45 protein-coding genes and 2 pseudogenes (2 of these 47 running past the window's edge) are annotated in these 57,671 nt (G+C 37.6%); 17 read left to right on the forward strand and 30 right to left on the reverse strand.

Annotated elements, in window-relative coordinates:
- Positions 1-1,133 carry the 3' portion of a CCA tRNA nucleotidyltransferase gene (locus ACFINK_RS00680; protein WP_375612987.1) on the forward strand. It extends 121 nt beyond the left edge of the window, so 1,133 of the gene's 1,254 nt are visible here — the last part of the coding sequence; its start codon lies off the left edge, out of view; it ends in the stop codon at positions 1,131-1,133.
- A 485-nt stretch (positions 1,134-1,618) separates the two neighbouring features.
- On the opposite strand, the gene ACFINK_RS00685 is transcribed toward ACFINK_RS00680, so the two are convergent.
- The gene (locus ACFINK_RS00685) at positions 1,619-2,095 is read right to left on the reverse strand and encodes a tRNA (cytidine(34)-2'-O)-methyltransferase (RefSeq protein WP_375612986.1); all 477 of its coding nucleotides are present in this window, start codon (positions 2,093-2,095) and stop codon (positions 1,619-1,621) included.
- A 725-nt stretch (positions 2,096-2,820) separates the two neighbouring features.
- Here ACFINK_RS00685 and petA point away from each other — a divergent pair.
- The 4 genes from petA (at position 2,821) to ACFINK_RS00705 (ending at position 6,071) form a co-directional block, all read left to right on the forward strand.
- The gene (petA, locus tag ACFINK_RS00690; RefSeq protein WP_375611173.1) at positions 2,821-3,369 is read left to right on the forward strand and encodes a ubiquinol-cytochrome c reductase iron-sulfur subunit; all 549 of its coding nucleotides are present in this window, start codon (positions 2,821-2,823) and stop codon (positions 3,367-3,369) included.
- A 4-nt stretch (positions 3,370-3,373) separates the two neighbouring features.
- On the forward strand, positions 3,374-4,630 hold the full coding sequence (locus ACFINK_RS00695; protein ID WP_375638070.1) for a cytochrome b: 1,257 nt from the start codon (positions 3,374-3,376) through the stop codon (positions 4,628-4,630).
- Entirely contained in the window at positions 4,624-5,520 is an 897-nt protein-coding gene (locus tag ACFINK_RS00700; protein ID WP_375636227.1) for a cytochrome c1, read from the forward strand. The genes ACFINK_RS00695 and ACFINK_RS00700 overlap by 7 nt, the downstream gene beginning before the upstream one ends.
- Positions 5,521-5,630: 110 nt before the next feature.
- Positions 5,631-6,071 carry a PRC-barrel domain-containing protein gene (locus ACFINK_RS00705; protein ID WP_375611176.1) on the forward strand — a complete coding sequence of 147 codons (441 nt, stop codon included), beginning with the start codon at positions 5,631-5,633 and terminating at the stop codon, positions 6,069-6,071.
- A gap of 159 nt (positions 6,072-6,230) precedes the next feature.
- Here ACFINK_RS00705 and ychF read toward each other — a convergent pair whose 3' ends face one another.
- On the reverse strand, positions 6,231-7,334 hold the full coding sequence (gene ychF / locus ACFINK_RS00710; RefSeq protein WP_375636229.1) for a redox-regulated ATPase YchF: 1,104 nt from the start codon (positions 7,332-7,334) through the stop codon (positions 6,231-6,233).
- A gap of 265 nt (positions 7,335-7,599) precedes the next feature.
- On the opposite strand from ychF, the gene ACFINK_RS00715 reads away from it, so the two are divergent.
- Complete coding sequence (locus ACFINK_RS00715) at positions 7,600-8,343, forward strand: L,D-transpeptidase (protein WP_375638071.1); 744 nt, start codon at positions 7,600-7,602, stop codon at positions 8,341-8,343.
- A gap of 221 nt (positions 8,344-8,564) precedes the next feature.
- On the opposite strand, the gene pth is transcribed toward ACFINK_RS00715, so the two are convergent.
- Both pth and ACFINK_RS00725 read right to left on the reverse strand, forming a co-directional pair.
- Positions 8,565-9,146 (reverse strand): aminoacyl-tRNA hydrolase, encoded by a 582-nt coding sequence (pth, locus tag ACFINK_RS00720; RefSeq protein ID WP_375631640.1) that lies wholly within the window; start codon positions 9,144-9,146, stop codon positions 8,565-8,567.
- 75 nt (positions 9,147-9,221) lie between these two features.
- Complete coding sequence (locus ACFINK_RS00725; protein ID WP_375638072.1) at positions 9,222-9,851, reverse strand: 50S ribosomal protein L25/general stress protein Ctc; 630 nt, start codon at positions 9,849-9,851, stop codon at positions 9,222-9,224.
- Positions 9,852-10,143: 292 nt separating this feature from the next.
- On the opposite strand from ACFINK_RS00725, the gene ACFINK_RS00730 reads away from it, so the two are divergent.
- Entirely contained in the window at positions 10,144-11,643 is a 1,500-nt protein-coding gene (locus ACFINK_RS00730; RefSeq protein WP_375612981.1) for a helicase HerA domain-containing protein, read from the forward strand.
- On the opposite strand, the gene ACFINK_RS00735 is transcribed toward ACFINK_RS00730, so the two are convergent.
- From ACFINK_RS00735 to lgt, 4 genes are all read right to left on the reverse strand, one after another.
- Positions 11,640-12,572 carry a ribose-phosphate pyrophosphokinase gene (locus ACFINK_RS00735; RefSeq protein ID WP_375606345.1) on the reverse strand — a complete coding sequence of 311 codons (933 nt, stop codon included), beginning with the start codon at positions 12,570-12,572 and terminating at the stop codon, positions 11,640-11,642. The two genes, ACFINK_RS00730 and ACFINK_RS00735, sit on opposite strands and share 4 nt — an antisense overlap.
- A gap of 474 nt (positions 12,573-13,046) precedes the next feature.
- The gene (gene pgeF, locus ACFINK_RS00740) at positions 13,047-13,838 is read right to left on the reverse strand and encodes a peptidoglycan editing factor PgeF (protein WP_375638073.1); all 792 of its coding nucleotides are present in this window, start codon (positions 13,836-13,838) and stop codon (positions 13,047-13,049) included.
- Between the two features lie 102 nt (positions 13,839-13,940).
- The gene (locus ACFINK_RS00745; RefSeq protein ID WP_375638074.1) at positions 13,941-15,020 is read right to left on the reverse strand and encodes a class I SAM-dependent methyltransferase; all 1,080 of its coding nucleotides are present in this window, start codon (positions 15,018-15,020) and stop codon (positions 13,941-13,943) included.
- The gene (lgt, locus tag ACFINK_RS00750) at positions 14,995-15,873 is read right to left on the reverse strand and encodes a prolipoprotein diacylglyceryl transferase (RefSeq protein ID WP_375638075.1); all 879 of its coding nucleotides are present in this window, start codon (positions 15,871-15,873) and stop codon (positions 14,995-14,997) included. The genes ACFINK_RS00745 and lgt overlap by 26 nt, the downstream gene beginning before the upstream one ends.
- A 305-nt stretch (positions 15,874-16,178) precedes the next feature.
- Between lgt and ACFINK_RS00755 the strand changes: the two genes are divergently transcribed.
- The gene (locus tag ACFINK_RS00755) at positions 16,179-16,424 is read left to right on the forward strand and encodes an accessory factor UbiK family protein (RefSeq protein WP_273791228.1); all 246 of its coding nucleotides are present in this window, start codon (positions 16,179-16,181) and stop codon (positions 16,422-16,424) included.
- Positions 16,425-16,828: 404 nt separating this feature from the next.
- Entirely contained in the window at positions 16,829-17,329 is a 501-nt protein-coding gene (locus ACFINK_RS00760) for a type III secretion system chaperone family protein (RefSeq protein ID WP_273724125.1), read from the forward strand.
- A gap of 45 nt (positions 17,330-17,374) precedes the next feature.
- On the opposite strand, the gene ACFINK_RS00765 is transcribed toward ACFINK_RS00760, so the two are convergent.
- Both ACFINK_RS00765 and ACFINK_RS00770 read right to left on the reverse strand, forming a co-directional pair.
- Positions 17,375-18,715 carry an ATP-binding protein gene (locus ACFINK_RS00765; RefSeq protein ID WP_375611185.1) on the reverse strand — a complete coding sequence of 447 codons (1,341 nt, stop codon included), beginning with the start codon at positions 18,713-18,715 and terminating at the stop codon, positions 17,375-17,377.
- An 8-nt stretch (positions 18,716-18,723) separates the two neighbouring features.
- Entirely contained in the window at positions 18,724-19,428 is a 705-nt protein-coding gene (locus ACFINK_RS00770; RefSeq protein WP_375638076.1) for a response regulator, read from the reverse strand.
- Between the two features lie 144 nt (positions 19,429-19,572).
- On the opposite strand from ACFINK_RS00770, the gene ACFINK_RS00775 reads away from it, so the two are divergent.
- On the forward strand, positions 19,573-20,223 hold the full coding sequence (locus ACFINK_RS00775) for an MBL fold metallo-hydrolase (protein WP_375612975.1): 651 nt from the start codon (positions 19,573-19,575) through the stop codon (positions 20,221-20,223).
- Positions 20,224-20,293: 70 nt separating this feature from the next.
- Here ACFINK_RS00775 and ACFINK_RS00780 read toward each other — a convergent pair whose 3' ends face one another.
- Together ACFINK_RS00780 and ACFINK_RS00785 are read right to left on the reverse strand one after the other, a co-directional pair.
- Positions 20,294-20,917, reverse strand: a complete 624-nt coding sequence (locus tag ACFINK_RS00780; RefSeq protein ID WP_375638077.1) for a BA14K family protein — start codon at positions 20,915-20,917, stop codon at positions 20,294-20,296.
- A 472-nt stretch (positions 20,918-21,389) separates the two neighbouring features.
- Positions 21,390-21,788 (reverse strand): annotated as a pseudogene (locus tag ACFINK_RS00785) (sensor histidine kinase); the annotation flags it as partial.
- A 4-nt stretch (positions 21,789-21,792) separates the two neighbouring features.
- On the opposite strand from ACFINK_RS00785, the pseudogene ACFINK_RS00790 reads away from it, so the two are divergent.
- Positions 21,793-22,104: pseudogene (locus ACFINK_RS00790) on the forward strand (MBL fold metallo-hydrolase); the annotation flags it as partial.
- 68 nt (positions 22,105-22,172) lie between these two features.
- On the opposite strand, the gene ACFINK_RS00795 reads toward ACFINK_RS00790, so the two are convergent.
- The 3 genes from ACFINK_RS00795 to ACFINK_RS00805 form a co-directional block, all read right to left on the reverse strand.
- A complete protein-coding gene (locus ACFINK_RS00795; RefSeq protein ID WP_375638078.1) occupies positions 22,173-22,955 on the reverse strand; it encodes a BA14K family protein in 783 nt (260 codons plus the stop codon).
- A gap of 630 nt (positions 22,956-23,585) precedes the next feature.
- Positions 23,586-25,895: an excinuclease ABC subunit UvrB gene (gene uvrB / locus ACFINK_RS00800; RefSeq protein ID WP_375612972.1), complete on the reverse strand. Its 2,310-nt coding sequence runs from the start codon at positions 25,893-25,895 to the stop codon at positions 23,586-23,588.
- A 258-nt stretch (positions 25,896-26,153) separates the two neighbouring features.
- A complete protein-coding gene (locus ACFINK_RS00805; RefSeq protein ID WP_375612971.1) occupies positions 26,154-26,468 on the reverse strand; it encodes an SH3 domain-containing protein in 315 nt (104 codons plus the stop codon).
- Between the two features lie 338 nt (positions 26,469-26,806).
- On the opposite strand from ACFINK_RS00805, the gene greA reads away from it, so the two are divergent.
- Both greA and ACFINK_RS00815 read left to right on the forward strand, forming a co-directional pair.
- Positions 26,807-27,280: a transcription elongation factor GreA gene (gene greA, locus ACFINK_RS00810; RefSeq protein ID WP_007347010.1), complete on the forward strand. Its 474-nt coding sequence runs from the start codon at positions 26,807-26,809 to the stop codon at positions 27,278-27,280.
- Positions 27,281-27,297: 17 nt separating this feature from the next.
- Entirely contained in the window at positions 27,298-28,356 is a 1,059-nt protein-coding gene (locus tag ACFINK_RS00815) for a glycosyltransferase family 4 protein (RefSeq protein ID WP_375628658.1), read from the forward strand.
- A 1,213-nt stretch (positions 28,357-29,569) separates the two neighbouring features.
- On the opposite strand, the gene ACFINK_RS00820 is transcribed toward ACFINK_RS00815, so the two are convergent.
- Positions 29,570-30,964, reverse strand: coding sequence for a TrkH family potassium uptake protein (locus ACFINK_RS00820; protein WP_375631664.1), 1,395 nt, complete (start codon positions 30,962-30,964; stop codon positions 29,570-29,572).
- 310 nt (positions 30,965-31,274) lie between these two features.
- Between ACFINK_RS00820 and trxB the strand changes: the two genes are divergently transcribed.
- Together trxB and ACFINK_RS00830 are read left to right on the forward strand one after the other, a co-directional pair.
- Complete coding sequence (gene trxB / locus ACFINK_RS00825; protein ID WP_375638079.1) at positions 31,275-32,231, forward strand: thioredoxin-disulfide reductase; 957 nt, start codon at positions 31,275-31,277, stop codon at positions 32,229-32,231.
- Positions 32,232-32,273: 42 nt separating this feature from the next.
- Positions 32,274-33,179, forward strand: a complete 906-nt coding sequence (locus ACFINK_RS00830) for a LysR family transcriptional regulator (RefSeq protein WP_273791217.1) — start codon at positions 32,274-32,276, stop codon at positions 33,177-33,179.
- 1,162 nt (positions 33,180-34,341) lie between these two features.
- On the opposite strand, the gene ACFINK_RS00835 is transcribed toward ACFINK_RS00830, so the two are convergent.
- From ACFINK_RS00835 to carB, 3 genes are all read right to left on the reverse strand, one after another.
- The gene (locus ACFINK_RS00835; RefSeq protein WP_375612967.1) at positions 34,342-35,544 is read right to left on the reverse strand and encodes a pyridoxal phosphate-dependent aminotransferase; all 1,203 of its coding nucleotides are present in this window, start codon (positions 35,542-35,544) and stop codon (positions 34,342-34,344) included.
- A 322-nt stretch (positions 35,545-35,866) separates the two neighbouring features.
- Entirely contained in the window at positions 35,867-36,076 is a 210-nt protein-coding gene (locus tag ACFINK_RS00840) for a cold-shock protein (protein ID WP_012754908.1), read from the reverse strand.
- 247 nt (positions 36,077-36,323) lie between these two features.
- On the reverse strand, positions 36,324-39,809 hold the full coding sequence (carB, locus tag ACFINK_RS00845; RefSeq protein ID WP_375628664.1) for a carbamoyl-phosphate synthase large subunit: 3,486 nt from the start codon (positions 39,807-39,809) through the stop codon (positions 36,324-36,326).
- A gap of 816 nt (positions 39,810-40,625) precedes the next feature.
- On the opposite strand from carB, the gene ACFINK_RS00850 reads away from it, so the two are divergent.
- Complete coding sequence (locus ACFINK_RS00850) at positions 40,626-41,150, forward strand: methylated-DNA--[protein]-cysteine S-methyltransferase (RefSeq protein ID WP_375611196.1); 525 nt, start codon at positions 40,626-40,628, stop codon at positions 41,148-41,150.
- Here the strand turns inward: ACFINK_RS00850 and ACFINK_RS00855 are convergent.
- From ACFINK_RS00855 to thiC, 9 genes are all read right to left on the reverse strand, one after another.
- Positions 41,147-43,468: a sensor histidine kinase gene (locus ACFINK_RS00855; RefSeq protein ID WP_375638080.1), complete on the reverse strand. Its 2,322-nt coding sequence runs from the start codon at positions 43,466-43,468 to the stop codon at positions 41,147-41,149. The two genes, ACFINK_RS00850 and ACFINK_RS00855, sit on opposite strands and share 4 nt — an antisense overlap.
- 286 nt (positions 43,469-43,754) lie before the next feature.
- Positions 43,755-46,382: an aminopeptidase N gene (gene pepN / locus ACFINK_RS00860; protein WP_375638081.1), complete on the reverse strand. Its 2,628-nt coding sequence runs from the start codon at positions 46,380-46,382 to the stop codon at positions 43,755-43,757.
- Positions 46,383-46,455: 73 nt separating this feature from the next.
- Positions 46,456-47,295, reverse strand: coding sequence for a uracil-DNA glycosylase (locus tag ACFINK_RS00865; protein ID WP_375638082.1), 840 nt, complete (start codon positions 47,293-47,295; stop codon positions 46,456-46,458).
- Between the two features lie 448 nt (positions 47,296-47,743).
- Entirely contained in the window at positions 47,744-48,502 is a 759-nt protein-coding gene (locus ACFINK_RS00870) for a hydroxymethylpyrimidine/phosphomethylpyrimidine kinase (protein WP_375638083.1), read from the reverse strand.
- On the reverse strand, positions 48,493-49,098 hold the full coding sequence (locus tag ACFINK_RS00875; RefSeq protein ID WP_375611199.1) for a thiamine phosphate synthase: 606 nt from the start codon (positions 49,096-49,098) through the stop codon (positions 48,493-48,495). Before ACFINK_RS00875 ends, ACFINK_RS00870 begins: the two co-directional genes overlap by 10 nt.
- Positions 49,095-49,868 carry a thiazole synthase gene (locus ACFINK_RS00880; RefSeq protein ID WP_375629378.1) on the reverse strand — a complete coding sequence of 258 codons (774 nt, stop codon included), beginning with the start codon at positions 49,866-49,868 and terminating at the stop codon, positions 49,095-49,097. The genes ACFINK_RS00875 and ACFINK_RS00880 overlap by 4 nt, the downstream gene beginning before the upstream one ends.
- Positions 49,869-49,872: 4 nt before the next feature.
- Positions 49,873-50,070 (reverse strand): sulfur carrier protein ThiS, encoded by a 198-nt coding sequence (thiS, locus tag ACFINK_RS00885; protein ID WP_273791115.1) that lies wholly within the window; start codon positions 50,068-50,070, stop codon positions 49,873-49,875.
- A gap of 3 nt (positions 50,071-50,073) precedes the next feature.
- Positions 50,074-51,024 carry a glycine oxidase ThiO gene (gene thiO, locus ACFINK_RS00890; RefSeq protein WP_375631685.1) on the reverse strand — a complete coding sequence of 317 codons (951 nt, stop codon included), beginning with the start codon at positions 51,022-51,024 and terminating at the stop codon, positions 50,074-50,076.
- On the reverse strand, positions 51,021-52,856 hold the full coding sequence (thiC, locus tag ACFINK_RS00895) for a phosphomethylpyrimidine synthase ThiC (RefSeq protein ID WP_375638084.1): 1,836 nt from the start codon (positions 52,854-52,856) through the stop codon (positions 51,021-51,023). Before thiC ends, thiO begins: the two co-directional genes overlap by 4 nt.
- Positions 52,857-54,718: 1,862 nt before the next feature.
- On the opposite strand from thiC, the gene bgtC reads away from it, so the two are divergent.
- Positions 54,719-55,693 carry a gene transfer agent tail collar protein BgtC gene (gene bgtC, locus ACFINK_RS00900; protein ID WP_375629316.1) on the forward strand — a complete coding sequence of 325 codons (975 nt, stop codon included), beginning with the start codon at positions 54,719-54,721 and terminating at the stop codon, positions 55,691-55,693.
- 1,122 nt (positions 55,694-56,815) lie between these two features.
- Here the strand turns inward: bgtC and ACFINK_RS00905 are convergent.
- Positions 56,816-57,649, reverse strand: coding sequence for a heme ABC transporter ATP-binding protein (locus ACFINK_RS00905; RefSeq protein WP_375629313.1), 834 nt, complete (start codon positions 57,647-57,649; stop codon positions 56,816-56,818).
- Positions 57,646-57,671, reverse strand: partial view of a FecCD family ABC transporter permease gene (locus ACFINK_RS00910; protein ID WP_375638085.1) — the final stretch only. 1,072 nt of this gene lie beyond the right edge of the window; only the last 26 of its 1,098 coding nucleotides appear in the window; its start codon lies beyond the right edge, outside the window; its stop codon occupies positions 57,646-57,648. Before ACFINK_RS00910 ends, ACFINK_RS00905 begins: the two co-directional genes overlap by 4 nt.

Here is a 57,671-nt window from a genome sequence, read left to right on the forward strand (position 1 = left end):
ATCAACTGCTAGGGCAGCCTATTAGTGATATTGATATTGCAACAACCTGTTTGCCGCAACAGGTTATTGCACGTGTAGAAGAAGCAGGATTTAAAGCTATTCCTACAGGGATTGCTTTTGGTACAATAACAGTAGTTGCTCATTCATGTTCTTATGAGGTTACAACGCTTCGCTGCGATATTGAAACAGATGGTCGTCATGCAAAAGTGGCATTTGGTCGTGATTGGAAAAAAGATGCTGAACGGCGAGATTTTACGATAAATGCGCTTTATTGTGATGCTGCTGGCAACCTTTATGATGATGTGGGAGGTTTGAGTGATATTGCTAGCCGAACAGTTCGTTTTATTGGGGTTGCAGAAGATCGTATTGGCGAAGATTATTTGCGTATTTTACGGTTTTTTCGCTTTTTTGCGTGGTATGGAGCAGGGCGACCTGATGTGCAAGGATTGAAGGCATGTGTTCGTTTAAAACACGGTTTAAAAAAACTTTCTTCTGAACGTATTTGGGCAGAAATGAAAAAGCTTCTTGCGGCGTTTGATCCAACGCGTGCTCTTTTATGGATGCGACAAAGCAGAATTTTGGCACTCATTTTTCCTGAAACAGAACGATGGGGTATTGATGCAATTCACGCATTGGTGAAGACAGAACAGGATCTTGGTTGGAAAGTTGATCCATTGTTACGGCTAGAAAGCCTTCTTCCTCCTGATCCCATGCGTCTTCATGAAATGGCACAGCGCTTGCGTTTTTCTCTTAAGGAAACAACGCGATTAAAAGAATGGGCAGAGTTAGAAATAATAAACCAAAACTGTTCTGATCATTTTGTGCAAAAACTGATTTATTTTCATGGACGACAGCCAGTTTTAGATCAATTATCGTTGTCTGTCGCTGCATCACATCTTGATCATCTGGAAAAAAGTGATGCTTTGCAAAAAGCAGAGGGTTATGTCAAGCTTTATCAATTTGCCCAAAAATGGCAAATTCCAACTTTTCCTATTAATGGTAACGATTTAATAAAGAAAGGTTTTACAAAAGGTGTACTTTTAGGAAAAAAGCTTAAAGAGCTAGAAATGATATGGATTGAAAGCGGATTTTTAATGGATCGTCATGCACTATTAGAAAAAATTGATTTATAATATTTCTGTTTATAAACTCACTGTTGTTTATATTTTTTAAGTCAACATATTAATTTATAATAATCATTATTTATGTGAAATAAGAGTTCACAATATTGTAAGGTTATTTCAAACCTGTTCATATTACATCAATCAAAGTTATTGCCTTACACGTCACAAGTGAGGAAAAATGATTACAGAGAGGAAAAATGTCTCTTATGAATCATCTCAAAGATAAGGATTCTCGAAAATGAGAACGAATAAAGAGAATAGTGGTAGCGGTTTGCACCTTGTATGACCATAAAGAGGGGGATGTTCACTGGATTTTTACTATGAGGAGTATTTAATCATTCATAGGTGGTGATATGAGGTGATATGAAATGGATGTGATGGGCACTAAGAAATGTTTATTTTACCAGCACTTAATTGTTGGAAAATGATAGGCATTATACGCTCTAACTGTTCTTTATATGTTGTATTATTGTTTTTCGTGATAATTTATGTTTTTATAGATTACAGTTTCTTTCATGATAACCAATTTGGCGTAATGCTTCTCCTGTTGTTATGGCTACGCTCATGGCGAGATTTAGAGAGCGTGCCTGTGGTTGCATGGGAATTTTTAATGTGTAATCGGCCGCTTCATGAACATAATCGGGAACGCCAGCTGTTTCACGACCAAAAAGTAAAACATCATTTCTTTGATAGCATATCTGCGTATAGCATGTTTTTGCTTTTGTACTTAAAAGCAACAGGCGGCGGTTAAAGTGTTTCATGGAGCTTATAAAATGTTGCCAATCAATGTGTCGTTCTAAGGAAGCATATTCGAGATAATCCAATCCTGCGCGTTTGAGATTACGATCCGACAGATTAAAGCCTGCAGGTTCAATAATGTGCACATGTAAACCAAAGCAAGCGCTAAGACGTAAAATCGTTCCAGTATTACCAGCAATATCAGGTTGGAAAAGAGCTATATGAAGTGTCATGTTCTCTGTAATATGATTTTTCTTTCGACTTTGTAAAGAAGCACCACAATTTATTCGAAAAATATGCTTTGAGAAATACATGTTTTTTACGGTTCATTTTTATTCCCTTTAAATTTCAGGGAAAAGTTATGTATACAGGTCTGTTTGGGATCAGAGAGAAGCTCCCTATTCGGGACTTCCTTTTATTGAGCAATCCATGAAATGACTTGGCTCATTATGTTGAAAAGTGGGATATTTAATGAGATTAGATCATCAATTTTAATTAAAATCAACAAAATATGCTTTTTATGCAAAAACAGAAGCGAAAAAAATACTCATGCAACCAGTTGGAATTGAGGGAGGGAGAGATGCTGTAAATGTGTTAAAGAAATAACCGATAAGCTCAACTTGTTTACTGAGATATGGTCATAACAAGACTATGTTTCTTTCTTTAGAAGTGTTTATTTACATGCTATCTCTGATTTTCACGGGCGGGGGAGTAATTTTGATTGATTAATATGAATAGGTTTGAAATGAAAAAACCTTACGGTGTTTAGGGATTTCATTTACTCTGTAAAACGATGAATTATCATTATAAAACAGTTTTTTGTATAAACCATACAAATGGCAGGAGTGTTTTACGGGGATGTTTTTATGGTTGAGGTAACGGAGTGATCAAGCATTGTACAATGGGAGAGGGTATGGTAAAAGAATGTTTTAGCAAAGTGTCTCTTTAAGTTAAGGCCATGGGTGAGCAAACGAGGCGGGATTTTCTGTTTTTGGTAACAGCTGTTGCAGGAGCAGTTGGAATGGGAGCGGTTGTGTGGCCTTTTATCCGTCAGTTGCGTCCAGATGAAGCTGTTTTGGCATCTTCCTCTGTTGAGGTTGATCTTTCTGGTATTGAAGAGGGGATGTCAGTAACGGTAAAGTGGCGAGGACAGCCTGTTGTTATTCGAAATCGTACGGCAAAAGAAATTGCTGATGCGCGCGCTACTGAATTGAGACTTCTAAAAGATCGTCAAGCGCGCAATCCTAATCTTGAAGGTGAAAAAGAAGCGACGGATTTTGCACGTTCAGCAGGTAAAGGACGTGAAAATTGGCTTATCGTCATTAATCTTTGTACGCATTTAGGCTGTATAACACTTGGGCAATCTGGGAAATTTGGAGGGTGGTTGTGTCCATGTCATGGGTCTGTTTATGATACAGCTGGAAGAGTGCGGTCGGGTCCAGCTAACTATAATTTGGCTATTCCTCCTTACCAATTTCTTTCTGATACTTTGCTCAAAATAGGATAAGGTTATGACAAGGTTTTCTCCTTATTGTCCTAAAAATGCACTTGCCCGTTGGTTTGATAAGCGTTTTCCTCTTCCTCGTTTTTTTTATAATGCATTTGTGATTTTTCCTGTTCCGCGTAATCTTAATTACTTTTATACATTTGGCGGTATTTTGACCATTATGCTTTTATCACAGCTTTTGACTGGTATTGTCTTGGCTATGCATTATGTTCCGGATATTCATTTGGCTTTTGAAACCAGTGAACGATTTCGGCGTGAAGGGCAGTTTGGTTGGCTTTTTCGTCCATGGCATTGTGTAGGCTCTTCGTTTTTTTTTATTGCTGTTTATATCCATTTAGCACGTGGACTTTATTATGGTTCTTATAAAAATATGCGAGAAATGGTATGGGTTACAGGTATTTTTATTTATATCATCATGATGGCAATAGCATTTTTTGGTTATGTGCTTGTTTGGGGGATGATGTCTATTTCAGCGGCTTCAGTGATTGCAGGGCTTTTAAAAACGATATCTTTGGTGGGGACATGGTTGCATGAGACACTTCTGGGTGGTTATGTCGTAGGACAACCAACGTTGAATCGTTTTTATGTTTTCCATTATGTTTTATCATTTATTTTGCTTCTTTTTGTGGGGCTGCATATTTGGGCAATTCATTGTGTTGGGCAAGGCAATCCAACGGGTCTTGCTATACAATCAGATAAGGAAACAGTTCCATTTTCGCCTTATGCGCTTATCAAAGATATTTTTGCTATTACTGTTTTTCTCATCTTCTTTGCCTGGTTTTTGTTTTATATGCCCGATTATATGGGGCAGGCTGAAAATTATAGTGTGGCAGATCCTTTAAAGGCACCTCTTCGTGTGGTTCCAGAATGGTATTTTTTGCCTTTTTATGCGATGCTTCGTGCTATAACTTTTGATATCGGTATTTTCTCTTCAAACTTTGTTGGCTTTGTTTTATTCGTCAGTTCGATTTGCATTTTAATTTTTGTGCCATGGTTAGACCGCTCTAAAATATGTTCAGCAAGATATCGACCTGTTTATAAAATTTTCTTTTGGGCGTTGGTTATTGATGTCGTTTTTCTTGGTTGGTTGGGGTCAAGAGAAATAAGTGACAAAATTCTTTTATGGACACAATTGGCTACGGTTTATTATTTTATATTTTTTTTGGTTATTTTGCCGATTTTGCCAGCGTTTGAAAAAAATTGTTCTCTTCCTTCTTCAATTATGCAAGATTTAAAACAGAAAAAAAAGAGACTATGGTAAATGTTTTTGTCGGGCTGGTTGTTATTGTTGCTATGAGTTTTTCTGCTCAGAGTTTAGCGAGTGATGCCTCTGATCAGGAAGAAGGATTTATTTCTTTTCCTTTACAGGTTCCTAAAAAACAAGAATGGAGTTTTTCAGGTCCATTTGGGCTTTATGATAAGGCGCAATTGAGGCGCGGATTAAAGGTTTATAGACAAGTTTGTTCCAGCTGCCATGGGCTAAAATATGTGGCTTTTCGCAATTTAAAAGATCTTGGGTATGATCAAGAACAGATCAAAGCTTTGGCGGGGCAATATGAAGTGCGCGATGGTCCTAATCGAGAAGGAAAATTTTTTAAACGTGCTGGGGTTGCAACGGATTGTTTTCCTTCTCCCTTTTCACATGAAGAAGAAGCAAGATTTATTTTGAATAGTGCTTATCCTCCAGATTTGACATTGATAGCACGTGCACGTGGGGTATCTTTGCCGTTTCCTGCTTTAATTACTGATGCATTGACTCATTATGATACAGCTGGTCCAGATTATATTACAGCTCTTTTAACAGGATATCAGAAGGCACCGAAGGAGATAAAAATTGCGAATGGTTATTGGTATAATCCTTATTTTATTGCCGGTAATTCTTTAACTATGGCTCCTCCTTTGAGTGATGGTATGGTTGCTTATGAAGATGGAACCCCAGAAATCATTGAACATTATGCGCGCGATGTTTCTGCTTTTTTGATGTGGGCTGCCGATCCTCATATGGAAATTCGTAAAAAAACCGGTTTTCGTGTTATTTTATTTTTAATCATTTTTGCAGGGTTTGTTTATATTTTAAAAAATCGTATTTGGTGTGGTTTAGAAGAAGAATTAGAGAAAGAAATAAAAGACGAAATAAAGAGAAAAGGGTAAAGCGATAAGGCTCAAAAGAGTATAGAGTATAAAGAGCATAAGGAACAAATCTTTTTATGATGCATTGAGGTTTTATAAAGTAAAAGCAAAGTAAAAATGGAGATGTTAAAATGAAAAAAATTGCATGTACTACTCTTATGTCAATTTTGATGGTTTCTAGTACTTATGCTCAGTCTTTTGAAGTGCCTTCAAAACCTGAAATGATCTCTTCGACGGGTATTGTACAGGTGGGGATAGATAAGTCTGTGCGTTATGTGACACCTTTAGCAACGGATTTTGTTGCTTCCAGTCTTATAGGCGCCAATGTATATAATATAGAAGATGAAAATATTGGTGAAGTAAAAGATATTATTTTACGTGAAAATAATATTGCAGGATTTGTTATTGCTGTTGGTGGTTTTCTTGGCATAGGCGAGAGTTATGTGGTCGTTTCTCCAGAAACAATCCAGATGACAAATGATTATGGTAAATGGAAACTTATTACAAATGCGACAAAAGATTCTTTAAAGAACGCTCCAACATTTAAATACGAAGGGCGTTGGACACGCTAATTTTATATTTCTATTCTTTAATGGACCAAGCTGTTGCTATCACAATCATATGCTAGCAACAGTTTTTTTGTTCTAAAAGCTCTTGAGAATTTTTGCGACAAGATTCCAAGGAGCTATTATCAAAGTTTTCAAGATAAACTATTAAGACAGAGTGAAGATTTAAGTATTATGTTTAAATAACATGATATCGCCATCTTGCACAATGTATTCCTTTCCTTCATCGCGGGCTTTTCCTGCTTCCTTTGCACCGCTTTCTCCACCCAGAGCAATATAGTCATTATAGCTGATGGTTTGGGCACGAATGAAACCGCGCTCAAAATCTGAATGAATAACACCAGCTGCTTGGGGAGCTTTTGTACCACGCGTAATTGTCCATGCTCGTGTTTCCTTAGGCCCACAGGTGAAGTAAGTAATGAGATCAAGTAAATGGTAACCAGCGCGAATGAGGCGATTGAGACTCGGTTCAAAGAGTCCTAGCGCATTGAGATATTCTGATGCTTCAGCATCACTCAGTTGTGTAATTTCCGCTTCGATAGAAGCAGAAATGATAATGCTTTGCGCATTTTGCTCTGTTGCCATTTTTTCAACTGTTTGGGTAAAGCTATTTCCACGAGCGGCGTCATTTTCGCTTACATTACAAACATAAAGTACAGGCTTGGAGGTTAAAAGATTCAAACTCTTAAGAATGTGGTGTTCATCGGAAGAAATATCTTTGAGTAATAACCGGACAGGGTTTCCCTGTTGCAGTATGTTTAATGCTTTTTCCATAATAGGTAAAATTGTGAGAGCTTCTTTGTCTTTTCCGGTTGCTCGTTTACGGATTTGTATGATTCGTCTCTCAAGACTTTCAAGATCCGCAAGCATGAGTTCGGTTTCAACCGTTGTCGCATCACAAAAAGGATCAATACGTCCCTCTACATGGGTAATATCTTCATTTTGAAAACAGCGTAAAACGTGGACAATGGCATCGACTTCGCGAATATTGGCTAAAAACTTGTTTCCTAAACCTTCGCCTTTTGAAGCTCCTCGCACAAGCCCCGCAATATCGACGAAGTTAATGCGTGTAGGAATCATTTCTTTTGAACCAGCGATTGATGCAATTTTTTCCATTCGTAAATCTGGAACAGCAACTTCTCCGGTATTGGGTTCAATGGTACAAAAAGGATAATTGGCAGCCTGTGCAGTGGCTGTTTTTGTTAATGCATTAAAAAGAGTTGATTTCCCGACATTAGGTAATCCGACAATACCGCATTTAAAGCCCATGAGAGTCTTTCTTTTCTATTAATTTTATGGTCAAGATAAAGCTTCCTTTTTATAGCATATTTTCAGAAGAGTTATAGTCCTGGTCTTGCGATAAGTGAGAAAAAAGTCTAAAGTAATAGGTATCTACTTTTTTACCTTAGTTCTTCTTACCTTATTGTTCTCCTTAGTTACAAGGATAAGAAAACTTCGAATTAATGTTAATATTGTGCTAAGTTTTTCATGGTATGCAAATCTGCATAAATAATTAATCGGAGAAAATAGAAGAGTGTTATCTCGTTGTGCCTTTTTAATTGCAGCACTTTTGGCTTTGGCTGGATGTGCTACACGTCAGTCAGATATGTCATCGGTACCTTTTCAACAAGTTCGATACATTCCACCAGAAATACAGGCTTTGTATGGTCCTGTAACGAATGAGACCTATTCGTTACCTGCTGTTGATCTTGCGACAATTGATCCAAAATATTGGCGACAAGAGGTGATTTATTATACATCTTATGCGCCTGGAACATTGGTTATAGATACGCAAGAGTGTTTTCTTTACCTTATTGGTGAAAATGGAAAAGCTTTGCGTTATGGGATTGGTGTCGGTAAAGAAGGCCTAGCATTTGAAGGTGAGGGGGTTATACAGCGCAAGCGTCGGTGGCCAAATTGGGCTCCTACTGCAGCTATGATGGCTCGAGAACCAGAACGTTATGGTCATCTTGGGAAAGGAATGCCACCAGGGCCCGATAATCCATTAGGTGCGCGGGCACTTTATTTGTTCAAAAATGGGAAAGATACACTTTTCCGTATTCATGGCTCACACGAATCGTGGTCAATTGGGCGTGCTATTTCAAGTGGGTGTATCCGTTTGCTTAATCAAGATATTATCGATCTTTATGATCGTGTTCCCATTGGTTCGCGTGTTGTGGTATTGCAAAACAATAGGAGTATTCCTGCAGTTTATAGTCAACAATCAAATGGTTACGATCCGCTACAGTCGACCATTCAGCCAAATGATTTTTTTTAATTTAGGGGAGAAGATTGGAGAGAGCTGTGTTTGCTGTTCAATCTTCTCTTTCTCTCAAAAGAGAATATAAGCCTTTCTTCTTCAAAGGTGTATACAAGCTTGTATTCTGTTCTATTTTCTAGCTTCTCACGTTGCCAACAGATTTTGCCTTTGAGAAAGTTTATAAGAGGATTTTTTTAAGAGTTCTTATTCATATTCTTCACGCGACAGGGGCACGCAAGCTAATGGTTCTGATTGTGTTTTATCGTTTGTGAAACTTCATTCATAAAGAGGGATTTATCATCTTTTATAAGGAGAGCGATATTTTTTGCAATTGTCTCTAAGAGAGGGGATAACCATTCTTGATCAGATTTGGTAAAATTCCCCAAGACATGTTGATGAACAAGTTCTTTGCTTCCAGGATGACCAATTCCTATGCGTATACGACAATAGTCAGTACCACAATGGGCATCAATAGACTTAATGCCATTATGCCCATTATGTCCTCCACCAATTTTTATACGAACTTTCCCCGGTGACAGGTCTAGTTCATCATAAATGATGATCAAATTCTTTAAATCTAATTTATAAAATCGCAAAGCTTCACCGATAGCTTGACCAGAAAGATTCATGAAAGTTTGTGGTTTTATAAGAAAAATTTTCTCATTATTTATGAAACCATTGGAGATTTCTGCTTGAAACTTCTTTGACCATGGAGAAAAAGAGAAGGACTGATAAATGGCATCAACAGCCATAAAACCGATATTATGGCGGTTATTTTGATATTGTAAACCAGGATTGCCAAGACCAGCAATAAGCCACATGTGTATCTTCAGTCAAAGTATGAGTAAGGGTAATGTCTCATAAATTAAGGCGGAAAAATTCCCGCCTTTTGAGTTTTATGAAGTTTGTGTGTCTTCTTCATCATTTTCTTGTTCAGAAGTTTCATCGCTGACATCCATGCCAGCAGGAGCTGCAATGGTTGCAATGGTAAAGTCTCGATCTTGGATGATGGGAGTCACATCTTTTGGCAGTTGCACTGCTGAAATGTGAATAGAATCACCAATAGAGTAGCTGGAGAGATCAATTTCAATAGCTTCAGGAATAGCACTTGCTGGAGCTGTACATTCAATTTCGTGCCGAACAATATTGAGGACACCACCCTTTTTAAGTCCAGGTGCCGTATCTTCATTGAGGAAGTGGACAGGAATATTCACTTCTACAACGGATTTTGCTGAAATGCGCAAAAAGTCTACATGGAGGGGAAAGTCACGCACGGGATCTAATTGATAATCTTTTGGCAAAACCATAATTTTTTGCTTGTCAAGAATAATCGTTGCAATGGTGGTGCGAAAGCCACCAGCATGAATTTTGTAGAAAATTTCTTTATAGGGAATTGTTATTGCCAAAGGTGGTTGTTTTTCACCATAAATGACAGCAGGAATAAGACCGTTGCGGCGAAGTTCACGGGAGGACCCCTTACCAACCCGCTCGCGTTTTTCGGCCTTAAGAGTGTAGCTTTTGCTCATAATTTAAGTCCTTTTTACATGATTGGAGATCCTTCAAAAACAGTAATAGTTTTTGCATGGATATGAAGATATGCGCTAACCAACAGCGATCACTCCATTCTACGTTGCCTCCAAGGGTGTCTACGCAGAAGTTTGTTCTATAGTTCAAACTATTCATAGATGCAAGAGTTGTGGGAAAAATCGATGATTTCTACCGTTAAAAAGGAGGAAATGTTACAAATTACGGTGTGGATGGAGAATCAACCAATATGTGCTGGCACTGATATGTTCAAAATCAAACACTGGAGATGTTATGAAGGTTGAGATTGCCTTGGGTGAGATGTCAGAAAGTCGTGCTTTGCATAAATCGATGCCAGCACTTCTTGATTTGGAAGAATTATTGGCGACACGTCTTCTTGTACAAGGTAATTCTGGTTCAGGGAAATCACATCTTTTACGCCGTCTTCTGGAGCAAAGTGCTCAGTGGGTGCAGCATTGTGTAATTGATCCAGAAGGCGATTTTGTAACTTTGGCAGATAAATTTGGTCATGTTATTGTAGAGGCTCAACGGAGCGAACTAGAATTGACACGTATTGCGCATCGCATTCGACAACATCGGGTTTCGGTGGTATTTAATCTTGAAGGTTTGGACACTGAACAACAGATGCGTGCTGTAGGGGCTTTCCTTGGGGCACTGTTTGATGTGGAACGTGATTATTGGTATCCTATGCTTGTCGTTGTCGATGAAGCACAATTGTTTGCTCCAACTGCAGCAGGAGAAGTTTCTGATGAAGCGCGTAAAATTTCTTTGAGCGCTATGACCAATCTGATGTGTCGAGGACGTAAACGTGGTCTTGCTGGTGTTATTGCGACACAACGTTTGGCTAAGCTTGCCAAAAATGTTGCGGCTGAAGCTTCAAACTTTTTAATAGGGCGGACTTTTTTAGATATTGATATGGTGCGCGCCGCTGATCTTTTGGGGATGGAGCGTCGCCAAGCGGAAATGTTTAGAGATCTTGAACGGGGAAATTTTATAGCTTTAGGCCCTGCTTTATCACGACGTCCCTTACCAATTATTATCGGTTCTGTTGAAACTTTGGCACGCTCTTCTAGCCCTAAATTAATGCCACTTCCAACAGAGCGGGATGATGTGCAAGAGCTCGTTTTTACTGCTTCACCAGAGGAAATTTTAACGCCATTTAAACAAACACGAGAGCCGATGAGGGAAAAGTCAATGCACGAGATGTTAGAGGAGGTCGTGCATAAAAAACAAGAGTTGTTAGAAGAAAACCCAAGTTTATTTCCTGAACTTTCTGATGTTGAGCGTGACGGGCAAGCAGAACATATTATTCGGGAAATTCTTGAGGATTCTGAAGCTTTTTATCGTTCAACAGCGGTGCTTTATCAAGATTTTTCAGTTCGTTGCCGTATCCATGGGATGTCAAAGGTTCCTTTTAATCTTTCACAATTTCGGCGTAAATTGGCTATTGCTCAGGCTTTTGTTGATGAACAAACGGCTGTCAGTGAACATTGGAAACATATTTTGCAGATATCAGAAAGTTTGGAAGAAGATGTTCAAGGAGTCTTCTTGAACGTGGCACAGGCCGCATTAGGGGGAAAGCCATGTCCATCTGATGCATTTTTAGCACGTCTTTATGGGACTCATTCTTTAAGCCGTGCACGCCGACTTTTAACCTACTTTGAAGAGCGTGGACTTATTGTTATTCACACGCATTTTAGTGGTCAACGTATTGTTGCCTTTCCTGATCTTGGTGTTGAAACAGCACCGGGAGACCCCAAGGAACCACTTTAACCAAATAAGCTGGAAACCGATTGTTCTGCTGCTGTCCTTGCTATTGCTTCTCCCATAAGGTCGGCAATGGGCAAAACACGAATATTATGGGTTTTCTCAATAGCTTGTGTTGGCATAATTGAATCTGTAATAACCAATTCTTTCATCTCTGAATTAGCAATTCGCTCGATTGCATTACCAGAAAGAACACCGTGCGTGATATAAGCTGTGACACTATTGGCACCATGTTTAAGCAGAGCACTTGCTGCATTGCATAAAGTTCCACCTGAATCAACAATATCATCAAGCAAAAGGCAATCTTTTCCCGATACATCTCCAATGATATTCATAACTTCTGATTCACCGGGGCTTTCGCGACGTTTATCCACAATAGCGAGCAAACTGTTCAAGCGCTTGGCAAGCGCGCGCGCGCGAACCACACCACCCACATCAGGTGAAACAACGATAACATTTTCAAGAGAATAATGCACTTTGACATCGCGAGAAATGACAGGAACAGCATAGAGATTATCCGTAGGGATATCAAAAAAACCTTGAATTTGTCCTGCATGAAGGTCTAGTGTTAAAACACGATGGGCCCCTGCTTCAGTAATGAGGTTGGCAACAAGTTTTGCAGAAATAGGAGTTCGTGGTCCTGGTTTTCTATCTTGGCGGGCATAGCCAAAATAGGGGATAACAGCTGTAATACGACGCGCAGAAGAACGACGAAGGGCATCAATCATGATGAGTAATTCCATCAAATGATCATTTGCGGGATAGGATGTAGATTGCAAAACAAAAACATCTTGTCCACGTACATTTTCATGCAGTTCTACGAAAATTTCTTGATCAGCAAAGCGCTTTACAGTTGCTTTGCCTAAGGGGATGTTCAAATAATTTGCAACATCTTCAGCTAGGCGTGGATTAGAATTTCCGCAGAAAAGTTTCATAGTAGAACCTCTGAATCATCATGGTGGGAATGCGACACGGTTTTTAATTTCTTTTTATTAAATTGCAAGAGAGCAATTACAAAAGCCTTACAATTTTATCGATTATTATAAAAGAGCTATGCAGTATGTTTTCTCTTTTTCCAAAAGTTTATTACTTTTAGAGCAAAGTTTTTTCTCCATGCGGCAAAGAAATACATATTGATTAAGCTTTTTGGTTATTACTTTATAAAAATACTTTCAATATGGGGAATGTTTCATATTTAAGATGAATGAAGGGGAGTAATAAAAAGAAGTATCATCTTGCCTTCAATCATTATAACCAAACATTGAAAATGATCATAGCGAAGGCTATCATATTTTATGTGCTGGTAGATAATTTCGTGAAAAAAGCAAAGTCCAATGGGGTTTATTTTTACATTTGGGTAAAAAGTTTAGTTTTGCAGTTTTGGTATTGTTCTCAAGTATAAAAGGGGCTCATCTTTTGTTTTTCAGCATAATAGCAGAAATTTGCCGTCCGTAATCGGGTTCGTTGCGGTGTATTGCACGGCGATAGGAGAAAAAACGCTGTTCATCTTGATAGGTACAAAGCTCTACACAAGAAGCATTAACGCCTGCTTCTTTGAGTTGGTTTATAATAAATGCCCATAGATTAAAATAAAAGCGATTTATTTTGTCTGTTTTTAAAAAATATTTTTGGTATTTGCTGTGGTAATCAATAAATTGGTCGTAAAATTCATTTGTTACTTCGTAGTGATAAGGGCCAATACAAGGTCCAAGGACTGCTGTTATTGATTGTCTTTTGGCTCCTTGTGTTTCCATAACAGCAATTGTTTTCTCGATAATTCCATTTAAGCTTCCACGCCAGCCAGCATGAGTTGCAGCGATGACTCCAGCTTGTGGATCAGCAAACAGAATGGGTCCGCAATCTGCTGTAAGAACCCCAATAACGAGTTCTGGGGTGGTCGTAACCAGAGCATCAGCTTGAGGAGGTGCACCGATAGTTGCTTGATGAGCTACGACAACGTTACAGGAGTGTATTTGATTAACTGTGACTAAATTTTGCGCTTCAATAGAAAAATAATTGGCAATCAAAAGACGATTCTGTACAATATATTCAAGCTGATCATTTGAACCTTTCCCAACATTAAGACTATGATAAAGATTTTTTGAAACACCACCTTGACGTGTAAAAAATCCATGTTTTATCCCATGGGTGTGTAAAGTAGAAAGTTTTTTTGCGAAGATAGGATGAGGGATAGATTTCATAAAAGTTCCTTATGGAGATTATTTAAAGTGAGGATGGAGATGTTCATATTTGTCAATGAATATTTCAGATAATGATGTGCTTATTGACAAAAGCGCCGATCATCAAAATTGGGGAGGTATGGAGATATTTTTATCACTGAAATGTAAAACTTTAAATAATTTTCCCATCTGATCTGGACTAGCGAGCCGTTCGATGTCTTGGCGGATTTTGTCTTGCAAAGGAGCACTTTTGCCAACTCCAAGCTGGTTTGCGCGCTCCAGTAGCCCCATTTTAAAAAGAAATTCTCCTTGCTCTAAGATTTCAGCAAAACAGCCCTGTTCAAGAGCTATGTTTTTTAAAAAAGAAAAATCAACATGGGATGTTAAATCATGTTCACCAGGGGCATCAAAAACATCACGAAATCTATGTTTTGAGAGTGCTTGCAAGGTATCGCCAAAGGCAAGCTCACAAGCACCATAGTCGATAAGTAAAGCAGAACCTGTCACTTGCACTAAATGGTGGCTGATTTGTTGCATGAATTGATGCCGTAAGGGGGCATGTTCAAAAATTGTTCCGTCAGGCACTTTAGAACAATAGGTTTGTAGACAAGAAGAGGGAAGTTTATGCGGGGCAGCAATAAAGATGAAATCTCCATTTTGATTGACTGTAATGCGGCGCTCTTTCCATTCTCCATTGACTTTAATATATTGGTTGATAGGGAGTGTATCGAGAAATTCATTAGCAATGAGGAAGAGAGGATTTGAAGGAATTTGATTAAAATTTTCAATGCTATGGATTTGTTTTTGATAAGAGAAAAGGCGCTTTTTTTGTTCTTTTGCAAGTTTTTTGCTTATTTCGATCAGAAAAATTTCAGCAGCATTAAATGCCGTTTGAGAGAGCTTTTGGATGGTTCGCAAAATGTCATCCATCAAAGTTCCTCGTCCTGGACCTATTTCAGCGAGAATAAAAGGGTGAGGGCACCCTTGAGCTTTCCAGCTTGCAAGAGTCCAAATGCCAATCATTTCTCCAAATAATTGGCTTATTTCAGGTGCTGTAATGAAATCACCAGCACGTCCAAAAGGGGTTTGTGTTTGATAATAACCAAATTGGGGATCGGTGAGTGCCAACGTCATATATTGGCTAACAGTGATTGGTCCATTAAGGACAATAATTTCTTTAATTTTTTCTTTTAGATTGGCCATTTTCTGTCGATTTATATTTAAAGGCGTGGAGAAGAAGATAAAACCCTACAAGAAGCATGGGAAGAGATAAAGCCATGCCATAGGTAAAACCAGTAGAATGGAAAAGAGTCGAAAACCATTCTGGATCTTCTTGAGGCGCACGGTAAATTTCAGAAATGCTGCGTGTTACTGCGTAGCCTATAATAAATGTTCCTGATACAGTACCGGGACGTTTTAATGCTTTGAACCCAAAAATAAGAAGACACAGGATGATGAAGAGAAGAAATCCTTCCATAAATGCTTCGTAAAGCTGGCTTGGATGGCGCGGTAAATAGTAAGGATCGAGAGGAAAACAAACAGCCCAAGGACGTGTAGTAATATTACCCCATAATTCTTGGTTAATGAAGTTGCAGATTCGTACAATGCCGATACCAATAGGAGCACCTGCAGCAATGATATCAAACATGGCTCGTATGTTAATATAATTTTTACGGGCAAACCAGATCATAGCAATGATAATACCAATAAGTCCGCCATGAAAGGACATTCCCCCATCCCATACGGCAATGATAGCACTTGGATGGTTAAAATAGTAAATGGGATCCCATACAAGAACTTGTCCTAAACGCCCTCCGACAACAACACTTATGGCAGACCAGACAACAAAATCTCCGATTTTTTCTTTATCCATAGGAGGATAGTTTCTATACCATAGAGATGTTTTTTTTAATAATTTTTGCGCATACCACCAAGCAAAAAGAATACCCAGCACGTAACCAAGTCCATACCAATGAAGTGTTATGGGACCTAGCTGGATAATAACAGGATCAAGAAAAGACGGAAAAGCAATGGTTGGACAAGACAAATTGTTCATGAGTTAAGCATCTTACATTATACGAGATGAATATGAAGTGACTCTGATGGTCAGAAATGACAGATGAATACACAATGGTCAAGTCAGTAGGGAGGCTAGTCAGAAAGGGAGATAGATTTCCACTGATTTATCGCGGTAAAAAATATGGTGATAAAAGGAATATTAAAAAATCTTAAACAAAATCATTATGAAAAATCTGCACAGTATGTAAAATATAGAGTAAAAGGAACAAATTACAGTATCTAAATGTTATGAGAATACGCTATAATGCGTGCGTCAATAATTAAAATTTAAGGAAAAAGGTTATGCGTAATGGATCAAATCGTATTCTTGATGAATTAGCAAAATTAGCAACGGATGCTGCTGACGTTGCGCAAGGCATACGACGTGAAGCTGGAACAGCTTTTCGTGTGCAGGCTGAAAAGATAGCAAACAAACTTGATCTTGTTTCTCGCGAAGAGTTTGAGACTTTTAAGGAGATGGTGCTGAAAATCCATGCTGATAACGCTGATTTGAAAAGACGCCTTGATGATTTAAAAAAAGATGATTAAAAAAAACGCAGACACAAAAAAGTAAAATAGTTTAAAAAAAAGAATCTTCAAAAAAATATCCCCAATTTTTCAATATGATGCGTGAAACTAAAAAATGCTTAATCTTGAGTCTGTTAGAGCGGAGCATTTGTTTATTTTTGATTTTTTTTTTGGGTAAAGTACATTTTTTTGAATCAGGGGGGCTGGCGCTATGAAATTGTATCAATACACTGAAAAGACTTGATGATTCGTTTTATGACTATCAGGTTGCCCTAAACAGCGCGATTGTGTTCTGGGTGTTTGTGTACTGTCGATGTTTTTATGTGTATTTGTTTGGTGTAAAGGTTCTGATTGTAGCAAAATATTGTTACAGTTGAGACGGTTTATATTCTGTTGACAATGTTTTAAGATGATTGAGGATTGTGATGAGGCTTGCATTTTGCGCCACAGAAAGAAAAGAGCACCCTGTTGACTTTATCGAACAGATTGCCTGTGAATATGATTGGTCGTTTGAGCGGGATGCACAAGATGAAATTAGCGTTTGTGTGGAAGGAAAACGCGCAAACTATCGTCTTGCTTTTTCATGGATGGAAGAGCATGAAGCACTTCATTTAGCTTGTTCGTTTGATCTCTCTATTAAAAATGCTCGAACAGCTGAAATACAGCGCTTATTGCTAGCAATTAATGAAAAGTTGTTGTTGGGACATTTTGATTACTGGCAAAGGAATAATTCAGTTATTTATCGACAAGGTCTTCTTTTGGCTGGTGGGATGCATCCATCTCATATACAGGTTGAAACATTGTTGATACATGCACTTAAAGCCTGTGAAAGCCATTATGTTGCATTTCAGATGGTTGCTTTGTCGGGAGAAAGTGCTTACAAGGCACTACAGTACACTTTGTTTGAAACTGTAGGGAATGCCTAAAATATACAGTCTGTTATTTTTACAGACGGTTTGCGGAAATATTGCTCATAGGGGGACATCAAGAATAGCGCGCACTCCCCCGAGTGGGCTCTCATCTAATTGTATATTGCCACCATGGCTGCGTGCTATGTCTTGAGCAATAGAAAGACCAAGTCCTGTTCCACTTGCATCTTGATTTCGCGCTTTATCAAGTCGAAAGAATGGCTTAAAAACTTCTGTGCGCATATTTTTATGAATTCCAGGTCCATTATCATCGATTATTAATATAAAAGATTCTTGTTGAGAGTTAGCGGTTAGTTTAACGGTCGTGCCGTAACAAAATGCATTTGATACAAGATTGCTGACCAAGCGTGTAAAAGCACGGGGACGTACTTGTATTTCTGTAGGACCTTCAATAGTGTAAGAAAATTGACGTTTGTGAAGACGAGCATCGGTGGAGAATTTTTGCATAAGAGCATTTAAATCAAAAGTCTTGACACTTTCACTTCCTTCACCACGAGCAAAAGCAAGATAATCTTCTAACATATTTTGCATGTCACTTACATCTTGCTCAAGCGGTTTAATATCAAAGTCAGTATTTACTAATGCCAGCTGAAGTTTAAAGCGTGTAAGAATGGTTCTTAAATCATGACTTACTCCTGAGAGCATCATGGTACGTTGTTCAATTTGGCGTTCAATACGTTCACGCATGCGTAAAAAAGCGATGCCTGCACGTCGGACTTCATCAGCTCCTTGTGGTTGAAATCCTTTTGGTAAAGGACGACCGCGTCCAAAGCTTTCTGCTGCTTCAGCCAATTGTTGAATCGGTTTGATTTGATTGCGTAAAAAGTAAATTGCTATCAGCAATAAAACAAGAGCTGTTCCTACCATCCAGCTTAAAAAAATAGCAGTATTGGAAGCATAGGCTTGGCTGCGTGGAGCAAAGACGCGTAAAATGTTGTGACCAAGGTGGATACGGATTTCAACAAGATCAGAATCTCCTACGGTATCGATCCAGAAGGGACGGTTAATTTGGCGGGTGATTTCTTCACTTAAAAAATAGTCAAGAATTGCAAAAAATGGCTTAGGTCCTGGAGGGGGTAAGGAGGTAGGAGATAGAATAGAAATATTTAATCCCATACGTTGTTGTGCAATACGCTTGATATCTTCATAGTTATCTTGTTGGGGATATGTTTCAAGAATATCAATAATGGCTGAAATATCATGCACGACAGCCGTTGAAAGACGCTCCGTTACCATTTGCCAATGGCGTTCCATAAAGACATAAGCAATCACCGTTTGCAGAAGCACCATGGGAGCAATGATAATGATCAAAGAGCGAGCATAAAGCCGTTTAGGCATTTTTTTCGTTAACCATCGAAGAAAAAATCTTAAAGGTTTGATCATTCTTGTGCCTATTCAATAGAGAGTTTATACCCTATTCCTCGCACGGTTTGGAGCCATATAGGCAGTGCTGGGTTTTTTTCGATCTTACGACGAAGGCGGTTGATCTGCACATCAATGGCACGTTCACTTATATTGCTGTCATCGGTCGCGAATTTATGGCGCGGAATTGTATCGCCTGCATTTTCGGCAAACATGACCATCATTTCTTGTTCTTTATCTGTTAATTTAATAATTTCTCCTCCTTTTTTGAGTTCGCGTCGTGAAATTGAAAATATATAAGGACCAAAAACTATTTGCTCAATTTTAGGTTGGTGAGGGGGAAAACCACGTCGTAAAATGGCGTTGATGCGAAGGAGAAGTTCACGAGGGTCAAACGGCTTAGCCAGATAATCATCTGCCCCTGCTTCTAATCCACGGATACGATTGTCTATTTCTGATAAAGCTGTTAACATAAAGATAGGGACATCTTTTGTTTGGCGGAGTGAATGAGTGAGATCAATACCGTTTTCGCCAGGCATCATGACATCAACAATAAGAAGATCAAAATCTAAACTTACTAACAGTCGTCTTGCTTCATTCGCATTAGCTGAAACTGAAACACGAAATCCATTTTTAATGAGAAACTGAAATAAAAGATTGCGAATACGTGTATCGTCATCAATCACAAGAAGGTGAGGGGCATCGTCACACAAAACTTGAACGTGATTGCTCATTCTTAAAAAAACCTTGATAAAAATTTAGTTTACACAAAATGCAAGTTTACATAAGTTGTATAAAGCTGTCGAGCAGCACCTTTACCTTAAAGGAAAGAAAGTTTTATTTATAAATTTAAAAAAGTTATTTTTGAAAAGGATATTATGGGTAGTCTTAATATACATATTATTCCAGTTACGACATTCCAACAAAATTGCACTTTGCTTTTTGATAGTGAAAGTAAAACGGGGGTTCTCGTTGATCCTGGTGGTGATTGGCCACGAATTCAAGACGTAATCGAAAAGAATGGTGTTATCGTTGAGGCTATTTGGATAACACATGGTCATTTTGATCATGTAGGAGCAGCAATGCAAGTGAAAGAAGCGCTTAATGTAAAAATTATCGGTTCACATCGCGATGATAAGCCTGTGATGGATGCCGTGAGCGAAAGCGCAAAAAATTATGGCATCACTGATGCTTGCATCTGTATTCCTGACCAATGGTTAGAAGATGGTGAGTGCGTTCATTTTGCTGGACATGTGTTTAAGGTTTTTCACACCCCAGGACATTCCCCTGGTCATGTTATTTATTTCAATGAAAAAGAGCGCTTAGCCCTCTTGGGTGATGTTCTCTTTCGTGGTTCTATTGGACGTACGGACTTCCCCTTCTGTTCTTATGAAAAATTGATGCAATCTCTTCGAGAAAAAGTTTTACCCTTAGGCGATGATGTTTGTTTTATCTGTGGGCATGGTCCCAAAAGTAGCATAGGCTATGAGCGCCAAAATAATCCTTTTCTTCAAGATTTTAATATATGAGCAAATAAAAAAAACGCTTTGAAGCGTTTTTTTGTGCCATTTAAGACTTTTTAGTAGGGCAGAACAGAAGTTAATTTATTGGGGCATAACAAACGTGTTCCAAACCATTACGGTCTCGGAAAGTTCCTGTTTTAGGGTTGAAAGAACGGTATTTTTTCTTGCAATAGTTAAGCCAATCAGATTCTAATGATTGTTGTACTGGCTCATATTCCACTGTTTGCGGAGCTTCATAAATTATCTGTTCCTGTGGAACCTGTTGATATACAATTTGATGCTGTGGTGCGGTTTGATAAACAACTTGTGGCTGTTCTGATTTTTTAAAAATTTTGCCGAGAAGTGCACCTGCTGCAAGAGCAAGAATGCCCATTGCTAAAGCTTCTCCTGAGTTATTTATATTAATACTACTGTGTTTTGTCTTTTTGCGCTCGACATAATGATATGTCTTGTGTTCAACATGATGGTGTTGTTGTGCTCCCCATTTATGGCTAACATAATGACGCGTGTGGGGATTATCAAAAGAGTGATGTTCACTATGAGAAAAATGGGAGCTAAAATTGTGAGACGGTAAACCAGCCTCCCTTCTCATGTCATAGTTATGATACCATGCCATATCTGCAAGCGTTGGATTTAATGGCATCAAAACGGTTGCAGTAGACATTGCTGATAATACCGCTAATCTGATCACTTTTTTCATAATGATGCTCCTTGTGTAAATTCGTATTTTTCACATCCTACACGTTTCAAACTGAATAGAGCCTGAACAATTTTGGACTTTATTGTGACAAAAAAAATAAAAATTCATTTAGTTAAAACTATTATCAATACAGTAAAATAAAATCATGACAGAATTTTGATTTCAATTAATGTACTCTTCTTAAGGTTAATTAAGCAGCTTGTATTTAGAGCACCAGATTTTTTACTATTGGTTATAAATTATTTATTGATGAGTACTTTTTTATTGCTTGATACAATATGAATTGAACAATAGGTGTATGAACAAAAGTTATCGTTTTTTATTATAGGCTTATGGTGCTAAGATAGAACCTTATTTGTGTGATTGAATACAGTCCTGTTTGACTACTCTCTTGTGAGGCTAAATATTGAGTTCGATATCATATTATAACTGTATAAATATAATATATTGCGGGAACTTTTTTGATATATGGGAAACATTCTTGTTGGGATATGGCTGTTAGTTTGACAGTATTGGCATGACAAAATGCATTTGACACAATATTGCTGATGAGACGCGTGAAGGCACGTGGACGTGCTTGTATTTGTGTAGGGCTTTCAATGGTGTAGGAAAATTGGCGTTTGTGAAGATGTGCATCGGTAGAGAATTTTTGCATAAGAGCATTTAAATCAAAAGTTTTAACACACTCACTTTCTTCACTACGGGCAAAAGCAAGGTAATCTTCTAACATATTTTGCATGTCGCTCACATCTTGTTCAAGCTGCTTAATATCAAAGTCAGTATTTGCTAATGTTTGCTGAAGTTTAAAACGGGTGAGAATGGTTCTTAAATCATGGCTTACACCCGAAAGCATCGTGGTGCGTTGTTCGATATAGTTAGAAGATGGTGAGTGTGTGTATTTTGCTGGACATAAGTTTAGGGTTTTACATACACTGAGGCATTCCCCTGGTCATGTTATTTATTTCAATGAAAAAGAGCGCTTAGCCCTCTTGGGTGATGTTCTCTTTCGTGGTTCTATTGGACGTACGGACTTCCCCTTCTGTTCTTATGAAAAATTGATGCAATCTCTTCGAGAAAAAGTTTTACCCTTAGGCGATGATGTTTGTTTTATCTGTGGGCATGGTCCCAAAAGTAGCATAGGCTATGAGCGCCAAAATAATCCTTTTCTTCAAGATTTTAATATATGAGCAAATAAAAAACGCTTTGAAGCGTTTTTTTGTGCCATTTAAGACTTTTTAGTAGGACGGAACAGAAGTTAATTTATTGGGGCATAACAAATGTGTTCCAAACCATTACGGTCTCGAAAGGTCCCTGTTTTAGGGTTAAAGGAACGGTATTTTTTCTTGCAATAGTTAAGCCAATCAGATTCTAATGATTGCTGGAGTGGCTCATATGCCACTGTTTGCTGCACTTGATAAACTCTTTGATTTTGCGGAACTTTTTGATAAATTACCTGATTTTGTGGTACTATTTGATAAACCACTTGTGGCTGTTCTGGTTTTTTTAAAATTGTACCAAGAATCGTACCTGTTGCAAGACCAAGAATACCCACCGCTAAAGCATCTCCTGAGTTATCTATATGAATATTACTGTGTTTTGTCTTTTTGCGCTCGACGTAATGATATGTTTTGTTTTCAACATGATGATAATGGTGGTGGTGGTGATGATGATGTTGTTGTTCCGTCTTACTCTGTTTGGCTACAGACCTTTCATGTTTGGCTTTAAATCTTCTCTTGTCGTCATCAGAACTTTTGTGGAAATCATCAACAAACTTTTGGAAATCATCAGATAAAAAGCTACGTTTTTTATCAGAACAATGGGAGCGAGAAAAACCGCAAGGCAGAATATCAGCTTTCTTCCTCATTTCCCTTATCGCATCATCTGTTTCTTTACGCATCTTCCTCATCATATCATCTATTTCTCTCGAGATAGAGTCACTACGATTCCATGCCATATCCGCAAGCGTTGCATTTAGCGGCATCAAAACGGTCACAGTTGACATTGCTGATAATACCGCTAACCTGATCACTTTTTTCATAATGATGCTCCTTGTGTAAATTCGTATTTTTCACATCCTACACGTTTCAAACTGAATAGAGCCTGAACAATTTTGGGCTTTATTGTGACAAAAAAAATAAAAATTTATTTAGTTAAATCTATCGCGGAGACAGTAAAATGAAATCATAACAGAATTTTGATTTCAATTAATGTACTCTGCTTGAGGTTAATTAATAAGTTTGTATTGAGAGTCCACGATTTTTTACTATGGAATATAAACTCTTTATTTAGGGATAATTTTTTATTGTTTGGTACAATATGAATTGAACAATAGGGATATGAATAAAAGTTATCATTTTTTATCATAGGCTTATGGTTCTATGAGAAAGTCTTATTTTACGTTATTTGTGTTATAGGACAGTGTCCTATTTGAATATTTTCTTGTAAGGATAAATAATATTGAGTTAGATATCAGAGTATAACTGTATAAAGATAATATATTTTAGAAAATTTTTATAAAATGTTCTCTCTCATGTTGTTTTAGACAAATTGAAGCACCCTTGATGTTGGAGGTTGTCTATTTTTCGGATAACGCTGTTTGCTTTTGAGCTTTCGTCTTTTTTTAGAAGAACTGAAGATTATTTTATGCGGTTTGAAATTTTTTGCTCCTTCATTGATTGCGTTTTTTTCGTTTTATTGTTGCTTGATTAGGGGTATTTTTACGAGATTTTCCTTTTTGATTTTCCAAAATACCAGTGTCCATGGTTGGTCCCATGTGTGCAAGGTTTGGTTTGGAGAAAAGACTTGGTTGTAATACGCGCTCATGGGTGGATTGTTCGCTATGATGTGTTAAGGGATTTTCCGCGAGTTCTAGTTCTATCTTTTGTAATTGTTTGATTTCATCGCGAAGGTGTGCTGCTTCTTCAAAATTAAGATCAGCAGCTGCTTCATGCATTAATTTTTCGAGGTGTTTAATATGAGATGCTAAATTGTTGCCAACCATATTTTTTTTCTCGATGACATCAGGGATATTTGTACGAATATGGTTGTTTTCATAGCCTGAATTGAGAATATCTCCGATATTTTTTTTGATACTTTTCGGTGTGATATGGTGTTCTTCATTATAGGCTATTTGTTTTTGTCGACGTCTTTGTGTCTCCTGTAAGGCTCGTTTTATGGAACCAGTGATCGTATCTGCATAGAGGATAACACGGCCATCTACGTTACGTGCAGCACGTCCGATTGTTTGTATGAGGGAAGTTTCAGAGCGCAAAAAGCCCTCTTTATCGGCATCTAGAATGGCAACAAAACCACATTCTGGAATATCTAAGCCTTCTCGGAGCAAGTTGATACCGATGAGGACATCAAAGGTGCCAAGCCGAAGATCGCGTAGAATTTCAATGCGTTCTAATGTATCAATGTCGGAATGCATATAGCGTACACGAATACCTTGTTCGTGGAGATATTCCGTTAAATCTTCGGCCATACGCTTGGTTAGGACGGTCACTAGTGTGCGGTAGCCTTTTTGAATTGTTTTACGAATTTCATTCACAACATCATCGACTTGATTTTTGGCTGGACGAACCTCTGTTGGTGGGTCAACAAGCCCTGTGGGGCGAATAACTTGTTCTGCAAAAGTACCGTGAGATTGTTCTATTTCCCACCGTCCAGGTGTTGCGGAGACAGCAATCGTTTGTGGGCGCATAGCATCCCATTCTTCAAAGCGCAAAGGACGGTTATCCATACAAGAAGGGAGGCGAAAACCATATTCTGCTAAGGTTGCTTTTCTGCGAAAATCACCTCGGTACATACCACCAATTTGGGGAATGGTTACATGGCTTTCATCGATAAAAACAAGAGAATTGAGTGGAATATATTCGAATAAAGTTGGGGGTGGTTCACCGGGATTTCGTCCTGTTAAATAACGTGAATAATTTTCAATTCCCGGACATGAACCGGTGGTTTCCAACATTTCCAAATCAAAAACTGTACGTTGTTCTAAACGTTGTGCTTCTAAAAGACGTCCAGCTTCGTTCAACTCATCGAGGCGTTGAACGAGTTCCATTTTGATAGATTTCATCGCTTGGTTAAGTGTTGGGCGTGGTATTACGTAGTGTGAGTTGGCATAAATTTTAATTGATTGAAGATCGCCTGTTTTTTGTCCGGTGAGAGGATCAAATTCCGTAATTGTTTCCACTTCATCGCCAAAGAGCGAAATACGCCAAGCACGATCTTCGAGGTGGGCAGGGAAAATTTCGATTGTATCCCCTCGTACACGAAAGGAACCACGAACGAAGTTGATATCTTGTCGATAATACTGTTGAGAGACTAAATCAGCCAAGAGTTTTCGTTGATTGAGTTTGTCCCCTTTTTCTATTTCGAAGGTCATGGCCGTATAGGTTTCTACGGAACCAATTCCGTAGATGCAGGAGACAGATGCGACGATAATAACATCATCACGCTCTAAGACAGCGCGTGTTGCAGCATGGCGCATACGGTCGATTTGTTCATTAATTGAGGATTCCTTTTCAATATAAGTGTCTGAGCGTGCAACATAGGCTTCTGGTTGATAATAGTCATAATAGGAAACAAAATATTCGACGGCATTATGGGGAAAAAAACTTTTAAATTCCCCATAAAGCTGCGCTGCTAGAGTTTTATTGGGAGCTAATATTAAAGCTGGACGCTGTGTTTTTTCAATGATATTGGCCATTGTATAGGTTTTCCCTGAGCCGGTAACACCCAAAAGCACTTGTGTACGTTCATTTTTTTGAATTCCCTCAACCAGAGTTTTAATGGCTTGAGGTTGATCTCCCGCTGGTTTAAAAGATGTTTCGAGTTGAAATGGAATACCACCTTCAGATTTTTCAGGACGAATGGGGCGGTGAGGTGTCCATAATGCACCATTCTTAAAAAGAGGATTACCTGAAGCAATAAGAGCAGAAAGAGCTTCTACTGTTGCAGTAACACCATTTTTCATTGTTGTATCCTTTGATAGAAAAGTGCTGGTGATTTTAAAGAAAATACTAATTTTTACAAATTTATTACGACAACAGCAAAACGTTATTGAACAGATTTATTTTGGTTTATTAGAGCTTTCATTAGGATATTGATCAAGTTTTTTATGAGACAAATTCTTCGAAGTATTTCTTTGGAAGGAGCATATTTGTGGTTGTTCGTGAACACTATTGCATTTTTGCCATGATGATATTCAAGAGGGCATAAGTTATTATAGCTGTTATGGAGAATAATCGGTACGTTTGGGCATTAAAGACATTGTATATGTGTGATAAAGATCATTTCCATCTTTAAATGAAAGATAACGAGATGACACCCAACCTATTTGAGTGTTATATCGGATATGGCACCAATTTCCTTCACAGTTTTTAACAAAAACTAATTCTCCAGCAGAGATTAAGCCGCAAAGTGCATATTGAGTGCTGGGACCTGTTCTAAAATTAAGATTTCTCGTAACAAAAGCATCTGCTGCCTCTGATATTGTTGTGGCTAAAAAGAAAGAGCCAAACATAAAAAAAATGACGATTTTTTTCATTTTTCTGTAAAGAATTTCTTTAGAGATTTTCTATCCTTCTCTCTTCATATTCTATATAATTTCTTTTACTAGATTATGATAAAACAGAAAAAAATACAATTCTTTCTTCTTTAGGACACTTTAAAGAGAAGAGTGAAGTTTAACGTTTTAAACACCAAAATGAGATGTTTTAATCACTATTTGTGCATGTTTTGTTTCCTTTATTTATTTTTATATGGAAAACAGCGATACTGTACTATATAATAAAAAAGATCGTAGTTTTCGGATTCCAAAAGTAATTTTGGAAGCCGTTTTTTGTATTTTTATTAAACCTTCCGTGTAATAGAAAGGGACGGATTATGGAAAAAGTTCCGATGACTACAGCTGGTTTTGAGAGTCTTAAAGAAGAGTTGCGTTGGCGTCAACAACAGGAGCGTCCGCGAATTATTGAAGCAATTTCTGAGGCGCGTGCGCATGGTGATTTATCTGAAAATGCTGAGTATCATGCAGCTAAAGAAGCACAAAGTCATAATGAGGGGCGTATAAATGAGCTTGAAGATTATATCGCACGAGCAGAAGTTATAGATGTCTCGCGTCTTTCAGGTGACAAAATAAAATTTGGTGCAACCATTAAACTCTTGGATGAGGATACTGAGGAAAAAAAAGTGTATCAGATCGTAGGGGATCAAGAAGCTGATGTAAAGGTTGGTAAAATCTCTATTTCTTCGCCTATCGCACGTGCACTTATTGGCAAGCAAGAAGGTGATGTGATTGAGGTGAATGCACCAGGTGGTGCGCATAATTACGAGATCATTAAGGTTCAGTACATCTAAATAACATATGGATTATTATGCGTGTATCTTTGGACGAAACTGAAATTATTGCGCCTCACTTTAAAAGGCGTTTGTCGGGAGTAACATCTACGATTATTCAGCTTATTCCACTGCAACGCGAACAGGGTGTGCGTATATCCACTTTGGGGTTTGGTTTACCACGAACTTTACCGACACTTGCCTTTAAGGACCTTTTCGGACTTTGGAAAAGTCCGAAAGGGAAGCCATTTCGTATTTGGCATGCACGACGCAATATTGAGATGCTTTGCGGGGTGTTTTTACGCGATGTTTTGCGAATGAAGCTTAAACTCATCTTTACTTCGGCATCTCGACGCGAACACAAGCCTTTTACCAAATGGTTGCTTCGTCGTATGGATAAAGTTATCGCTACTAGTGTATGTACGGGAACCTATCTAGAAGTGCCTCATAAGGTTATTATGCATGGAGTGGATATTAGGCGTTTTTCACCCCCCAAAATTCCTGATGATTACTTTCCAGCAACTGGGGTGCCAGGAAAATATGCGGTAGGATGTTTTGGGCGCGTGCGCTATTTAAAGGGTACTGATTTGTTTGTGGACGCGATGATAGCATTATTGCCTGACTATCCCGAATGGACAGCACTTATCGCTGGTCGGACTACAGAACAGCATTATGGTTTTGAAAAGAAATTACGACAGAAGATTGCTGAAGCTGGTTTAAACGACCGCATTATTTTTCTTGGTGAAAGGCTTGATATACCTGTGTGGTATCGCCGTTTATCACTTTATGTAACTCCGTCTCGTTTGGAAGGTTTTGGTCTGACACCATTGGAGGCAATGGCATCACAGACGGCTGTAGTGGCGAGTGATGTAGGAATTTTTAAAGAATTGGTGGTCGAGGGAACAGGAACGGTTGTTCAAGCAGGAGATGGAGCGGCTTTAACAGCAGCAATTGAACCTTATTTTGCTGATGTAGAAAAAACATTGGCAGCCGGAAAGAAAGCTTTAACCCATGTTCGTACTCACTTTCCTTTGGAAAAAGAGGCAAGCAAGATTGAAAGTGTTTACAAAGAACTGTTTGCAGAAAAAACACTTTGATTATTATATCAAAAATCTTTTTGAGGAATGATAAAAGTATTTTTCTTAAAGGTTTTTCATAGTCATTAAGAAAACAGCTCAATGATATAAATGTTATTTTACAAAATTTATATTGTCTTTAGTAGCACGCTATAAAAAGTTCTCAAAATTTTGGATAAAATATTAAAAATGTATACGCTTGAGAGCGATATGTAGTTTATGATAAAGCATACTAGGAGAGAAGAAAGCTACTTTTATTCATTGATATTTTAGAATAAGAAAATAATGCTTTAACTCAAGTCTGGGGATTTATGCACTATCTTATACGGGGTCGTGCTGATATTGTTCGTTTTGTAAGACTTAAATAGATAGCAAAAAAAAACGTTTTCTTGTCTTAAAAAGATAATGATGGTATCTCCATGGATGAAATAGTCGTACATATTTTCAATAAATTCATAATAAGATGGATTTAAGATCAATATATATATATATGATTTTTATAGATAATTTACCTTTTCAATTTGAATAAGAGCTTTGAGTACCGTAAGATTTTCTCATGTAAAATCTGTTGATATTAACAATGAGAGCTATCTTCTTGTACATCACAATTGGAAGAAGGCATGTGGTGGATAAAAACTATTGAAGACAGGGTGTAAAGAGATTTCTTATAAATTGTCTGAAATGCAGGCTGTTACGACATTAATAGAAAGAAAATAATATGGTGGTACTAATTTATATCTTATTTTTTGGTACCGACTTGCACCTTATTGTTATTTAAGTAAAAATGATGGTGCCCATTTTATATCTTTCATGAGGGCTGTCGTGAAATGGGGGTGATGAGTATTGTGAGATGTTTTTTACAAGCTTGTGAGTTCGTAATATAATAGCATTTTTTTCTATAAGGGTGTAACTCTATTAAAGAGAAAAAACACTTTTATCAGCAAATATTCATATTTTTTGCATGAGAGATTATTCCTAAAAAAGAATGTTCTATGCGTCCACTTTATTTGATAAAGAAGATCAATAAAGTGAAGTTTTATATGTTATGGCTTTGAAAATATTGGTATTTGATTGTTTTTGTTGAATTATTTTTATATCATTGATATGATGATTTGTATGGAAATTTTAGAAAATCTTCAGTGGATTGAGTAAGGGGTGAATATTATGACGCATACTGTTCTCGCCTTTTTATCTTGTCAATTTTTTATCATGGTAGCATAAAATACTCTATACATTAGAATTGTTCACGCCAGAAAGCGGGAATAAAAAGGACGAATATTGTTATGATTTCAAGGCGTCCAGCTAACATTAGAAAACTTAAAATCCATAAAGCATGATCGTTGATTGTAGAGAAATTACCAGTGGGGCCAATAATATCTCCAAAGCCTGGACCAACATTTGAAAGTGCGGTTAAGACCCCCGTAAAGGCAGAGGTAAAGTCAAGACCGGTTGTAAGCAAAAGTGCAGTGCCGATAACAAGGCAAAACATATAAAGACAGACAAAAAACAAAACGGCTTGAGCAACATCATTTGATATATTTGAGTGATCGTAGCGCGCTTTTACAACGACATTAGGAGAAAGAAGTTTTTCTATATTTGTTTGTGTAATACGCCAAAGAATAATGAGGCGATTGATTTTCATGCCACCAGAAGTAGAACCAGCACATCCGCCTGTAAAAGAAACAATAAAGAAAATTCCAAGCGCAAACGGTCCCCAAAGTTGATAATCTTCAGCGCTGTAACCGGTGGTGCTAATAATGGATGAAAGGTGAAAAATGACATCAAGGAAAATCAAGTGGAACGCGCGATGATCATAAAACCGTAGCCATGCCGCTAAAGCAAAGCTGAAAAGGAGAACGATATGGAGAAAAACAATCACTTGTGGGTCAAGGAAGCGTTTAGAGTGTCCAGGAAGGACTAATTTAACATAAAGTACGAAAGGTAAAGCAGAAAGCAACATGAAGATTGTTGAAATAATTAAGATGGCTGGTGTATCAGAAAAATAGCCAAAAGAAGCATCATGCGTTGAAAAACCAGCTGTTGCTACTGTACTCATTGCATGGTTAATGGCATCAAATAAATTCATGCCTGCAGCAAAATAAGAAAGCATACAAGCCAATGTTAACCCAACATAAGCGATGATAATTCCGTTAGCAATTTGGTTGATGCGAGGCAATATTTTTTCAGATTTATCAGATGATTCCATATGAAAAAGTCGCACGCCACCCACACGCAGTGAAGGCAAAATTAAGAGGGCTAAACCGATAAAACCAATGCCCCCAATCCAGCATATAAGAGAACGCCATAATAAAATACTTCGCGATAAATTATCAAGATCAGAAAGGACTGTGGAGCCTGTTGTTGTAATTCCAGAAACAGATTCAAAAATGGCTCCTGCTAGAGAAATGGGAAGAGGAGAAAGATAAAGAGGTAAGGCACCTACGATGCTTCCTGTAAGCCAAAGACAAACAGTGAGCATAAAGCCAAGCCGTGCTGAAAAGCGACAAGTAGCTCCCTTAGTTGCTAAAAGAATCAGCGTTGCTAACATGGTGGTTATGGCACAAGAATAGAGAAAGCTTATCCAATTACGATTGTTGTCGTGCAAATCCACAAAAATTGGCAAAAGCATTGCTCCTCCCATGATTAAGGCAAAACGTGCACAGACATTGATAATAAATTGAAAAATGATCGTTCCCTATCTTTGTATCTCTTTTTATTATGGTTTTGTGCTCATAAGAAGTTACATTTTTCTCTTTATAGGATAAGGATTAATTCTTAACATTAGCGTGCCTTGATGAATTAGTAATCAGACCTTTTCATAAAACTTGAAAAGAAGTATACATAACATAATTAGGGCTCTTGAAAAATATTTTTTTAAAAGGCTGCATTCCGTTATCATTTATAGAATAATTAATTTATAATAAAGTGAAGGGGATTTAATGGTACAATCGCATATTCGTCTGCTGATTATTGGCTCAGGTCCGGCTGGTTATACAGCGGCGGTCTATGCAGCAAGAGCAATGCTTAAGCCTGTTTTGGTGACGGGCTTGCAGCAGGGGGGACAATTGACAATTACAACTGATGTTGAGAATTATCCAGGTTTTGCAGATCCCATTCAAGGACCATGGTTGATGGAACAAATGGCAAAACAAGCTGAGAATATGGGGACAAAAATTGTTTATGATACAATTATAAAGGCTGATTTGTTGAAGTATCCTTTTGTCTTATATGGGGATTCAGGAACACAATATTCTTGTGATGCACTGATTATTGCAACAGGAGCTCAAGCGCGCTGGCTTGGTTTAGAAAGTGAACAGACCTTTATGGGCGGAGGTGTTTCCGCTTGTGCTACATGTGATGGCTTTTTTTATCGTGATAAGGACGTTATTGTCGTGGGAGGAGGAAATACGGCTGTTGAAGAAGCACTTTATTTATCGCATTTGGCTAAAAGTGTAAGCGTGGTTCACAGGCGGGGGCAGTTTCGGGCAGAAAAAATTTTACAAGATAGGTTGCTGGCTTGTAATAATGTGCGTGTTCTTTGGGATCATGTGGTTGAAGAAATTGTGGGGCTGCCAGCTCAAGATTCAATGGGCGCTGTTGTAACAGGGGCACGTCTGAAAAATGTTAAGACAGGTCACGAGATGAAAGTGAATGCAGAGGGCATATTTATTGCCATTGGGCATGATCCTGCTGTTTCTCTGTTTGAAGGACAGCTGAAACAAAAACGAGGCGGCTATTTATGGACAGCACCCGACTCAACAGCAACAAGCATTGCTGGTGTTTTTGCTGCTGGGGATGTGACAGATGAAACATTCCGCCAAGCTGTAACAGCTGCGGGAAGAGGATGTATGGCAGCGTTGGAAGCAGAACGGTTTTTGGATATACCCAGGCGTTAGTCATTCATTGAGAACATAGAGAATATAGAGGTAGAATTAATTGTGGCGCCACCGTTGGATTGGGATAAGTTAAGGGTTTTTCACGCTGCAGCAGAAGCGGGATCTTTTACGCATGCTGCTCAAAAACTTCATTTATCTCAATCAGCCGTTTCACGACAGGTTTCGGCTTTAGAACAAGAGGTTGGGGTATCCTTATTTCAACGTCATGCGCGTGGTTTGATTCTTACAGAACAGGGAGAAACTCTTTATCGTACAGCTCATGATGTTTTGATGAAGCTTGAAAGTGTGCGTTTGCAATTAAGTGAAAGCTATGCAAAACCAACGGGGCACTTGCGTGTGACCTCGACCTTTGGAATGGGGGCAGGGTGGATTGCAGAGCGTATGCCAGAATTTCTTAGTCTTTATCCTGATATGCAGGTTCAGCTTTTGCTTTCCGATGAAGAGCTTGATTTGACAATGTGTCATGCGGATTGTGCTGTTCGCTTACATCAACCCAAACAACCTGATCTTATACAAAGAAAACTCTTTACAATTCATATGCATGTCTATGCTTCGGAAAAGTATATTGCAAATTATGGAAAGCCGGAAAAATTGTCTGATCTCGATGAGCATCGTATTATTTCGTTCGGTGAACCTGTTCCACCTTATTTGTCTGGTTTAAATTGGTTGGAAAAGGCTGGTAGAAGTGATGGATCATTGCGCGTTTCAGTTTTACAAATCAACAATATCATCTCAATAAAGAATGCGCTTATGCGTGATCTTGGGATTGCTGTGCTTCCTGATTATATCGTCAATAATGATGAGCATTTAGTGCGTCTTTTTCCTGATATGGTTGATATTCCTTCTTTTGATACTTTTTTTTGTTATCCTTATAATTTAAAGAATTTGGCAAGGTTAAATGCTTTTCGAGATTATATTTTTTTAAAAGCTCGCCAGTGGTCTTTTTAATATTAATATCTTAATTTATAAGGAATAATTAGCTGTTTTGCAACTTGAGACTCCCGTAATATTCTTTCGTTTCAAATTTGCCTATATTGAATCAATTAAAATTATTTGTTGCACATTAAAAGTGGAGGGAGTCCGTACGGGTAAATATTTTTGAAAAGAGGGATAAATGTTTTTTATGAATACTAGCAACCGTGAGGGTTATTATATATTGAAAAATGGACAATCGTGTGATGGTGTAGTTAACATTTTTACTATTTAATTAAAGAGAGTGGTACATGATGGAGACAAATTTAAAGCTATGTGTTTATTGCATAGCAGATACGCTTAAGTCTTTATTGTGCTTTTCCTTATAAAATGACATAGAATACTATCTCTTGATTATGTTGCCTCCCAGTTTCGTTTTCTTGAGTGTTCCCTTACGAAGATCTATCAGATTGATTTTATCTCTGAGGATTTTCCAAATTTGCCGGACATATGTCCGGCTTTTTTTTAAATTTTTGAAAGAGTCCCTAGAAATTGCAATATATGGGAAGATGATAAAGAAAAAATTTCGAAACTGGTGGATATCCAACAATTTTTTTAAGAATACTAAAATTCAATGAGGAGTTTGAGAGGGGATATTCTATTGTACTGTAAAAGTCTGTCTTTTAGGGGTGTGATATAAAATATTTAAAACCTTATACATGAAGTGCTTTTTATTAGAATGTGAGGTGAATATTTAAGGCAGGTCTTGTTCATAAAGCCTATGAAGTAAATCAAGTAGTTATTAAATAGAACTTAAAGGAAACTGGATTGCTTACACAACGATGGGAGGTGGCTTCTTCTTCGTTTTAGGACGAAGAAGAAGCTGAGAAATAGAAGAGATTTTATTGTAAGGGCCTTTGATTATAAGGGCAATTGTGTTTAAAAGTGCTCGGTCTTTTTTAGAGTTATAAATTGAATGGAGAAAGTAGAATAGGCTTGTCATCTCTTATGATAATAGACCGATTCATTTATTTGATAGCTAAATTTTTTTGATCTTTATCTACAGCATCTATTTTTGTGTTTATTCATAGATATTTTTGCTGAATCGATAGATTTAGACCATGACACAGTTTCAGATATTTTCTCGGATATACTAACATTCGGCAAAAAACAATCACAAGAGATGATATTAAAAATTTTAAATTAAACTGTTGCAAAAACGCTGTATACGTATACAAGCTTTTTCAAGTAATTCTTCTGATGTTGCATAAGAAATACGAAAAGTTGATCCAAGTCCAAAAGCAGATCCTTGGACGACAGCAACAGCTTCTGTTTCTAGAAGCGCTATGGCAAAGTCTTCATCATTCGTAATACGTTGACCATTGGGTGTTTTCTTTCCAATAAGTCCGGTGCAAGAAGGATAAACATAAAAAGCACCCTCAGGCGTTGGACAGTGAATGCCAGGAGCTTGATTTAGCATGGAGACAACGAGATCACGGCGTGCTTGAAAAATACTTTTATTTTTAGCAATAAAGTCTTGTGGCCCGTTGAGTGCTTCAACCGCAGCCCATTGTGAAATGACACTTGTTCCAGATGTTTGCTGTCCTTGAATGGTATCCATGGCTTTAATGAGTTCTTGTGGTCCGCCTGCATAACCGATTCTCCATCCCGTCATCGCATAGGCTTTAGAAACACCATTCATTGTGAGTGTACGCTCATAAAGCGCTGGTTCTACTTGAGCTGGAGTCACAAAGGTAAAACCCTCATATGTGAGATGTTCATATATATCATCGGAAAGGATATAAACATGAGGATATTTTACTAAAACATCTGTAAGTTTTTTCAATTCATTATGTGTATAAGCGGCACCTGATGGATTTGAAGGAGAGTTAAAGATGAACCATTTGGTTTTGGGGGTAATGGCAGCTTCTAGCTCTTGTGGTTGGAGTTTATAAGAAAATTCGGCTTTTGTTTCTAAAAAGACAGGCGTACCATCGTTGAGTGCGACCATTTCTGGATAACTAACCCAATAAGGGGATGGAATGATGACCTCATCTCCTTTATTCAAAGTTGCCATGAATGCATTAAAGAGAATTTGTTTTCCACCGGTACCAACAATAATTTGTTCTGGTTGGTAAAGAAGATTATTTTCTCTTTTAAACTTTGCAGAAATTGCTTGGCGCAATTCTGGAATTCCTGATATGGGAGGGTATTTTGTTTCTCCCCTTCGAATAGCTTCAATAGCCGCGTTTTTGATGTTGTCTGGGGTATCAAAGTCTGGCTCTCCAGCACTTAAAGCAATAACATTGCGCCCTAATGCTTTTAAATGGCGGGCCTTTTGAGAAGCAGCAATTGTTGCAGAAGGTTTGATACGAGACAGTTTGTCGGCAATAAAAGCCATAATTTTAAATCCTTATATTATATCAACAAATGGTTATTGCTTTAAGGATATTCTATAAGAGATTATATTGTATGCAATAAAAAACTTCCAAAATACTCTTACACGGGCTTTATATTCTTCTTTTTTGAGATATTTTACAAGATAATCTCTTCGTAGATTTTATGAAAGTTTTTGAGGAAGTATAAGAGAGGTTTGATAAATTGTGCAAAGGAGATAAGCAGTCTTTTATTTTAACAAGGTAAAATAATGCTTTATACAAAATAAAAAAATCTTCGTCTTTACAGACGAAGATTTCTAAATAAAATATTGCAGAATTTAAACTTTAAAGTGCTGCAAGGTTACCAGCGGCAAATTTTCCTGAACGACGATCTTGAAGAACATCATAAGAGATTTTTTGCCCTTCATTAAGACTGTTTAGACCTGAACGCTCGACGGCAGAAATGTGTACAAATACATCTGCACTACCATCGCTAGGCTGAATGAATCCGAAACCTTTTGTTGTATTAAACCACTTAACTGTTCCTGTAGACATAGGAAACTCCTTAGAATATATAATTATATTGAGCATTGAAGCTTTCATTTCTTCAATACGGTTGTAGATCGAAATTAGGTGGGAGAAGTTTCGTCGAAAGTGCAGATTGCACAGGAAAGAAAGTCACGTAACCGAAAATTCGATGAAACCTCTATAAAAGTTTTTAGAACAAAAAGCAAGTCTTAATCAATTTTTATATAAAGAAAAAATAAGAAAACAGTGTATATTTTGCTAAGTAGAAAAAAATTCAACTAAAATAACTTTGTAGTGAACGTACCTCAAGGTGCCTTTTTTTGAGTGCTTTGATCGCTTCTACGACGGCTTCGGCTCCAGCTATTGTTGTATAATAGGGAACATTTTGCATGAGTGCTGCATAACGTAATGATTTTGAGTCTGAGATGGCACTGGCAGTGCTAGTTGTATTAAAAATCAATTGAATTTGGCGATTACGAATAGCGTCTTCAATATGGGGGTGTCCCTCTAGAACTTTGTTAATTTTTTTTGCTTCAACGTGGTGTTCGGTGAGAAATTTTTGTGTTCCACTTGTGGCGACAACAGAAAAGCCAAGCTCAGTTAAACGTTTTACAGGATTTAAGATGCGTTTTTTATCTTCATCCCTTACAGAAACGAACAAAGTTCCCTTTTTAGGGAGTTTTACACCAGCTCCAAGTTGGGCTTTAGCAAAAGCAAGCGAAAATTCATAGTCAAGTCCCATAACTTCACCGGTTGAGCGCATTTCTGGACCAAGAAGTGTATCAACACCTGAAAAACGAGCAAAAGGAAATACTGCTTCCTTGACGGCAATATGTTGTTTTTTTTGCAAAGAAGGTAATCCACCATAAGCTTCAAGAGCATCATGAAGCGTTTCTCCTGCCATAATACGTGCAGCCATTTTAGCAATAGGGCGACCAATCGTTTTTGCAACAAATGGGACAGTACGTGAAGCACGGGGATTGACTTCTAAGACATAAATGGTGTCATCTTTTATAGCATATTGTACATTCATTAAGCCGCGAACATGAAGTGCTTGTGCTAATGCTTTGGTTTGGCGCTCTAATTCAGTAACTATTTTATTTGAGAGCGTATGGACTGGTAGAGAACATGCTGAATCACCAGAGTGGATACCAGCTTCTTCAATATGTTCCATAATACCAACGATTAGTGTTTCGTTACCATCACATAGACAATCAACATCTACTTCAATTGCTTCTGTTAAATAGGTATCAAAGAGAAGCGGATTTTTACCAAGCAATATATTGATTTGTCCTGTTGTGTCGTTAGGATAACGGACTTTGATATCTTCTGAAATTAATTCAGGGACACTCTCAAGTAAATAATTTTGTAAGCTACGTTCATCACGAATAATTTGCATAGCACGTCCTCCTAAAACATAAGAGGGACGTACAACCAAAGGGAAGCCTAGTTCGTGGGCAATGAGGCGTGCTTGTTCAATGGAGTGGGCAATACCATTTTGAGGTTGTGTTAAATTAAGTTTAAATAACAGTTTTTGAAAGCGGTCTCTATCTTCTGCTAAGTCGATAGCGTCAGGTGAAGTACCTAGGATGGGGATATTGTGTTTTTCTAGAGCGCTTGCCAATTTCAAGGGTGTTTGTCCGCCAAATTGGACGATGACTCCAACCAAATCTCCTTTTTCCTGTTCTGCTTCTAAAATAGCGATAACGTCTTCTGTTGTTAAAGATTCAAAGTAAAGGCGATCAGAGGTATCATAGTCGGTTGAAACTGTTTCAGGATTACAGTTAATCATAATCGCTTCAAATCCTGCATCACGCAGTGCAAAAGCAGCGTGGCAGCAACAGTAATCAAATTCAATACCTTGCCCAATGCGGTTTGGTCCACCGCCTAAAATAGCAATTTTTTTGCGTTCAGAAACGTGTGCTTCCGAGTGCTCTACACCTGCAAAGGGAACTTCATATGTTGAATACATATAGGCTGTAGGAGAAGAAAATTCAGCGGCACAAGTATCAATCCGTTTGAAGACGTGTTTAACATTCAGTGATTTACGTAAAGCTGCGATATAATCGGGTTCTTTCCCTGTAAGGGAGGCTAATCGCGCATCTGAAAAGCCCATAGCTTTTAACATACGTAAATTATCTGCGTCTTGGGGTAATCCATGAATGCGGATACGCTGCTCCATTTCAATGATGGAGGCTATTTGTTCTAAAAACCACGGATCAATTTTGCTAATTTGGTGAATCTCATTTAAGGGTAAGCCTGTGCGCATGGCTTGAGCAATATAGCGTAGACGATCAGGGCTTGGTATGGCAATGGCTGAGCGTATAGAACTTTTTTCATCACCTTCAGCATGCTCTGGAATCACAATTTCATCAAGACCCGTAAGCCCTGTTTCAAGTCCACGGAGTGCTTTTTGTAACGATTCTTGAAAAGTGCGTCCAATTGCCATGACTTCTCCTACAGATTTCATCGCAGTTGTGAGGACAGGTGATGAACCGGGAAATTTTTCGAACGCAAAACGAGGAATTTTTGTCACAATATAGTCAATAGAAGGTTCAAATGATGCTGGTGTTGCACCACCCGTGATATCATTTTTTAATTCATCAAGTGTATAACCAACAGCCAGTTTAGCCGCTACTTTGGCAATGGGAAACCCCGTTGCTTTTGAGGCAAGCGCTGAAGAGCGAGAAACACGCGGATTCATTTCAATAACAATGAGGCGCCCATTTTCAGGATTGACAGCAAACTGTACATTGGATCCCCCCGTTTCAACACCAATTTCTCGCAAAACAGCAATCGAAGCATTACGCATACATTGATATTCTTTATCGGTTAAGGTGAGAGCAGGTGCTACAGTGATCGAATCACCGGTATGAATCCCCATTGGATCAATGTTTTCAATAGAACAAACGATGATACAGTTGTCGTTCTTATCACGAACAACTTCCATCTCATATTCTTTCCACCCTAAAACACTTTCTTCAATTAATACTTCTGTTGTTGGTGAAGCTTCAAGCCCACGTTCAATAATTTCATAGAATTCAGAGCGGTTATAAGCGATTCCACCACCAGTTCCACCAAGGGTGAATGAAGGACGAATAATAGCTGGAAGCCCAACAACATCAAGAGCTTGAACTGCTTTTGCTGTTGCATGAGCGATATAATGTTGTTTGCGATCAGCTTCGGTATGTCGCCAGTTGCGCTCAAGTTCTTCGAGTGCTTTGTCAAGCGCAGCACCAGAAAGTTTTGCTTTAAGTTCAGCACACGTTTTTGCGTGTTGTTGGCGATTTTCTTCTTTCAGTTCTGTTGCATTGGCTAACATAGAGCGTGGCGTTTCCAAACCGATTTTTGCCATCGCTTGGCGGAATAAAGCACGATCTTCAGCTTTATCAATAGCATCAGCATTGGCTCCTATCATTTCAACATGATAGCGGTCTAGAATACCCATACGCTTTAATGATAAAGCAGTATTGAGGGCTGTTTGTCCTCCCATAGTGGGCAAAAGGGCATCGGGACGCTCGTGAGCAATAATTTTGGCAACTATTTCAGGAGTAATGGGCTCTATATAAGTTGCATCAGCTAGATCTGGATCTGTCATAATCGTGGCAGGATTAGAATTTACCAAAATAATTCGGTAACCTTCTTCTTTTAATGCTTTACAGGCTTGAGTGCCTGAATAATCAAATTCACATGCCTGACCAATGATAATAGGTCCTGCTCCGATGATAAGAATAGATTTTATATCTGTGCGTTTGGGCATGACTTTTTCCTATGACAAATATCTGTGTGTGATTGTTGCGGGCAAAATATTTTAGTTCTGAGGCTACCGTCATTTTATAAGTTAAGTGAAAAAGAAAGTAAGCATTAAAATACCTTTTCCATGCTTTTTTTCATAAAATTGAAGATAAATTTCTTTTTTGAGTTGAGTCATCTCGTCAGTTTATCAAAAGTATGACCTTTGATAAAAAATAATAACAGTGCTCCAACAAATTAGAATATTCAAGCATACTGTGGAGCATAAAAAGCCGGAACATCTTTCCAATCCATTGCCGGCATACTTTCTTTGTGTTTTATGACGTTTTTTGCTTAAGAGAGCACGCGCTTTTTCTGTTGCTTGTAAAACATAAGCTATTATTTATGGTTCGATGGGATTTCGTAAAATAAAATGGGAAGCTTATCGTGTTGTTCCGTAAAATACTGCCGTTTAGAGTTGTGATATAAGGTATGAAAATTTACCACATTAAGGTGTTTTTGTTAGAGTGTATGATAGAATTCAGAGCAGGATTTGTCTGTAGAGAGCTTATGAAATAAACCATATCAAATGGGTTCAGTTGGAATCTGTTATATAAAAAGCAAGATTGTTGATAGATCAGCTCTGGTCGAAGTTTCCGTCTTAGGGTAGGAAGAAAGTCAATCTATGTATCTTTCCATTTCATAAAAAGGTGAGAGTGTATTTAATACAATGGCTAAGGAGATAATTTCAGAATGATTTTGTTTGTTTTTAAAAGATAGTGAATACTCTCCCTTTACTTTATGGATGATGTTCAAAACTTTTTAAAATATAAAGAAGGCTAAAATGCTGAATATTTCCCAAACGAGAGTATTCTGTCTGAAAGATGTATCAATAGGAAAGCTTTTGGTGGCTAGGTCTCAAAAAGGGATTTGTCATATAGCGTTAGGAGACACTATAGAGCAATTATTACAGGAGTTTACGATACGCTTTGGTGATGTACAACAAGTTGTAGGTGACAATACATTTAAGAGAGAAGTTGCCCATATTATAGCCATGATAGAAACACCTAAGCTGGTAAAAAAATATAATTTTCCCTTAGATATAAATGGTACAGTTTTTCAACGACAAGTATGGGCAGTATTATGTGATATACCATGTGGTGAAACAATTTCATATGAGATCTTAGCATGCCGTATTGGTATGCCGAAAGCTTTTCGTGCCGTTGCTCATGCCTGTGCACGTAACGAATTGGCTATTATCATTCCGTGTCATCGTGTTGTGCGTAAAAATGGTTTTATTTCAGGGTATCGTTGGGGGGAAAAACGGAAACAGATTTTACTACAACGGGAACAAAATGGAAAAATTTAACTTTGTGTGATGGGCATTATAATCGTTACAGTTGTTCCTTTCATTTCTTTTGAAGTAATTTCAAGTTTTCCTTTGTGGAGTTCTAGCAAGGAGCGTGAAATGGCTAATCCAAGACCTGAGCCCGTATGAGATTTAGTGAGCTGATTTTCGACTTGTTCAAAAGGTTGCCCAAGTTTTTTAATTGCTGATTGGGGAATACCAACGCCTGTATCTGTAATTTTAAAAATAAGGTTATTTTTTTTCTTGAAAGCGCAGACATCAATATTTCCGCCAGAAGGCGTAAATTTAACGGCATTAGAGATGAGATTAAGGAAAATCTGTTTCATTGCACGACCATCAACTTCAGCATGAAGTTCTGGGGTAATGTTTGTTGTAACAACAATATTTTTTTCTTGAGCTTGAGGTGTTAGTGTTCGTACTGCTTCACTAATGATGGGCTCAAGATCGGTATTTTTACAATCAAGCGTAAATCTTCCTGCTTCGATTTTTGACATATCAAGGATGTCATTGATAAGGGTTAGAAGATGGGTTCCTGAATTGTAAATATCATGCATATATTCCTTATAGCGTTGTGAACCAAGAGGACCAAAAGTCGATTGCAACATGATATCTGAAAAACCAAGAATAGCATTCAGAGGCGTGCGCAATTCATGAGACATATTGGCTAAAAATTCTGATTTAGCCTTATTAGCACTTTCGGCGCGTTCTTTTTCTGCTTTCAGACTTTTATTAAGTTTTTCAACTTCTGTTGCGCGTTGTTGAGCACTCCCTCGCGCGCGCTTGAGTTCTTGAATGAAAGAGAAAAGACGCCTTTCACTGTCTTCAAATTTTTCCTGTTGTTGTTTAAGCTCAGAAATGTCAGTACCAATACAAACCAATCCTCCATCTTGGGTTCGTCGTTCGTTAATTTTGAGCCAACAACCATCTGCCGTTTGGCGAATACTGGTTAAGTTACCAGTACCATCATCTTTAAGGGGATATTCACTGAGTGCAGGGCGTGCCATGGCTTCGACGGTTGCACGTTGGATACCTGATTGGAGAATTTGTTTAGGAATAGCGGCATATTCGCAAAATTTGCTGTTGGACATGACTAAACGTCCTTCAGCATCCCACAAGACGAAAGATTCTGAAATGTTTTCAATCGCATCACGGATACGAAGGTCGGCTTGCGCTGTTTGTTCAGCCAATTGTTGCTGTTCACTAATATCGAAGGAAATACCAACCAAATGGGGTTCTTCTTCTTCAGTAACTTCGGCACGAATGCGCATCCATACATAATGACCATCAGCATGACGCATAGGAACGTTAATATCGATATGCTTTTTTTTACCGCTCATTAATTCCTGAGCAAGGTCAAAAAAATTCGCATCATTTGGATTGATAATGGCGCTAATTTGGGAAATTGAGAGCAATGCATCTTGAGGGACATAGCCGAGCATTTCGTACATTGCTCGTGACCAGTAGACGCGTCCACTTGCCATATTCCAATCCCATAGTCCACAGCGTCCACGCATCATTGCCATATCAATACGGTTTTGAATTTTTTCTGAAACAAGATCTGTTTTGCGTGCTCGTACAATTTGGTTGTAATAAGCATAAAGAAGAGCAAGGATAACGCCACTAGTTCCAATGAACATGGTTATATTTAACGAGAGAGCTTTCCGCCATTCCATGTAAATATGTTGCATTTTTTCACTGATGAATACCCCATATTGTCCATTTTCTGTTTGCTGAAAGGAAGCGAGAGCAGGAATATCTTTTCCTATTGTAATTTTCATGATTCCAGCATGTTTTCCTAGAGCTTGTAAAGTAATGCTTTCAGAGGTAAAATTCTGTAAGGGTTTTCCTAAGACAATCTCGGAACTTGATGAAGCTAGGACATTGCCTTTTTGATCGACAATAGCAATAACAGCGCTGGTTTTTATAAAACCTTTGTTACGAAAATTAGTCAGGATATTTTGTAAATGATTATGAGAAAGAGCAGCAGCTTTTCCTTGTCGAGTGGCGGCAAGTAAGTCACGGTCGATTGTATTGGTAATATGAGAAGCTAAGAGAGCGATGGTAGAATGCGTGTTTTTATCAATTGTGTTGCGCCAATCATAGATTGATAGGAAACGGATTGCTGCTAGTATAACAAGAAATGCAAGAATTACAAATGGGAGTGAACGTCGCAGCCAAGGTTCAATAAAAAGAAGTTTTTTATAGGCAGAACCAGAAAACAGATTGGTACGCTCTGTCCGCTCCTTGCGACTTTGAGCGCTTGATTTTGAATCAGCATACATCTCCCTTGGCGCATTATATGCGTCCAATTTAGCCATTTCGCGTTCCTTTAATTCTGGAATAATGTGATTTAAAAACTGCTTCGATATTCATAGTAACCCCATCGAGTGCAATGAATCAAAACAGGAGTCTTCTGTCCAGTCTTTTTTTAAAAAAAAATAATTTTACTTTTATGATTTTGGAATATGAAAAGAAAAAAGTACTTTAAACGTGATCTATAAACAGGCTTAGATTGCCTGTTTATAGATTTAATGATGATCGAATAGTTTATAGAATTTATTTTAAAAAATATTATAGCATATTGATTTAAAATAATTTTTTGTTTCAAGTAAGCAGACGGTTGATGATATCAGCAACATCGCTTGATAATTTTGGCGCAGCAGCAATCATTTTTAATTCAGTTTCAAGTTTTTGTTGTCGAATAGGTTCTAATTGTCGCCAAGAGCGCATCATTGTTAATAATCGTGAAGCAAGCTGTGGATTTTTTTTGTCAATTTCCAAAATAACTTGGCAAAGAAAATGATAAGATGCTCCATCCATCCTGTTAAAGCCCGTGAGATTGTTAGAGGCAAAAACACCGATTAGAGAACGTACACGATTAGGATTATCTTGTGAAAACAGCGGATGTTGCATGAGCTTTTGAACATTCTCGAGTGTTGATGTGCCAGCAACCATTGCTTGAATAGAAAACCATTTATCCATGACCAAAGGGTCATTCTGATAGCTGTTTTCAAAATCATTTAAGGCATTTTGTGCCTGCTCATTTTCATTAAAACGCTTCACGAGAACAGCGATACTCGCCATACGGTCAGTCATATTATCAGCTGTTGCATACTGTATAGCAGCTCGATTTGGATTGGCTTCAGCAATGGAAAGGTAATCCAGTATGATATTCTTTAATGCTCGCTTTCCAGCTTGTGCAGTGTTTGGTGAATAGGGCTCTTGGGTTTGCATTTGTCCATAGAGTTTTGTTAAGAGCTCTTGGTGAGTTTGTGCAAGTGAAACTAAAAACTGATTGCGGACATAATGAATACGATCTGGGTCAATATTTTTACCGATTGTATGAGCAAGCTCAACTTCACTAGGTAAATTTAAACAGAAGGCACGAAATTCAGGCTCTAAGGTTTCATCTGTTATGATCGTTTCAATCAGCTTTAGCAAAGCAGAAGGGAGTGTTGCTTTTTCTTGTGTTTTATCTTGAATGCTTTGAATCAAAGCTTGCGTCATTAAATGATTAAGAGATTGCCAGCGATTGATGTGATTGTCATCATGTTGTGCAAGAAAAATAAGTTCTCTTTCATTGAATGGAGTGTGTAGAATGATTGGTGCTGAAAAGTCTCGCAGCAGTGATAAAACGGGTTTTTCACGCAGTCCCTTTAATGTAAAGGTTTGGCTTTCCTTGGATAAAAGCATAACATCTGATTGAATATTTGTATCTGCTTCATAGGTGAGGTTTTCTCCGTTAGGTCCTAACAAGCCAAATACGATAGGGATAAGCATAGGCTTTTTTGTATTTTGTTGTGGGGTTGCGGGAATATGTTGCTTTGCATGAATTGTTAAAACACCATCGCTATAATGACTATCGATTTCTACATTGGGTGTTCCTGCCTGTTCATACCATAGCATGAATTGGGAGAAGTCTTGACCAGACACTTCAGCAAAACAGGTAATAAAATCTTCAATTGTACAAGCTTGTCCATCATGACGTTGAAAATAAAGATCAGTGCCTTTACGAAAAAGAGTAGGACCTAAAATAGTCCGTATCATGCGAACAACTTCAGCACCTTTTTCATAAACAGTTGTTGTGTAAAAATTATTAATTTGGCTATATTGACGAGGACGCACAGGATGCGCAAGAGGTCCTGCATCTTCTGCAAATTGCGTCGCTTTTAATGCTTTTACATTTTCAATTCGCTGTAGGCTGCGTACATTTTGATCTGATGAAAATTCCTGATCACGATAAACAGTGAATCCTTCTTTTAAACAGAGTTGAAACCAATCGCGACAGGTAACACGATTACCGCTCCAATTATGAAAATATTCATGTGCAATAACACGTTCAACATTTCTATAATCCTGATCGGTTGCTGTTTCAGGATCGACAAGAACATATTTATCATTAAAAACGTTAAGGCCTTTGTTTTCCATTGCTCCCATATTAAAGTCGGAAACAGCAACAATATTGAAAACATCAAGATCATATTCGCGCCCAAAACATTGTTCATCCCAACGCATGGAACGTTTAAGAGCATCCATTGCATAGGTTGCGCGTTCGGTTTTTCCTTTTTCTACATAGATACCAAGCTCGATACGTCGTCCAGATACAGTTGTAAAATGGTCTTCTAACTTATCAAGATCTCCACCTACTAAAGCAAAGAGATAAGATGGTTTGGGATAAGGATCTTCCCAAATGGCAAAATGGCGATTATTTTCTAAAGTTCCTGTTTCCACCAGATTACCATTTGAAAGCAAGATTGGGATTGTTTGGGTATCTGCTTCAATTTTCACTCTATAGGTAGAAAGAACATCTGGGCGGTCGTAAAAATAAGTAATACGACGAAAACCTTCCGATTCGCATTGTGAGCAATAAACACCATTTGAAAGATAAAGCCCCATAAGTTGGCGGTTGCTTTCAGGATTCAGTTCCGTAACCAATTTCAATGTAAAAGGAACCGTTGGTGGCGTTGTAATTTCTAAACGTGAAGGCGTCACTTTATAAGTGTTTGGGGCTAATATCTCATCATTAATAGAAACGGAAATTAAAGTAAGATCATCACCAGAAAGAACAAGAGGTGTTAATTCTTTTGTATCGTGACGGGATTCAATAGACAATATGGCTGTAACATAGGTTTTTGTCGGTGCTAATTGGAAAGAAAGTTGTGTTTTAGGGATAACGTAAGGGGTTGGTTGGTAGTCTTCCAAACGATAAATAGATGTTATTGGCTGTTTCATAGTTTTTTCCCATTTGTATTTTAAGAGTTAAAGAAGGGTGTGTTAATTTTAGAAGCAATATAGGATTAAAGAATTACAAAAGGCTGTCGAGGCGATTTTTTACTTCTAAGAAGTCTATCCATGTAAGCTTCTTTTGACTAGGGGTTCTAAGAAGGTAAGCTGGGTGGAAAGTTGGCATAACAGGTATTTTTATATTATCCTCGCTTTCATAGATATGCCATTTCCCTCTTGTTCGGATAATCCCATTTTGAGATCCAGTAAGAAACTGTGCAGCAACGCCTCCTAGTGCTATAAGAACACGAGGACGCGCTAAATAAATGTGCCGTTCAATAAAAGGGCGGCACAAGGCAATTTCTCTTGGTGTTGGTGTACGATTTCCTGGCGGACGCCAAGGAATAGTGTTGGCAATGTAAACATTATTTCTTGTTAAGCCAATTGATGCGAGGATTTTATTAAGCAACATCCCAGCTTTTCCCACAAAAGGAATTCCTTGTATATCCTCGTCTCGTCCTGGTGCTTCGCCTATAAGCATCAGGGGGCTTCCTGCTGTTCCATCTGAAAAACAGGTATTTTTTGCTGTCAATTTTAATGAACAGCCATTAAATGCAAGGAGAGCAGATTTTAATTCATCAAGTGTCTTTGCACTTTTTGCACTCTCTATAGCTGTGGATTCATTTTGTATAGTCCTAGAGTTATGCAGCTGATGATGATCTAATTTTACGGTTGGAGATGTTTTGGGAGATGCTTGTTGATTATGAGAAATGTTCACGACAGATATTAATTTTCTCTCTGAACAAGCAGACTGCTTAAAACGATCAATAGGAAAATCTGTCAGAACGGCATCCGCACCACTTTCTTTATAAAAGTTTAAGAGTTCTTCATAGGAAATTGAGCATGGTGTTTGATTTAACATTTTATTTTTTCTAATGATCTAGCGATTATAGATCAAACAAAATTATCCTTCAAGTTTTATTAAATGTATTCGCTAGCCATTAATGTATAAGAACGCTGATAGGATTCTCTCTTTTCACAAAAAAGGCAAATCGTAAAATGCGAATGTTCGCGATTATATACATCTTTAAATGTACAATTTGTTTAAATTGCGCTATTTCAACTTTTTAAACAGACTAAACTCACTCATACTAAAAGAATTTTTTACTGAATGCAAGTGGTTTGATAATATTTTTTATCATTATATTCTATATTTAATACTTAATGAAAGTGAATTTTGTAGTATTTTATTTATAGGATTAATTATAAATTTTATATTATTATATTTTTTTAATAACTTTTATTAAAAAAATTAAATATATTAATTGAAATATATAAATATTACTTTTATATGAGAAAATACTAAGACGTTATAAACTATTTTTACAATGGGTTAAAAGCAATGTGTGGATATATGCTTTTGCTTTTTTTACAGCTGAAATGAGAGGTTCATTTAATGCTAAATGCGCTGCAATAGCGCTTGAGAGAATGCAACCTGTTCCTCGCATTGTTCCTTTTAAACGTGGAGTAGAGATATTTATGACTTCAGTTTTGTCAATGAAGCTATCAATTGCAAGAGGCCCCTCTGCATGTCCCCCTTTTACTAAAATAGAGCGAGCTCCCAATGACAAAAGTTTTTTTGCTTGTTGTATTGCTTGCTTATCATGAGATGCCAATGGACTGTGGCTAAGAAGAGCGAGTTCTTCTCTATTCGGTGTTAAAAGATCAACATGAGGAAGCAGTTTATCGATCATCGTGTCGATGATTGTTTCCGTTATTAGTTTTCCTCCTGATGAAGCGACAAGTACAGGGTCCAAAATAACTGGAACATGGGGATAGTCTTTGAGTACGTTACAGATTGCTGCTATAATTGCTTTTGTCCCCGTCATACCGATTTTTATTGCGCTTATTGGATTTGCTTCTAGGGCAGCACGCATTTGCGCAGCGACGAGGTCCCCACGCATTGGAATGATTTCGACAACGCGATTATCATCTTGTACGTTAACACAAGTAATTGCTAAATTTGCTTTTATTTGAAAATGTGCAGAGGTTTCTATATCACGAACAATACCAGCACCTCCTGTTGGATCAGTGCCCGCAACAATAAGAATAGAAGGTATCAACGCCATGTTTGTGTCACTTTTATCCACTGCTGTACACGCTCTTCTGGTTTTTTATGGAGGATAATATCAGTCACAACAGCAGCACTATTTGCTCCTGCTTTTAAAACACCCACTGCGCGTTCTGGTGTTAAACCACCAATACCCACCAAAGGTAAAGCACCAATCCGCTTTCTCCATTGTTTGATTTTTTCTAGTCCTTGCGGCATCCATTTCATTTTTTTTAAGATTGTCGGATAAATAGGACCAAGTGCAATATACTCAGGATTAGCAGAGAGTGCGATATCCAATTCATGTTCATCATGTGTACTAAGACCAACTTTTATACCACTTTTACGAATTGCGTGAAGATCAGCATTGCTTAGGTCTTCTTGTCCCAGATGAATAAAATTACACTTTTCATCAATTGCTATTTCCCAATGATCATTAATAATTAATTGTGCTCCCAATTTATTGCATATGTTTTTTGCACGCTTGATATGTTGACGGATTATTTGTTGATTTTCATGTTTCATACGCAATTGTACGAGCTTGATACCAAGAGGAAGCAAACGTTCAATCCAATCAGCGTTATCAACGATGAGGTAAAATGGATCCAGTTTCATGAAAATACCGCTTTTCCAATGATTGGTGTTGAAGGGACTGCTACATTGCGTGCTTCGATCATGCCAGCTTTATATCCCATACGTCCTGCTTGAACAGCTTTAGAAAATGCTTCAGCCATTAAGACAGGATCACCTGCTTTAGCAACTGCGGTATTAAGCAGTACTGCATCATAACCGAGTTCCATCGCAATAGCGGCATGTGATGGGCGTCCAATGCCGGCATCAATAACAAGAGTAGCATCAGGAAGATAAGCACGGATAGAACGCAATCCATCAGTATTATGAGGTCCTTTGGCAGAACCAATAGGAGCACACCAAGGCATAATAACACGGCAACCAATGTCAAAAAGTTTTTCAGCAACAATGAGATCATCCGTTGTATAGGCAAAAATTTTGAAACCTTCATTGTTTAAAATTTGAGCTGCTTCGATTAAGGAAAAAATATTTGGCTGTAAGGTGTCTGAATTACCGATAATTTCGAGTTTAATCCAAGCTGTTTTAAAAAGATCTCTTGCTAATTGGGCTGTGGTTACGGCCTCTTTAACAGTATAACAACCAGCAGTATTAGGAAGCACTGTTACCCCAAGTTCTTGAAGAAATTTCCAAAATTGTCCACCTTGTTTTCCACCTGCAGTTTCACGGCGCAAGGAAACAGTTACAATTTCCGTATTCGATTTATGAATAGCATCACGAAGGATTGCTGGTGAAGGATATTGCGCTGTACCTAATAGAAGACGGGAAGAGAATTGTCGTCCATAAAGATTCAGCATAATTTTAGCCTCCTTGCATTGGGCTTAAAATTTCAATTTTATCTCCTTCATGCAAGACAAATTGGCTTCGTGCATCTATGGGAACAACTTCAGCGTTAACAGCAGTTGCAAGCCAATTTCCTTCATACCCCAATTCTTCAAGCAAGAGACCGAGAGTCATAACTTCTGTTTGGACTGTTTCACCATTAACAAATATTTGCATGTTTTATTCCAATGCCAATTCCATTGCTCGTTTTGCCATTTCTGGAGACAACAGAAAACCATGTCTATAAAATCCATTAATAGAAATAAAGTTACCATCTTTATGCACAGAAGGGAAGTTATTAGGATAACATGGACGAACACCAACGCCAGATTCAATAATTTCTGCTTCAGCAAAAGCAGGATGTAAAGTATAAGCCGCGTTGAGCAGTTCCATCATTGATCTTACAGAGATTGCACCATCAAAGTCACTTTCAATCATCGTTGCACCAATCATAAAAATATTATCTTGTCGAGGTACAATGTAAAGAGGAAACCGTGGGTGAAGAAGACGAATTGGACGCGAAATTTTAATATCGGTGCAGCGCACGAGAAGCATTTCACCGCGTACGCCCCGTATATTTTTATCTTTTCCTAAACGTGCTATTCCTGTCGCATCAATAACAATATCAAAATTTTTTTCAGCTATTTCTACATCAACAAAACAGGCTCCATTGTTGAGAAGCTTTTCTTTTAAAGCCATAAGTGCTTTGCGAGGATCAATATGGGCTTCATTTTCATAAAAGAGTGCACAGTTAAAACGTTCCGCAAGATCTGGTTCAAGATGAGCTATTTCTGTATTATCTACGGTTTTGTGATTATGCGTACGCACAGAAAATCGTTCAAGCTCTCCTCTATCTCGTGTAGGTGCAACCACTAAAGTGCCTTTTTGTATGACAAGGTTTGGGAGCGTTTTACGCCACCATTGTATAGCTTGTACACCAAGATCTTCAACAATTTGTTCTGCACTTTCCCTTTCACAGTAAGGTGCAAGCATTCCTCCTGCATACCAACTAGCACTTCCTATAGGTGAATGAGGGGGGGCCGATACAGTAACAGAAGCACCTTTTTGCTGTAACATAAAGGCAACTGTTAAGCCGCCTACACCTGCACCTTTGATAAGAATGTTCTTCAACTATTTACTTTCTTTTTTTGAGGAGGAACAATTTCCATATAAAGGTCACCATTTTTCTGATATTTTTCGGCCATGGTGATCATACCTTCCCCTTTTGTTTTTCTTATTGCGGCTGCCTCACGAATATCATGGGAAATACGCATAGAACAGAATTTTGGTCCACACATGGAACAAAAATGCACCAATTTATGGGCTTCTTTAGGCATTGTCTCATCATGAAAGGCACAGGCTGTTTCTGGATCAAGAGAAAGGTTAAATTGATCATGCCATCTAAAATCAAATCGTGCACGCGAAAGAGCATTATCGCGCAATTGTGCTCTAGGTAAACCTTTAGCAAGGTCAGCGGCATGAGCAGCAATTTTATAAGTGATCACACCAGTTTTTACGTCATTCCTATCGGGGAGTCCTAGGTGTTCTTTAGGTGTTACATAACACAACATAGCAGTTCCAAACCATCCAATCATAGCGGCACCAATTGCTGATGTAATATGGTCATAACCAGGAGCAATATCCGTTGTAAGAGGTCCCAAAGTATAAAAAGGCGCCTCATGACAAAGATCTAATTGTTGCTCCATATTTTCTTTAATTTTGTGCATTGGGACATGTCCTGGTCCTTCAATCATAACCTGTACATCCTTTTTCCAAGCAATTTTTGTCAATTCTCCCAAGGTTTTAAGCTCTGCAAATTGGGCCTCATCATTGGCATCGGCAATAGAGCCAGGGCGTAACCCATCTCCTAATGAAAGAGAGATATCATATGTTTTTGCAATATCACAAATTTCATCAAAATGTTCATAGAGAAAGCTTTCTTTGTGATGATGGAGACACCATTTTGCCATAATAGAACCGCCTCGTGAAACAATACCTGTTACACGATCAATGGTCATAGGAATAAATGGTAATCTTAATCCTGCGTGAATGGTAAAATAATCAACACCTTGCTCTGCTTGCTCAATAAGGGTATCACGGAAAATATCCCATGTTAAGTTTTCGGCAATACCCTGTACTTTTTCGAGTGCTTGATACAGAGGAACAGTCCCGATGGGCACAGGAGAATTTCGAATAATCCATTCACGAATATTGTGAATATTTCGACCTGTAGAAAGATCCATAACTGTATCTGCTCCCCAGCGAATGGCCCAAACCATTTTATCAACTTCTTCTTCCATAGATGAAGTTACTGCTGAATTGCCAATATTAGCATTAATTTTAACACGAAAATTACGCCCAATAATCATGGGTTCGCACTCTGGATGATTAATGTTTTGTGGAATAATGGCGCGTCCACAAGCAATTTCATTGCGCACAAATTCCGCAGTATAAATTTCTGGTATTGATCCAGCAAATGTTTCATTTGATGGTACATTCTGCCGTTCTTCTACTGCTAATCCTTCATTTTCTCGTATAGCCACATATTCCATTTCGGCGGTAATAATACCTGCGCGTGCGTAAGCCATTTGTGTAATTGCTTTGCCATTTTTTGCTCGTAAAATAGAACGTTTTTGCTTAAAGGCTGGTGTAAGGTTTTTATCAGAAGTCAATCCATTATCTTCAGGTTTAACTAATCGTGCAGGATAAGTTTCAGTATCATCCCGCTTAGAGAGCCAAGGCAAGCTAATTGCTGGCAGGCCTTTTGTAATATCAATGATCATATCTTTATCTGTGTAGGGGCCAGAAGTATCGTAGACGTTTAAAGGTTTTTCACCACTGCCATCAGCCAGTGAAATTTCACGCAATGGTACGCGCACATCAGAAAAGAGAAGGCTCTGTTGATAAATTTTGCGTGAAGCGGGAAAGGGGCTACAACTGATTGATGGAGTATTTTTCTGCACAAACTTTTTCCTTATAGACACGGAGTTCAAAAATAGGTTGCGATGTTAATGGAGTTACGATGTTAATGGAGATGTATTCAAATTATCAATCACGAGCATTCAGATGAATAGGGATAGTATTGCTTTGTAGCAAAGAAAACCCAATACAGCTCAAGAAAAGTTATTTTGAAAAACTGATACAATATCTATTCTAATATTTGCATGCCTCCTCCCACTTGAAGTATTTTTGTTAATACGAATATGGTTGGCTTAAATATCTATATTGTCAATCATAAAAATATATTTTAAACGATTTTGGTGTGTTTTTAAGAGTGAAAATAGATATTATGAAGTGATAAACTATGATATTGAAGCTTTTATAAACCAGAATAAAGTTAAAAACGGATTATCAGGGAAAAGTAGATAGTTTATGGCTTTGATTGAGATTTTTTTCATATTAAAATAATAACTCAGAATACCATAAGATCCTCTCATCATATATCTTTTCGTATAAAAACACTTCCTTGCACGTCATAAGTGGGAGCGTATGGGGCAAAGCACTTGAAGAAAGGAAGCCAAATGTCATTTAATGAACATTCTAAGAGTGAGGCTGTCAAAACGTGGGAGCCAACAAAATGTATGATGGATTCCACTTGTATCTTCAAAAGCTTAAAGCTGATGATCTATAATGGCTTGCTATTGTATCATTGACGTGCGCTGTCGTAAAATGAAAGGAGTATATTTTGAGCAATATTTCTTAAAAAGTACGTAATATGCAATATCATTATATTTTGTTTGGGGTACTTTATTCTTTATGAGGGGGATGTTCCCATTAAGAATGCGATAAACAAAAGCGTGAAACAATACCTAATCTTTATTATAAAAATAATATTGCCTTGAATTAAGAAGAACACCAATAATTGCAAGATGTTGTTTAGAATGATTTATTGTTCTTGCAAAAAAAATATACATATAATAATATATAGAGGGAGATGTGCTAAGTGTGGGAGGGGAAAAGTTGGTTATGGGGCGTTTAAAAAACAAGGATATTGTTCATAAAAATTGGGGGAGGGGCTGGGTTATGCTTTTTAATTTTTTCCGGATCGGATACAACCTTCAAATTTTGTGAAGGTGTGTGATATTTAATATTTCAAAGTATTTTATTTCCAGTTTAATGAAAGTGTGGAGCAAATGTCCATATTGAATATATTCTCTGTGATACATTTAGATTGAACAAAAGCTTATTCAAAAAAAACATTGGTGCTAATCTTGTGACACAATTTCAGAAATCAATTGAATAAAATAGAACAAAGTATCTGCATGTGAATAAAAACATAATGAAGCATGCAAAAAATTTGAAGCTAATTTTTAAAGTTTTAATACAAATGATAGCCAAAAGATAGAATTTCTTTGTTTAAAATATATGGTATAAAATATCGACGAGATAGATTTAAACTATTGAAAAAAATAAAAAAAGATAATGTTTAAGTCAGAAACTTTCTATGTGGATGATAAGTTATTACATTCAGTAATGGTTATATGAAATCCATAATAAGAAAAATTTTGGAAGTATTTATAAATTTTGCAACAAGATGCAAGATTGAAAAAATAATTATATAACAACAGCAAAGCAACAAAACAAGATATTAAGTAACCTCAGATGAGGTGGTTACATTATACATTAGAAGAGAAAGCATTAATACTAATGTTATGAAAAGCGTCTGGTGAATTTAGGTTATAAAATTGGAAGGAGTGAAGAGAGATAAAATGCGTAAATAAGGATGGTGCAGTGGTTATGATGTACCAATCAACAGCGGCAGCACATTTTAGTGCACAGAACGAGAAGTTGTTAGAAAAACTATGAAAATAATGGGGGATTTAAAATGTCTAATATCTATGATTGGTCTCTAAAGGCTGATGAAAATGCTTATTCAGATAGTATCATTAATTGGGCAGAAGGACAGCCGCCTAGTTCTGTTAATGATAGTGCAAGGGCGATGATGCAGCGCGTGCGCGAATATCTTGCAGATAATGGTGGATCTATTAATTCAAGCTTTATAGTAAATTTGGAAGATAAAACAACATTAATTACCTTAAAGACAGTTTCGCCTATAAAGAAATACAACAATGATATCGTCATACGTTTTAAAGCTTGTGGTGTAAATATTGGCGTGACAACAATAACTGTTAATAATATAGGAGAAAAGCTTATCTATAAAGCCACTGATACGGGGGTTATACCATTAGAAGGTGGAGAATTTCAAACAGATGGCATTTATGAAATGGTATACAATAATGGTGTTTTAATAAAAGAGCATGAGGGTTGGTATTTATTAAACCCTACACCACCAAAGATAGAAAGTTTCCCCTCTGGATTTATTGCAACATTTGCTATGCAAAATGTGCCAAATGGTTGGCTTTTATGTGATGGTAAGGCCTATAAGCGTGAAGATTATCCGCAGTTATTCGAGGCAATAGGTGATAAATGGGGAAAAGACAGCAATAAAACTTTTAAAGTTCCCGATTTTAGAGGCATGTTTTTACGCGGCTTTGATAATGGTCGGGGTTTAGATGGTGGTAGAAAGTTTGCAGATGAACAACAAGATAGCATAAAATCACATACGCATATTGGGAGTATTGAAAACGCAGGCGAGCATGCGCATAATTTTGAGTATCAAGGGGTAGGATGGCCCGTTGGTGATATTGGGAGACTCCCGAATCATTATACTTATAATGCAACCCTGAAAGGGAGAACAGCTTCTGCTGGTACACATACACACAAGGTAACTCTTTCCCATACGGGTGAGGCAGAAACGCGCCCTGTTAATACAACCGTTGTCTATGCTATAAAATCATGAGTATGTTTAAGTAATAATAATCTATACACCTTGATAATTTTGTTAACGCGGAGCAATTCCGCGTTATTTTCTATGCATATGAAAAGGAAATCTATATTGTTAATAGAATACTTGAGAGCGTCAAAAAACAATTTTAAAATGATTGAAAGAAAGAGTTAAGGATATAATTTATTTTATAATTATATGATAACATAGGGAAAATGTGTAAAAATCATTTAAACTGTGCCGTGAAGAGATCTGGAGATATATTTTTTCACAAGGTGTTTTGATAGGGGAAGGTAATAAAATTATTCAACCTGAGGCATAAAAAAGTACAATATTTTTAGCGTTTTTTTGTGCAAAAATAGCATATCCCTGTATGAGTTAATTCATCTTATAAAGAGATTTCTCACCTTGTTGTCGATTTCATTTCTTTGCATTGCCATGGTAGGAGGCTTTATCTGTAAATGATAGTTCCCCTTTGAGTGGAATCATCATTATGCTTATGAAGCAGAAGACAAACGCTATTTCTATACTCTCTCCTCATCCCTATATTCCGCATTGTTTTTGCATTAGGGGGCTTACAAAAAGCGTTATTGAGTTTATTTTAAAGTTTTTATTCAATAGGTTAATTCTTTGTGATATGCCAATAAACAATTTTTTAATAGAGAGAGAAAAGTAAAAATATCATTGTAAATCAATATTTATTTATACAAATAAGCTAAAGTATATGTATTATAAAGAAAACATTACCATTAAAGTTACAAATAAATCTTTTATGCAGGGGAGAAAGGTACTTGATTTCTATATGGTCCTTAGAAGATATAATAATACACCCGTTATTATAACAAAGGCATTTATACGCATTTCTTGAATCATTTTTATAAAGATAAAAGTGATAGAAAGAGTGGGAAAACGCATGTTTATGTTGTATAAATTTGTATGATATAACAGTTTGATAGCAAATAAAATTTCACATGTTTTTAGTTACGTAAAATCTTAAAAGATTTTAAACTGGTATTTTTTTCCAAAAATATCTTTAGGGTAATTGGTCTTCTTTTTTAATGACAGATGACAAAAAGGAATTCATATGAAAATAAAAAAGATTCTTGAATATTTGCGTGTTTTATTTTGCTATGGACTTTAGTTTTTAGATTGAAGCCGATAGCCTAGAGATCTAATTTCATAGGAGGATGTCGTTTGAGGGAGTATAAAAGGGATATCTTCTTTAGGTAATTCAGAAACGTTTAAAGAACAATGATAAACATTGCGGAGATTTTGTGTTGTCAACACATTAGTTGCATTTCCTTCGCAATAAATCTCACCTTCCTTGAGCAAGATCATGTTATCTGCATAATGTGCCGCGAGATTGAGGTCATGAAGAACAGCAAGAACGCCGCCACCAGAATGAGCAAATTGTTTAGCAATATCCATAACGATGATTTGATGTTGAATATCGAGGCTAGCAATAGGTTCATCTAATATCATCCAGCGAGGAATCCCATTATGAACAGGTTTCCAGACTTGGCAAAGTACACGGGCAAGTTGTACTCTAGCTTGTTCTCCACCTGATAATTGGTGATAATACAGGTTGCCATAATCAGAAAGGTCAACGCACTCTAAAGCTTTCTGGATAAGATTTTGCAATTCGGCTTTGGCAATGCTAAATTGGTTTACAGAAAGGCCAAGCCCTACAACTTCATGGACTAAGAATGGAAATACGAGCGTTGTTGATTGTGGTAGTACAGCGCGCATTTTTGCCATTACATGAGTTTTTGTTTGGCATACATTATAACCATTTAAGGTTATTTTTCCACTGTAAGGAATTTCACCACTCAGAGCTTTGATAAAAGTACTTTTTCCTGATCCATTAGGACCAATAATAATGGTAAAAGCACCACTTTTAGCTTGAAGATTAATGTGTTTAAGAATCTGCTTCTTTCCGCGCTGAACACAAATATTTGTCGCTTCAATCATGAAAAGTCTGTTCCTCGTTTGC

It is taken from the genome of Bartonella sp. AA16NXGY (genome assembly GCF_042197325.1).
Lineage (GTDB): Bacteria > Pseudomonadota > Alphaproteobacteria > Rhizobiales > Rhizobiaceae > Bartonella.

Excerpts from the sequence above, each read along its gene's own strand:
- ACFINK_RS00685 (WP_375612986.1), bottom strand. The coding sequence starts at position 2,095 with ATGACACTTCATATAGCTCTTTTCCAACCTGATATTGCTGGTAATACT.
- petA (WP_375611173.1), top strand. The coding sequence starts at position 2,821 with ATGGGTGAGCAAACGAGGCGGGATTTTCTGTTTTTGGTAACAGCTGTT.
- ACFINK_RS00695 (WP_375638070.1), top strand. The coding sequence starts at position 3,374 with ATGACAAGGTTTTCTCCTTATTGTCCTAAAAATGCACTTGCCCGTTGG.
- ACFINK_RS00700 (WP_375636227.1), top strand. The coding sequence starts at position 4,624 with ATGGTAAATGTTTTTGTCGGGCTGGTTGTTATTGTTGCTATGAGTTTT.
- ACFINK_RS00705 (WP_375611176.1), top strand. The coding sequence starts at position 5,631 with ATGAAAAAAATTGCATGTACTACTCTTATGTCAATTTTGATGGTTTCT.
- ychF (WP_375636229.1), bottom strand. The coding sequence starts at position 7,334 with ATGGGCTTTAAATGCGGTATTGTCGGATTACCTAATGTCGGGAAATCA.
- pth (WP_375631640.1), bottom strand. The coding sequence starts at position 9,146 with ATGTGGCTTATTGCTGGTCTTGGCAATCCTGGTTTACAATATCAAAAT.
- ACFINK_RS00725 (WP_375638072.1), bottom strand. The coding sequence starts at position 9,851 with ATGAGCAAAAGCTACACTCTTAAGGCCGAAAAACGCGAGCGGGTTGGT.
- ACFINK_RS00730 (WP_375612981.1), top strand. The coding sequence starts at position 10,144 with ATGAAGGTTGAGATTGCCTTGGGTGAGATGTCAGAAAGTCGTGCTTTG.
- ACFINK_RS00735 (WP_375606345.1), bottom strand. The coding sequence starts at position 12,572 with ATGAAACTTTTCTGCGGAAATTCTAATCCACGCCTAGCTGAAGATGTT.
- pgeF (WP_375638073.1), bottom strand. The coding sequence starts at position 13,838 with ATGAAATCTATCCCTCATCCTATCTTCGCAAAAAAACTTTCTACTTTA.
- ACFINK_RS00745 (WP_375638074.1), bottom strand. The coding sequence starts at position 15,020 with ATGGCCAATCTAAAAGAAAAAATTAAAGAAATTATTGTCCTTAATGGA.
- lgt (WP_375638075.1), bottom strand. The coding sequence starts at position 15,873 with ATGAACAATTTGTCTTGTCCAACCATTGCTTTTCCGTCTTTTCTTGAT.
- ACFINK_RS00755 (WP_273791228.1), top strand. The coding sequence starts at position 16,179 with ATGCGTAATGGATCAAATCGTATTCTTGATGAATTAGCAAAATTAGCA.
- ACFINK_RS00760 (WP_273724125.1), top strand. The coding sequence starts at position 16,829 with ATGAGGCTTGCATTTTGCGCCACAGAAAGAAAAGAGCACCCTGTTGAC.
- ACFINK_RS00765 (WP_375611185.1), bottom strand. The coding sequence starts at position 18,715 with ATGATCAAACCTTTAAGATTTTTTCTTCGATGGTTAACGAAAAAAATG.
- ACFINK_RS00770 (WP_375638076.1), bottom strand. The coding sequence starts at position 19,428 with ATGAGCAATCACGTTCAAGTTTTGTGTGACGATGCCCCTCACCTTCTT.
- ACFINK_RS00775 (WP_375612975.1), top strand. The coding sequence starts at position 19,573 with ATGGGTAGTCTTAATATACATATTATTCCAGTTACGACATTCCAACAA.
- ACFINK_RS00780 (WP_375638077.1), bottom strand. The coding sequence starts at position 20,917 with ATGAAAAAAGTGATCAGATTAGCGGTATTATCAGCAATGTCTACTGCA.
- ACFINK_RS00795 (WP_375638078.1), bottom strand. The coding sequence starts at position 22,955 with ATGAAAAAAGTGATCAGGTTAGCGGTATTATCAGCAATGTCAACTGTG.
- uvrB (WP_375612972.1), bottom strand. The coding sequence starts at position 25,895 with ATGAAAAATGGTGTTACTGCAACAGTAGAAGCTCTTTCTGCTCTTATT.
- ACFINK_RS00805 (WP_375612971.1), bottom strand. The coding sequence starts at position 26,468 with ATGAAAAAAATCGTCATTTTTTTTATGTTTGGCTCTTTCTTTTTAGCC.
- greA (WP_007347010.1), top strand. The coding sequence starts at position 26,807 with ATGGAAAAAGTTCCGATGACTACAGCTGGTTTTGAGAGTCTTAAAGAA.
- ACFINK_RS00815 (WP_375628658.1), top strand. The coding sequence starts at position 27,298 with ATGCGTGTATCTTTGGACGAAACTGAAATTATTGCGCCTCACTTTAAA.
- ACFINK_RS00820 (WP_375631664.1), bottom strand. The coding sequence starts at position 30,964 with ATGCTTTTGCCAATTTTTGTGGATTTGCACGACAACAATCGTAATTGG.
- trxB (WP_375638079.1), top strand. The coding sequence starts at position 31,275 with ATGGTACAATCGCATATTCGTCTGCTGATTATTGGCTCAGGTCCGGCT.
- ACFINK_RS00835 (WP_375612967.1), bottom strand. The coding sequence starts at position 35,544 with ATGGCTTTTATTGCCGACAAACTGTCTCGTATCAAACCTTCTGCAACA.
- ACFINK_RS00840 (WP_012754908.1), bottom strand. The coding sequence starts at position 36,076 with ATGTCTACAGGAACAGTTAAGTGGTTTAATACAACAAAAGGTTTCGGA.
- carB (WP_375628664.1), bottom strand. The coding sequence starts at position 39,809 with ATGCCCAAACGCACAGATATAAAATCTATTCTTATCATCGGAGCAGGA.
- ACFINK_RS00850 (WP_375611196.1), top strand. The coding sequence starts at position 40,626 with ATGCTGAATATTTCCCAAACGAGAGTATTCTGTCTGAAAGATGTATCA.
- ACFINK_RS00855 (WP_375638080.1), bottom strand. The coding sequence starts at position 43,468 with ATGGCTAAATTGGACGCATATAATGCGCCAAGGGAGATGTATGCTGAT.
- pepN (WP_375638081.1), bottom strand. The coding sequence starts at position 46,382 with ATGAAACAGCCAATAACATCTATTTATCGTTTGGAAGACTACCAACCA.
- ACFINK_RS00865 (WP_375638082.1), bottom strand. The coding sequence starts at position 47,295 with ATGTTAAATCAAACACCATGCTCAATTTCCTATGAAGAACTCTTAAAC.
- ACFINK_RS00870 (WP_375638083.1), bottom strand. The coding sequence starts at position 48,502 with ATGGCGTTGATACCTTCTATTCTTATTGTTGCGGGCACTGATCCAACA.
- ACFINK_RS00875 (WP_375611199.1), bottom strand. The coding sequence starts at position 49,098 with ATGAAACTGGATCCATTTTACCTCATCGTTGATAACGCTGATTGGATT.
- ACFINK_RS00880 (WP_375629378.1), bottom strand. The coding sequence starts at position 49,868 with ATGCTGAATCTTTATGGACGACAATTCTCTTCCCGTCTTCTATTAGGT.
- thiS (WP_273791115.1), bottom strand. The coding sequence starts at position 50,070 with ATGCAAATATTTGTTAATGGTGAAACAGTCCAAACAGAAGTTATGACT.
- bgtC (WP_375629316.1), top strand. The coding sequence starts at position 54,719 with ATGTCTAATATCTATGATTGGTCTCTAAAGGCTGATGAAAATGCTTAT.
- ACFINK_RS00905 (WP_375629313.1), bottom strand. The coding sequence starts at position 57,649 with ATGATTGAAGCGACAAATATTTGTGTTCAGCGCGGAAAGAAGCAGATT.